Below are 56,290 nucleotides of genomic sequence, written 5' to 3'. Positions count from 1 at the left end.
CGCAGACGCCCTTGAACTGGCCGGCCGGGGAAGCGAAGCTGAGCCGTGGCGCCGTCAGGCACTGCTCGCGGAAAGCGTCCTGGGACTCGGCGAATTCGCGGAGCCGGAAATCATGGACCTGGGCGAGGACGACGAACCCGAGGCCAAGCCGCGTTTCCGCCGTGACGCCGAGAAGGCCGAGCACGCAGCTTCGGCCGAGGACCGTTCCGGAAACTACGCGGAGCGCGCCGAGGCTGCCCCTGACGCTTCAGGTGTCGACTCCGACGGCGATGACGACGACGCGCTGCCCAGCGATGAGCGCGAAGCCCTGCTGGGAGCCGAAGAAGCCGAAGCAGACAGCGAGGACGACGACGCCCGCGAGACCGCGGACAGCAATGACTAAGGCCCTGCTCAGCAGCTTCGACGCGCTGTTCGCAGACCTCGACGGCGTTGTCTACGCCGGTCCGCACGCCATCCCTGGAGCACCCGAGGCGCTTCAGGGACTGGAAGCTGCCGGCGTAAAACTGGCCTACATCACGAATAACGCGTCGCGTTCCTCGGCCACCGTCGCCGAACACCTGCGCGAACTCGGAGCACCGGCAACCCCGGAGAACGTCTTCGGATCCGCGCAGGCAGGGGCAGAACTGCTGGCGGGCCTCGTGCCCGCCGGAAGCACGGTGCTGGTTACCGGCAGCGCAACGCTGACGGAGCAGGTTCGTGCGCAGGGCTTGGTCCCTGTTGCCTCGGCAGAGGATAAGCCGGCTGCCGTGATCCAGGGCTTCGATCCGGGGCTGGGATGGAAAGACCTGGCAGAAGCGGCCTTTGCCATAACAACGGGGGCGGTGTGGGTTGCGACCAACACCGATCTCACCATTCCGCAGGCCCGGGGCATAGCACCGGGCAACGGAACCCTGGTCGCCGCTGTTGCTGCTGCCACCGGAAAGACGCCGGTAGTGGCTGGCAAGCCGGAAGCCCCGCTGTTTACGACGGCGGCACGTCACCTGGGGGTTGAACGCCCGCTTGTCATTGGGGACCGGCTGGACACGGACATCCTGGGCGGCACCAACGCCCGGTATGCCACCGCGCTGGTTCTCACCGGCGTGGATAGCCCTGCCTCCGCAATGGCTGCACCCTCCAGCATGCGACCGGACTTCCTGGTCCCGTCGCTGGCCGCGCTGTACGAACCTTATCCGGAGGTCGAACCCCTGGACGGTGGCTTCCGCTGCGGTGCTGCTTCGGCACAGGTCAGCGGGGGCGAGGTACGCATCGATTCAGCGGAAGGTGACCTGGACGGATGGCGTGCAGCATGCGCTGCCTGGTGGGCTGCACATCCGGATGCCGCCGAGCCGACGGCCCCGACAGTCCGCTGGACTGTCAGCGCCGCAAGTTAGGCTGACTCCGTGGACGAAAGCCTGGAATCCGGTACTCAATCCGGAACTGAACACAGAGCTGAAGCCGGCACCGAAACCGGTGCCGGGGATGCCGCACGGGACAAATTACCCCTCACCGGCGACCCGGCCGTGGATGCGGTGCTGTCCTGCCTGGACGCAGTGGGGGAGACACCTGTGACCGATCATGCCGCGCTCTACGCGGACCTCCACGATGGACTGCTCGCGGCCTTGAATGAGGACCCGGCGGAGGGCACGTCTCCGGACAGACCGGGCAATGCCCTGCCCGGACCGGGGGTGGCGTAGCGTGGCGCGCCTGGACCAGGAACTTGTTTCCCGCGGACTGGCCCGCTCCCGGACCCACGCCGCCAAGCTGATCTCCGCCGGAAGGGTGCTGCGCGGATCGACTGTGCTTACCAAAGCGTCCACGCCCATTCAGGCCCAGGACCAGCTAAGCGTCAGCGAAGACGGAAACCCCGACTACGTCAGCCGCGCCGGGCACAAGCTTGCCGGTGCGCTGGCTGCTTTTCCCGCCGTCGACCCAACAGGCCTCAGGTGCCTGGACGCCGGGGCGTCTACGGGCGGCTTTACCGATGTACTGCTTCGTGCGGGTGCACGTGAAGTCGCCGCCGTTGACGTGGGGCATGGGCAGCTGGTGGATTCCCTCCGCGCCGACCCGCGTGTCCGCGTTTTCGAAGGGATGAACGTCCGGTACTTCACTTCAGAGGACATCGGCGGAACTGTGGACCTCACCGTCGCAGACCTCAGCTTCATATCCCTGACCAAGGTCGTGGAACCCCTGGCGGCAGTAACCAGGCCAGGGGGGAGCCTGCTGCTCATGGCCAAGCCGCAGTTCGAGGTAGGCCGGGAGCTGCTCGACCGCAGCGGCGTCGTTACCGATCCGGCAAGGCACCGGCTGGCCGTTGAACGCGTGGCGGAGGCTGCGGTGGCGGCGGGACTTGAAATAAGCGGAATCGCCCGGAGTCCTCTGCCCGGCCAGAACGGGAATGTGGAATTCTTTATGTGGATGACGGTGCCTGCGGGTCCGGTCCGTGACGCCGCTGAACGCGGGGCCGCGGCTTCCACCGCAGTCAACGGGGTCTTTGAGGGGTAGCCGGCGTTTGCAGACGCCCCGCACACCGTAGAAGACTGGCGGGACGGCAACACACTGGCTCCGTAACGGGGCAGAACAGGACTGGAACAGATGAGCAGACGGATACTGGTGCTCGCGCACACCGGCCGGAAGGCCGCCATGGCTGCGGCCCAGGAAGTCTGCACGCAGCTCAATGCCGCCGGACTGGTACCGGTGATGCGGCGCAAGGACCTCGAAGACGTCCAGGGCGAATACGGCCAGCTCACTGTCCCCACCGAGATCCTGGACGAAGACGTCCAGCTGACCGACGTCGATCTGGGGATGGTCCTGGGCGGCGACGGAACCATCCTCCGCGCGGCTGAACTGGTGCGGGACACGGAGGTTCCCCTTCTGGGCGTGAACCTCGGCCACGTTGGTTTCCTGGCCGAAAGTGAACGCGAAGACCTGGAGAAGACCGTGGGCTGGGTCGTGGACCGGGCTTACACCGTGGAGGAACGCCTCACCATAGACGTCAAGGTGTGGCTGGACAGCACCCTTCTTGCACATACCTGGGCACTGAACGAAGCCGCCGTGGAGAAAGCGGACAGGCAGCGCATGCTCGAGGTTGTCATGGAGGTTGACGGACGGCCCATTTCCTCCTTCGGCTGCGACGGTGTTGTCATGGCAACTCCCACCGGATCCACCGCCTACGCGTTTTCCGCCGGGGGGCCGGTGGTCTGGCCCGAGGTTGAGGCCCTGCTGATCACGCCCATCAGCGCCCATGCCGTGTTCTCCCGCCCGCTGGTGGTGGCGCCGGATTCGATCCTCGCCGTGGAAATCCTTACCCGCAACGCGGCCAACGGACTGCTTTGGTGTGACGGCCGGCGCAGCCTGGACCTGCCGCCCGGAGCCCGTGTGGAAGTTACCCGTTCGGACGTTCCCGTCCGGCTGGCCAGAACCCACCAGACGCCTTTCTCGGAACGGCTGGTCCGCAAGTTCCAGCTGCCGACGCAGGGCTGGCGCGGACCCGTGGCACATCCCGCAGACGCAGCCGACAGCGGAGGAGTAATTCCGTGATCGAAGAAATCCGCATCCGGGACCTCGGCGTCATCACTGACGCAACACTGACCCTGGGGCCCGGCTTTACCGTCGTGACCGGCGAGACCGGTGCCGGCAAGACCATGGTCATCACCGCCCTCGGGCTGCTGCTTGGCGCACGCTCCGACGCCGGGGCAGTTCGAACCGGTGCAAAATCGGCCCTGGCTGAGGCAGTGGTGCGGCTTTCGCCGGACAGCCCGGCAGTCCTGCGTTCGGCGGACGCCGGTGCAGAACTGGAAGAATACGACGGCCAGGTAGAGCTCCTTGTGGCCCGCGCCGTCAATGCGGACGGACGGAGCCGCGCCCACCTGGGTGGCCGTTCCGCACCGGTGGGAGTCCTGGCCGAGGTGGGCGGACACCTGGTGGCAGTCCACGGTCAGACAGACCAGCTGCGGCTCAAGAGCGCGGCCGCGCAGCGTGAAGCTCTGGACAAATATGCCGGAGAATCACTGGCAGGTGCCCTTAGGGCCTACCGCCAGGGGTATGAGCGTTGGCGTGCTGCAGGCGCTGAACTGACGGAGCTGCGCGAAACCGCCCGGGAACGGCTCCGGGAGGCGGAGTACCTGGCAGCCTCGCTCGAAGAGATCGACGCCGTCGCGCCTCTTCCGGCGGAGGACGAGAACCTCAAGGCAGAGGCAATGCGCCTGGGGAACGTCGAGGAACTGCGTACCGCCTCGGTGGGAGCGCACCAGGCCCTCATCGCAGGGGACTTCTCGGACGGCTCAGACGCCACGTCCCTGGTGGACGCCGCCAAACGCCAGCTCGAACTCGCCGGCGAACACGACCCGGTCCTCGCAGCCGCAGCGGGAAGGCTCGCGGAAGTCGGCTACATCCTCGCCGACATCGCAGCCGAGCTCTCCAGCTACAGTGCCTCGCTGGACTCAGAGGGTCCCGGTCGCCTGGCCGAAGTCGAATCCCGGCGGGCGGAACTGGCCACGCTGGTGCGCAAGTACGCTCCCTCGATCGACGAGGTCCTGGAATGGGCCGAAACCAGCCGGGCACGCCTGGCTGATCTGGGCGACGACAGCAACCGGATCGAAGCACTCGAAGCAGAACTGACCGAGCTTCAGGCCCGCCTCCAGGACGAAGCCGCGGGACTGACCAAGCTTCGCTCCGAAGCGGCCGCCGAACTGGCAGAGCGGGTCAGCAGCGAACTGACTGCCCTGGCGATGCCCGACGCCAGGCTCCTCATCAACGTGGAACCCACGGGGGAGCTCGGGCCGCACGGCGCCGATGCGATCGAATTCCTGCTTGCACCGCATCCGGGTGCCCCGCCCCGGCCGTTGGGCAAGGGTGCTTCAGGCGGTGAGCTTTCACGTGTCATGCTGGCCATTGAAGTTGTGCTAGCTGAGGTGGATCCGGTCCCGACGTTCGTCTTTGATGAGGTGGACGCCGGAGTCGGAGGCAAGGCTGCGATCGAAATTGGACGCCGGCTCGCCATGCTGGCACGCCACGTGCAGGTGATTGTGGTCACGCATCTTCCCCAGGTGGCGGCCTTCGCAGGCCACCACATCCGCGTGATTAAAACCTCTTCCTCGACAGGCGACGGAACCGGCGTGACCGCCAGCGACGTCGTTGTGCTGGATCGTGAGGCCCGGATCAGGGAACTGGCCCGGATGCTTGCGGGCCATGAGGACTCGGAGTCGGCCCGTGCCCACGCCGAGGAACTGCTGGCGACGGCCGCCGTCCCCGGTAAGTAAGTACTCCAACCAACAAAAGGTGATAGGCTCGAATTCCGTGGTGCAGCGATCAAATTCCAGGTTTCCCAAGTCGTCTTCTACGACCAAACACATCTTCGTCACCGGCGGTGTGGCCTCTTCCCTCGGTAAGGGACTGACGGCCTCAAGCCTCGGTCACCTGCTTCGGGCACGTGGCCTCTCGGTGACCATGCAGAAGCTCGATCCTTACTTGAATGTGGATCCGGGCACAATGAACCCCTTCCAGCACGGTGAAGTCTTCGTGACCGACGACGGCGCCGAGACTGACCTCGACATCGGACACTACGAGCGTTTCCTTGATGAAAACCTCGACGGGTCCGCGAACGTCACGACCGGCCAGGTGTACTCCACCGTCATCGCCAAGGAACGCCGCGGCGAATACCTCGGTGACACAGTCCAGGTCATCCCGCACATCACCGACGAGATCAAGCGCCGGATGCGCCTGCCCTCCGAGGCGAAGAAGGCTCCGGACGTCATCATCACGGAAATCGGCGGCACGGTGGGCGACATCGAGTCCCAGCCGTTCCTCGAGTCCGCACGGCAGGTGCGCCAGGACATTGGCCGGAACAACGTCTTCTTCCTGCATGTTTCCCTGGTGCCGTACATCGGCCCCTCCCAGGAACTGAAGACCAAGCCGACCCAGCACTCCGTGGCAGCCCTGCGCTCCATCGGTATCCAGCCGGACGCGATCGTCATCCGCTCCGACCGGCCCGTGCCGGACGCGATGCGCGACAAGATCGGACGCATGTGCGACGTCGACGTTGATGCCGTCATCGGCTGCCCCGACGCGCCGAGCATCTACGACATTCCCAAGACCCTGCATTCCCAGAACCTGGACGCGTACATCGTCCAGCACCTGGGACTGAAGTTCAAGGACGTCGACTGGACCAAGTGGGACCGCCTGCTCGAGGCCGTCCACAACCCCAAGCATCACCTCGAAGTGGCATTGGTGGGCAAGTACATCGACCTGCCCGACGCTTACCTCTCCGTCACCGAGGCCCTGCGTGCAGGCGGTTTCGCCAACAACACCAAGGTCAAGATCCGCTGGGTCCCCTCCGATGACTGCGCCACCGAAGAAGGTGCCCGCAAGGCACTCGCCGGCGTGGACGCCATCTGTGTCCCCGGCGGTTTCGGTATCCGCGGCCTCGAAGGCAAGCTCGGCGCGCTGAAGTTCGCACGCGAAAACAAGCTGCCGACCCTGGGCCTGTGCCTGGGCCTGCAGAGCATGGTCATCGAATACGCCCGCAACGTGGTGGGCCTCGAAGGTGCCTCGTCGAGCGAATTCGAACCGGATACCAAGTACCCGGTTATCGCAACCATGGCCGAGCAGAAGGACATCGTGGCAGGCCAGGGCGACATGGGCGGAACCATGCGCCTGGGCCTTTGGGACGCGAAGCTCGATGAAGGCTCCGTTGTGGCCAAGACGTACGGCAAGACCGCCGTCGCCGAACGCCACCGCCACCGCTACGAGGTCAACAACGCCTACCGCGAGCAGATCGCCGAAGCCGGTCTGGTCTTCTCCGGTACCTCCCCGGACGGTTCGCTGGTGGAGTACGTTGAACTGCCTGAAGAAGTCCACCCGTACTACGTCTCCACCCAGGCGCACCCGGAACTGAGCTCGCGGCCCACCCGCCCTCATCCGCTGTTCGCCGGCCTGATCAAGGCCGCGCTGGCCCACCAGGGCGCGGAGGCGTAAGGACATGAGCGAAGACCGGGGGTTCGCCGACGAACAGAGTCCGCGACGGCTGCTGGAATCATCCGTAGCCTACAGCGGTCCCATTTGGGACGTGGTGAGTGAAAAGTTCACCCTGACTGACGACGGCGAGCCCCTGGTCCGCGACTTCATCCGGCACCCCGGTGCCGTGGCTATCCTGGCCATGAATGAACAGGGCCAGATCCTGCTCATCAACCAGTACCGGCACCCGGTGCGCATGACCCTCTGGGAGATCCCCGCCGGCCTGCTGGACGTTGACGGTGAGGACTACCTCGCCGCCGCCGTCCGCGAGCTGGCTGAGGAAGCGGATCTGGTAGCGGAGGACTGGAGCGTACTGACGGACCTGTTCCTTTCCCCGGGATCCTCCCGCGAAGAACTTCGCATCTACCTTGCCCGCGGACTGCATGAAGTCCCCGATGCCGAACGTCATGAACGCTTCGACGAAGAAGCAGAGATCAAAATGCTGTGGGTGGACCTGGACGACGCCGTGAAGGCCGTCCTGGAAGGCCGCGTGCACAGCCCCTCAGCTGCTGCTGCAGTGCTGGCCGCTGCCGCGGCGCGCGGCAACGGCTATGCAGATCTCCGTCCGGGCGATGCGCCGTGGCCGGAGCACCATTCCGAACACCACGCCTGGCCCAACGGTTCCGTCAGCTAGGGGGACGCATGCCGTCCAACGTTCCAGCAGGCAGCGCCGGAGGGTACGGTGCCCCGGGAAGCACCGGGCCCAATGACACAATCGAGCTGGACCTTTCCGCCCAGCTGAACCCCACCCTCATTCTTGACCGCTCTGAGCTTGCAGCGGGTATTGCCTCCGAGCCGGAATCCGGCCCGGTTCGCGATTCAGCCCCGAAGGCGGCGGCCGCAAAGTCAGCGGGCCCAAAGTCAGCAGCTCCGGCGAGGAGCTCGCGTTCAGCGGAGGATGAGCTGCGGGCCACCGCCGTCGGCCGCGCGATTGCCTCCTACCTGCAGCACATGGCCGTGGAGCGGGGGCTTGCCCGCAACACCGTCGATGCCTACCGCCGGGACCTGCTGCGTTACGCCAGATTCCTGAGCGCCCACGGGCGCGATGCAATTAAGGACATCACCCGGCACGACGTCACAGCGTTCGCACGCTCCATCGCCGAGGGATCAGACGGGGCTTCAGCATTGAGTGTCCGCTCCGCTGCACGCACGATCGTGGCAGTGCGGGGGCTGCACAAGTTCTGGGCGCTGGAAGGACTCACTGAATCGGATCCGGCCGCTGACGTCCATCCGCCGCTGCCCGGCAAACGGCTGCCCAAGGCGATCAGCGTGGACGAAGTCACCCGCATCCTTGAAGCTATTCCGCTGGATACCCCCATGGGACTGCGCGACCGGGCCCTGCTGGAATTCCTCTACTCCACCGGAGCCCGCATCAGCGAAGCCGTGGGGCTGGACCTCGATGACCTGTCCCTGGAACGGATCCCCGCCAGCGGACCCGACGTCGTGCGCCTGTTCGGAAAGGGATCCAAGGAACGCCTGGTGCCGCTTGGCTCCTACGCAGCCCGCGCCCTGGACGACTACCTGGTCCGCGGGCGGCCCGGCGCTGCCGCGAAAGGCAAAGGCACTCCGGCCCTGTTCCTGAACGCCCGCGGCGGACGGCTGAGCCGGCAAAGTGCCTGGACCATTCTCAAGAGTGCCGCTGAGCGCGCGAAGATCGACCGTGACGTCTCTCCGCACACCCTGCGGCATTCCTTCGCCACACACCTGCTTGAGGGCGGCGCCGACGTCCGTGTGGTCCAGGAGCTGCTCGGCCACGCTTCAGTGACCACCACCCAGGTGTATACCCTGGTCACCGCCGATACGCTGCGGGAAGTCTACGCAGCCGCCCATCCGCGGGCACTGTGAACCCGGCAGCGCAGACGCCGCGCGCAACACCCGTGGTGCTGTGTTTCCTGATGCGCGAAACCGCGCAGGACGGGCACGAAGTCCTGCTGGGGATGAAGAAGACCGGCTTCGGCGTCGGACGGATCGTTACCCTGGGAGGCCACGTGGAACCGGGGGAGAGCCCCGAAGCTGCCGCTGTCCGGGAAGTGTTCGAAGAATCCGGTGTCACCATTACCGAAGCAGACCTTGAGCCGGCGGGAACCATTGAGTTTATTTTCCCGGCCAGGCCGGAGTGGGACATGTCCACCACTGTGTACCGCAGCTGGAACTGGCTGGGCGAGCCCATGCCGTCGTCGGAAATCGATCCGGCCTGGTATCCGGCGGACGCGGTTCCATACCCGCAGATGTGGGAGGACTCGGCGCACTGGCTGCCGCGGGTGCTGGACGGCGACTACTTCGCCGCTGCAATCACCCTGGCTCCTGACAATGAGTGCGTGGCCAGCGTGGTGTTCTCCTCCACCTAAGCGGCAGGCGCAGCGGGAGCTAGGCGGCCGTGCGTGGCTGGCCCAGACGCTGTGCGGCGCGGCTGCCCGCAGCTGCCTCCCGGCTTCCGGTTGCGGCGGCCAGCCCCGTCACCGGCATGCCCACGTACATCGACTCTGCCCGGTCCACAGCGTACGTCTCGTGCCAGATCCCCACTGCTCCAGGCACTTTGCGGGCCCTGCGGTTGAACTCGGCCCAGGCGGGACGGTGTTCGGCGCTGGTATCGCCGGCATAGGCATACAGCTGCTCCGGGGTCTTCCAGTACTGGATAACCAGCGGGCCGCCTGCCCCCACTGTTATCCGGTATCCCAGCAGCCCTGAGCTGGAGTCGGCTGACAGTTCCGCGAGCATGCGCGGCATTGCCATAAATACCGGCATCCAGAGATCCGGGCGGAAGATACGGTTCACGCGCATCCCAATCAGGAAAACGACCAGGGGCCCCTCATGCTGGTGGGTCATGCGCTGTGGATAGATTCGAGCCATGACGGCCCCTCCTTAAGTAGATAGTTCTGCTATCCAAGCTAGAGAGTTACACTATCCAGCACAAGGGGGAACGGATGCGAATTTCAGAACTTTCCGCCGCCACGGATGTTCCCGTGGCGACCATCAAGTACTACATCAGGGCCGGACTGCTGCCGGAGGGACGCGCCACCGCCCCGCGGCAGGCAGACTATACGGAAGCCCACGCAGCCAGGCTCAAGCTGATCCGGGCGCTGGTTGGCCCGGGCGGCCTGTCTGTCGCCAGCGCCGCAGCCGTACTGGGCCAGCTGGACGATCCGCCGGAATCCGCCCACGACTTCCTGGGCGCGGCCCACCACGCGCTGGGTACCCAGGACCCTGAGCAGGACTCCCACCCCCGCGCCGATGCGCTGCTCGATGAGCTGGGCTGGGAAGTGGACCCTCTGGACCACGAAGCCCGTTTTCGGCTCGAGAAGGCACTGGCCGGGCTGGAGGATGCCGGGTTCCCTGTGACCCGGGAGCTGCTCGAGACATACGCGGCAGCCATGCACAGTGTGGCTGCGCGGGAGGTCCAGGGGGTGCCCCTGGAATCTCCGGCAGAGGCGCTCAGATACGTGGTGCTCGGTACCGTCCTGATCGAACCTGTTCTGCTGGCACTTCGCCGGCTGGCGCAGCAGGATGTCTCCGGCAGGCTTTTTGCCCGCACCGGTCCTCCCGGCCCTGCGGTGGAGGGGCCAGGCCCTCAAGCGTCCTAGCCAGAACGAGAATGCCCGCGGCAGGAAGATCCTGCCGCGGGCATTCTCGTGTGTAAGAGGTCCTAGGCCAGGTGCCTCTCCTCCGGGCCGTTGTACTCACTCAGCGGCCGGATCAGGGAATTGGCTTCCAGCTGCTCCATGATGTGGGCGGTCCAGCCCGTGATGCGCGCCGCGACGAACAGCGGCGTGAACGTGGGAGTGTCAAAGCCCATCAGGTGGTAGGCAGGACCGGCCGGGTAGTCGAGGTTGGGAAGGATGTTCTTCCGCTCGGCCATTGCCGTCTCCAGGGCCGTGTAGAGCTCCCCAAGATCCGCGCGGTCGTAGTGCTTGATCATGGCATCCAGCGACGCTTTCATGGTGGGCACCCGGGAGTCACCGTTCTTGTACACCCGGTGGCCGAAGCCCATGATCTTCTTCTTCTCCGCCAGCGCTTCATCCAGCCAGGCCGCAGCGTAGGCGGCGGCGTCGGCTTCTTCCGCGGTTGCAGCGGTGATCTCCTGGAAGGTGTGCATCACTGCCTCATTGGCCCCGCCGTGCAGCGCGCCCTTCAGTGCGCCGATCGCTCCGGTCACTGCGGAGTGCAGGTCCGCCAGCGTGGAGGTGATCACCCGGGCAGTGAACGTGGAGGCGTTGAAGGAGTGCTCGGCGTAGAGAATCATCGACACGTTGAAGGCGTCCACGACTTCCGGCGCCGCTTCCTCACCGAACGTCATCCAAAGGAAGTTTGCAGAGTAACCAAGATCCTCACGTGGTTCCACGAGTTCCTCGCCGCGCCGCCGCCGCTGGTCGTAGGCCACTACAGCGGGCATCCCGGCAAAGAGGGAAACGGACTTCGCCAGGTTCGCTTCTGCCGTGGAATCATCTGCCTGCTGGTGCTGGGCGCCCAGTACCGAGGCAGCCGTCCGGCATACATCCATCGGATGGCAGGTTGCCGGCAGGGCATCGATCACGGCCTTCAGCTCCGGCGTGAGCGCCCGCTGGGAGCGCTCGGCCTCGGAGAAAGCGGCCAGTTCCTGCGGATCCGGCAGTTCGCCGTGCCAGAGCAGGTAGGCAACTTCCTCGAACGAACACTTCGCGGCCAGTTCCTGTACCGGGTAGCCCCGGTAGAGCAGGGAGTTGGTCTCGGGGTTCACCTTGGAAATGCGGGTAGTGTCTACCAGCACCCCGGCCAGCCCCTTGTGGATCTGTGTCTCGGTCATAGCTGTGACTCCTTCGTCATGGTGCTCAGGTCAGTCGTAACGCTCAGTTCAGTGGTGGTGCAGTGCCTTCTTCTAGCTCGGAGGGAAACTTACGGCCAGGTCAGGCCGTGGCCGGGGTGCCGGACGTACCGGGGACCTGGAAGTTGAAAACGGACGTGTCGAAGCGGTTGTACGCCTCATAATCCACCAGATCGTACAGGCGCGCACGTGTGAGCATGCTGGGAACCGCGGCGGCCTGCGTGCCGTCTGCCTTGATGGCTTCCAGCGTGCGCTCCGCAGCGCCCATGGCACTGCGCAGCAGCGTCACCGGGTAGATGACCATGTTGACGCCGGCTCCGGCCAGCTGGTCATAGGTGAACAGCTCCGATTTTCCGAATTCGGTCATGTTCGCCAGGATGGGGACGTCGACGGCGGCGCGGATCGCGGCGAATTCCTCCACCGTCTTCATGGCTTCCGGGAAGATGGCGTCCGCACCGGCGTCAACCAGGGCACGTGCGCGGTCCTGGGCGGCTTCCAGTCCGTCGACGGCGCGGATGTCGGTGCGCGCCATGATCAGGAAGTTGGGGTCCCGGCGTGAGTCAGCCGCTGCCCGGATGCGCTTGGTGGCGGTTTCGAGGTCGACGACGTTTTTTCCGTCCAGGTGCCCGCAGCGCTTGGGGTTGAACTGGTCCTCAATGTGGCAGCCGGCCAGGCCGGCGTTCTCCAGTTCCTGGATGGTGCGGGCCACGTTCATCGGCTCACCGAAGCCGGTGTCGGCGTCGACAATCGCGGGAAGGTCGGTCATCCGGGCGATCTGCCCGGCGCGCGCGGCGACCTCGGTGAGGGTGGTCAGGCCGATGTCCGGCAGGCCAAGGTCATTGGCCAGCACGGCGCCGGAGATGTAGACACCGTTGAACCCCTTCTCCTGGATCAGCCGCGCCGAGAGCGGGTTGAACGCGCCCGGATACTGCTGCAGGGTGCCGGAGGCAAGGCCTTCGCGCATGGCAATGCGCTTCTGCTCGGGTGTTGTGGAGGAGTAGAGCATTTAGAAGAGTCCCTTCGGTGCGGCAGCCGGGTCAATGACCCCGGATGCGGCGGTGATGTTGAGCTGGCCGAGTTCTCCGGCCGCCAGTTCAGGAAGCCGCTCGGCAGCGGCAATAAAGCGGTCCATTTCCTCGTCCGGGACCAGGCCTGCAGCCAGCGTCCGGAACTTGTTGATGTAGTCGGCGCGGACGAAGGGCCGGGCACCGAGCGGGTGGGCATCGGCGACGGCGATCTCGTCCGTGATGACTGTCCCGTCGGTAAGGGTGATGTCAACGCGTCCGCCGAAGGCCTTTTCGGCAATATCTGTGGAGTGGTAGCGGCGGGTCCACTCCGGGTCCTCGACCGTGGTGACCTTGTGCCAGAGCGCCACGGTGTCCGGCCGGCCTGCGCGTTCAGGGGCATAGGAGTCCACATGATGCCAGGCGCCGTCCTGCAGGGCGACGGTGAAGATGTACGGGATCGAGTGGTCCAGGGTCTCCCGGGAAGCCGTGGGATCGTACTTCTGCGGATCGTTGGCACCGGAGCCGATGACGTAGTGCGTGTGGTGCGAGGTGGAGATGAGCACCGAGGCAACGTTGGCGGGATCGGCTGCAGCCGGATACTGGCGGTGGATCTTCCGGGCCAGGTCAATCCAGGCCTGGGCCTGGTACTCCGCGGAGTGCTCCTTGGTGTAGGTGTCCAGAATGGCCCGCTTCGCCTCTCCGGGAGCCGGCAGCGGTACGGAATAGGCGGCGTCGGGCCCGTCCAGCAGCCAGGAAATCACGCCGTCTTCGCCTTCGTAGATTGGGGTGGGGGAGGTCTGTCCCCGCATGGCGCGGTCCACGGCTTCGACGGCCATCTTTCCGGCAAACGCCGGTGCATGGGCCTTCCAGGTGGAGATTTCGCCCTTGCGCGACTGGCGGGTGGCCGTGGTGGTGTGAAGCGCCTGTCCGACCGCCTGGAAGATGGTTTCTGTGTCCAGGCCCAGCAGGGTTCCGATGCCGGCTGCCGCTGAGGGGCCCAGATGCGCTACATGGTCGATCTTGTGCTTGTGCAGGCAGATGGCCTTGGCCAGGTCCACCTGGATCTCGTAGCCGGTGGCGATGCCGCGAAGCAGGTCCGCGCCGGTGGCACCCGTGTGCTGCGCTGCGGCGAGGATCGGCGGGATGTTGTCGCCGGGATGCGAGTACTCAGCGGCCAGGAACGTGTCGTGGTAGTCCAGTTCACGGACGGCGACGCCGTTGGCCCACGCGGCCCATTCCGGTGACGTCTTGTCCTGCACACCGAAGACGGATGCTCCGGCGCCGCCGGAGGAAGGAGCGAAGGAAAGCGCCTGGGCACGGGCAGCAACGATCGGCCCGCGGTTGAGTGAGGCTACGGCCACTGAAGCGTTGTCGATGATGCGGTTGATCACCATGTCCGCGACGTCATCGGTGACGGCAACGGGATCGGCGGCGACTTCGGCGATCTTCCAGGCCAGCTGGTCTTCGCGGGGAAGGTTCTCTTCGCTGCGATAGACGCGCACGTTGTGGGATTTCACGGGGATGGTCCTCTCGGATTACGGATGGTGGACGGTGTTGAAGTGTTCAAGGCTCTTGTGGAGGTGGACTGAGGTTGCTGCTGCGGCCAGGGCGGGATCGCCGGCCGCAATCGCCGCGGCGATGGTCGCGTGTTCGGCAGCCGTGTCGCGCAGCCGCGCAGGATTGTCCTTGGCAAGACGGCGAACCCGGGCAAGGTGGAGCCGGACGTTGCCCAGGGCCTGCGTGAGGTACGGGTTGGCAGCCGCGCCGTCGATCGCGGCATCCAGCCGCGCGACCAGCGCGTAGTACCCCCGGCGCGCCGGGTCTTCATCCGGGTCTGCGCCAAGCCGGGCGGCAGCTGCTTCGAAGTCGGCGCGGAGTCCGCGGAAGACGGCAGGGTCTCCCCGCCGCGCTGCAAGGGATGCAGCCTGGCACTCCAGTGCCTGGCGCAGCTCGAACAGGGAACCCACGGTCTCGGGGGAGATGGGGGTGACGACGACGCCGCGTCCGTTGTGCGGCGCAGTGAGGCCGTCAGCAGTAAGGCGCCCGAGTGCTTCCCGCAGCGGAGTGCGGGAGATCCCCAGTCGCTGGGACTGCTCCACTTCGCCCAGCACGGTTCCGGGTGGAAGCCGCCATTCGACGATGTCCTCCCGCAGCATGGCGTAGGCCCGGTCGCTGGCCCGCATAGGTGCCCTTCCTGCAGAGTGCTAACTGGCGTTCAGTGTATACAGAGTTCGATGTTTAGTGAAGTACGTCTCGTGATTGACCCAATAGTGCTGTTCGTCTGTATACAGCAGGGGGTTCTCACATCCCGTTCCTTCCCCTACGATTGCCGGTACGGGAGCGCGGGCTGCAGGTCCGCGCCTTCCCGCAACCAGCCGGAATCAAGGAGGATTCATGGGAACGCTCGGGTACGCAGAAACCTACGCCGCCAGCATCAAGGACCCGGAAGCGTTCTGGCTGAAAGCGGCTGAGCTGGTGGACTGGGACGTCCGTCCGCGCAGGGCCCTGGATGATTCGGGTGCTCCGCTCTACCGCTGGTTTCCCGACGGAGCGCTGAACACCAGCTACAACGCACTGGACCGCCATGTCCTGGCCGGCCGCGGGGCCGACACCGCACTGATCTACGATTCCGCGATGCTTGGGCTCAAGCGCACGTACAGCTTCTCTGAGCTGCTGGCCGAAGTGGAGAGTTTTGCCGGGGTCCTGCACGCACAGGGCATCGGAGCCGGTGACCGGGTGGTCATCTACCTGCCGATGATCCCGGAAGCCGTGATTGCGATGCTCGCCTGCGCACGTCTGGGAGCGGTCCATTCGGTGGTGTTCGGCGGGTTCGCAGCGGCAGAGCTGGCGGCACGCATCGACGATGCGCGCCCCGACGTCGTGGTCACCGCCAGCGGCGGGCTGGAACCCAAGCGGCGGGTCGAGTATCTCCCCAACGTTGCCCAGGCACTTGAGGCCGCCACGCACCCGGTCCGGGCCGTCATCGTGGCATCCCGGGAGGGCTTTGAACACGGCGCAGCGGAGTTCGACGGCGCCGGCGGGACCGCCTGGCTCGACTGGGCCAAGCTCGCAGCTTCCGCCCAGCCGCAGGGACCGGTCAGTGTTGAAGCGACCGACCCGCTGTACATCCTTTACACCTCCGGTACCACCGGTGCACCGAAGGGTGTTGTGCGGGACAACGGGTCACACGCCGTCGCCCTGGCCTGGTCGATGGCGAACATCTACGACGTCGCTCCCGGCCAGGTGATGTGGACGGCCTCGGACGTCGGCTGGGTAGTGGGGCACTCGTACATCGTGTACGGCCCGCTGATCGCCGGGGCCGCCACTGTCCTGTATGAGGGGAAACCCGTAGGCACGCCCGACGCCGGCGCATTCTGGCGGGTGGCTGCGGAACACGGCGTGGATGTGCTCTTCACCGCTCCCACTGCACTGCGGGCTATCCGGCGGGCCGATCCTGACGCTGCGCTCGCGGGGGAACATGACCTCTCCGGTCTGCGGACCCTCTTCGCGGCCGGCGAGCGCCTGGACCCCGAAACCTACCGGTGGGCCTCCGACGCGCTGAACATACCGGTGGTGGACCACTGGTGGCAGACCGAAACCGGGTGGGCGATCTGCGCCAACCCGATGGGCCTGGACCCCCAGCCGGCCAAGGCAGGATCTCCCACCTTTCCGGTGCCCGGTTTCCGGGTGCGGATCGTGGACGGAACAGGTGCCGAGGTGCCATCGGGATCCGAAGGCAACATTGTGCTGGACCTGCCTCTTCCGCCTGGAACCCTGGCAACGCTGTGGGGGAGCGATGAGCGCTACCGCGCCTCCTACCTTGAAGCGTTCGAAGGCAGCTACGCCACGGGGGATTCGGGTTATGTGGATGAGGACGGCTACGTATTCGTGATGGGGAGGACAGACGACGTCATCAACGTCTCCGGCCACCGGCTCTCCACCGGCGCGATCGAACAGGTGGTAGCCGCCCACCCCGCCGTGGCCGAATGTGCTGTCATTGGGGTCCGTGACACCCTGAAGGGCCAGCGACCCTGCGGGTACGTGGTCCTCAAGGCGGGATCGGAAGCCACCGAGACAGACATCCAGGCCGCGCTCGCCGACCTGGTCCGTACACGGATCGGCCCGGTGGCGGACTTCCGCGAAGTCCGCGTAGTCGAGGCACTGCCCAAGACCCGCTCGGGGAAGATCCTGCGCAAGACCATGCGGCAGATTGCCGACGGTGACGACTACACGGTTCCATCCACCATTGAGGACAGGTCGGTACTCGATGACCTGATCCCGCTGCTTCGGCCCGGGCAGTAGCCTCCGGCCCGCTTCACCGGCGCCAGGCGTACTCAAGCTCCGGCCGGCCCGGGGCCCCATAGCGCGGGGAACGGATGACGACACGCTGTGCGGTCAGGTGTTCGAGATACCGCCGGACGGTGATTCGGGACATCGCCAGCTGCGCTGCGGCCTCGGACGCCGAAAGGGCTGTCCCCGCCTTCCTCAGTGTCTCCGACACTGCCTCCAGGGTTTCAGGTGAGAGACCCTTTGGCAGCGGTGCCGGTACCGAAGGGCGCAGGGCGGCAAGGGCACGGTCAACGCCGGACTGCGTGGCTGAGGCGCCCTGCCCGGAGAGATTGGTGTGGAACTGGCGGTACGCGTCGAGCTTGGCGCTGAACGCCGCATAGGTGAACGGCTTGATCAGGTACTGTGCGATCCCGGCAGACATCGCCTGCCGCACCACAGGCAGCTCCCGGACAGCAGTGATGGCCATGACGTCTGCCGGGATGCCGGATCCGCGGATCCGCCGGAGCAGGTCCAGTCCGTGCAGGTCCGGCAGGTTCATGTCCAGCAGCACCAGGTCCGCCGCCTGCGGGGATTCCTGCAGGAAGCGCAGCGCATCCGCAGCTGTGTGGGCCACCCCGACGAGGGCGAAGCCCTCTGCGCGGCGGACATATTCGGCATGCGCCTCGGCGACCACCGTTTCATCCTCAACGACCAAAACGCCGATGCTGCCGTCCCTGTTCACCGGCGTGCACCTTCCGGCAGCGGCAGCAGCACGGTAAAACGGGCGCCGCCGTACGCCGTTCCCTGATCCAGCCGGAGGGTTCCGCCAAGCCGCAGCACTGCCTGCCGCACCAGTGCCAGCCCGATGCCCCGTCCGGCTCCCGGGAACGAACTGTCCTTCGTGCTGAATCCCTGCTCGAAGATCCGCTCCCGCGAGTCTGCCGGAACTCCCGGCCCGCAGTCCTGGACGGTGAGCTCGAAATGCCGCTGTGCGCCGTCGTCCGCCACAGCCAGCCGCACGGAGACTACCGGGTCCGGCAGCCCCTGGACGGCGTCGAGTGCGTTGTCCACCAGGTTGCCCAGAATCGTCACCAGTTCGCCGGAGTCCAGGACCGCCGGCCCGGCGCCGTCGGCGGCAGCCGGGTCAAGTGAGAGTTCCAGCGAAATTCCCCGTTCGCGGGCCTGCGCCTTCTTGCCGGCCAGCAGGGCAGCCAGCGCCGGTTCGCCAACAGCTCCGACGACGTCGTCCGCCAGCTGCTGGGACTGCACCAGGTCCCGGGTGGCGAACTCCAGCGCCTCCGCCGGACGGTCGAGCTCAATGAGGGAGACAACGGTGTGCAGCCGGTTGGCGTGCTCATGCGCCTGTGCCTGCAGTGCATCCGTGAGCGTTCGCATTGACTGCAGCTCCCCGGTCAGCGCTTCCACCTCGGTGTGGTCCCGGAGCGTGGTAACTGTTCCCAGCCGCTTGGGCTCGAAAGTACGCTTGCCGCGGTGCCCCGCTCCCGGCGGGCAGCCAATGCAGGGGACTGGTTGACCACCAGGATGCGGTTCCGGGTGAAGTGGAATTCGTCGTCGGCCCTGTTTCCGCTGCGAAGGAGATCGGCCAGGGTTCCAGGCAGCCCCAGCTCGCGGACATCCACGGGGCTGCAGCGCTCCGGCGGGAGGTCCAGCAGCTCAGCCGCCTGGTCGTTGTAGAGGACCAGCCTGCCGTCGTTGTTGATCAGCAGGAGACCTTCCCTGAGCGAGTGCAGGGCTGCGTCGTGGAAGGCGAAGACTTCAACGAGCTCATCCGGGCGGCGGTCCTGTGTGGTGCGCTTGAGGTACCGGCTCAGCAGGAAGGAGGCCAGGGTTCCCCAGGCCAGCGCGGCGATCGAAATGATGAACAGTCCCGGCAGCTCGGCGTCGCGGGCTATGGCCACCCGGTCCACGGTGAGGCCCGCCGCCACCAGTGCCTGGACCGTGCCTTCGCCGTCTGTCACGGGAACGATTGCCCGGACCGACGGGCCAAGGGTGCCCGTATAGACCTCAGTGAAGGACTGGCCGCCAAGGGCTTGTTCGACTGAGCCTATGTACGGCCGGCCGATCTGCGAATCGGTCCGGTGCGTGTAGCGGGTACGGTCCGGAGCCATGATGGTCAGGAAGTCCACGTGCGCGGACTGCATTACCTCCTCCGCGTACGGCTGGAGGGCGGCGCTGGGGTTCGGACCCGCCACGGCCTCCAGGACAAACGGATCGGCGGCAATCGTCTCCGCGACGGAGAGCATCCGTTCAGCCGTTTCGTCGTAGCTGTGCTGCTCCGCCTGGGCATACAGGGCCCAGGACAGGCCTGCGGACAGGCAGAGGATAAACGCCAGCTGACCGGTGAGCAGGCGGGTGGCCAGGCTCCACTTACGCAAGGAACTCCTTCGGTGCGGGCAGCACAGGTTTGTCCGGCTGCTGTGCGGGCGGACGATGCTGAGCCGAAGCTGCGAACAGTATGAACACAACAGTGACCACCGTCACACCACGGGGTGAGTATATGTGCGGATTACTTCCGGTTCCGCCAGCGTCTTTGCCGCCGGGGCCCAGCTATCAACGAAGCTAGGAGCATGCGATGGCCTCTGCCACGATACCCGGCGGCGAACAGCCCCCGGTCAAAGCCAAAAAGAAGGACCGGACCCACCTCCTCTACATTGCCGTGATTGCTGCAGTGGTGCTCGGTGCTGTCATCGGGCTCGTTGCACCCGAGGTGGGCAAATCAATGAAGCCCCTCGGCACGGCATTCATCGGACTGATCAAGATGATGATCGCGCCGGTGATCTTCTGCACCATCGTCCTGGGCATCGGCTCGATCGCCAAGGCGGCCACCGTGGGCAAGGTGGGCGGCCTGGCACTGGGCTACTTCATCATCATGTCCACCTTCGCGCTGGTTATCGGACTGGTAGTTGGCAACTTCATCCACCCGGGCGAGGGCCTGGGCCTGGAAGCTGCCGGCGGCCCTGCACCGGCGGCAGCGGAAGATGACGGCGGCACGGTCGGTTTCCTCCTCAGCATCATTCCCACCACGCTGCTGGCCTCACTGACCGGTGAATCGATCCTCCAGACTCTCTTCGTTGCACTGCTTGTTGGCTTCGCACTGCAGAAGATGGGCAAGGCCGGGGCCCCCGTCCTCAAGGGCATCGGCTACATCCAGGTGCTGGTCTTCCGCATCCTGATGATGATCATGTGGCTGGCCCCCATCGGCGCGTTTGGCGCCATCGCGGCTGTCGTTGGCGAAACCGGTGTCCAGGCGATCGTGAGCATGGCAACCCTGATGATTGCCTTCTACCTCACCTGCATCCTCTTCATTGCCGTCATCCTGGGCGGCCTGATGAAGATTGTGACCGGCTTCAACATCTTCAAGCTGATGCGCTACCTCGGCCGGGAATACCTGCTGATCTTCTCCACGTCCTCCTCCGAGGTGGCACTCCCGCGGCTGATTGCCAAGATGGAGCACCTGGGCGTCTCAAAGCCCGTGGTGGGCGTAACCGTCCCCACCGGGTACTCCTTCAACCTGGACGGAACGGCCATCTACCTGACCATGGCGGCACTGTTCGTTGCCTCCGCCATGGGCAAGCCGCTGGAGCTGGGCGAGCAGATCTCCCTGCTGGTCTTTATGATCATTGCTTCCAAGGGCGCTGCCGGGGTGACCGGCGCCGGCCTGGCAACCCTGGCCGGCGGCCTGCAGTCCCACCGCCCCGACCTGATCGAGGGTGTTGGGCTGATCGTGGGCATTGACCGCTTCATGTCCGAAGCCCGCGCGCTGACGAACTTCACCGGCAACGCCGTCGCCACGGTGCTGATCGGCACCTGGACCAGGGAAATCGACAAGGAGCAGGTCCGCCGGGTCCTGGATAAGGAACTGCCGTTCGATGAGGAGAGCATGAACGTGGATGCCGGATCCGGGGAGCCGGAACCGACGGAGGAATCCCGCGAAGTGGAGAGTGCCGTTCCCGCTACCGGCGTGCGCGGCTAGCTAACAGCAACAGAGAAGGGCGCCTCCGCTGATTGCGGGGCGCCCTTTGTTGTTTCTGGTGGAGCCCGGACGCATGTGTCCTTCCTGGCCGCAGCCCTGCACCGGAGGAAAACCGGAAGCTTCGAGTTAAGGTTGAGCGTCAAGGCTCGCAGGCGCTACGCCGCCCGGATTCACGGTATCCGTGTTGCACGGTTGTAACCTTGGAATGGACAGCCAGCAGGACAGCTAGAGACGGAAGCGTGGATTTATACGTGAGCAGCGAACAGAGTTCCACAACTCTGCAGGACGCAACGCAGGGCGCCGCCGATGAAGCCATGGGTCCCACGGGCCGGCCGCTGACCGAATTCCCCGAGCCTCCGGTGCTGACTTCCCACGGGCCGGCCCGCATCATCGCCATGGTGAACCAGAAGGGCGGGGTCGGAAAAACGACGTCGACCATCAACCTCGGTGCCGCGCTGGCCGAAGCCGGCCGCAAGGTCCTGCTCGTGGACTTCGACCCGCAGGGCGCACTGTCCGCAGGGCTGGGCACCAACCCGCATGAACTGGACGTCACCGTCTACAACGTGCTGATGGACCGCAAGGTGGACATCCGCGATGCGATCCAGGAAACACACGTCGAGAACATCGACCTTCTTCCGGCGAACATCGACCTCTCGGCTGCCGAAGTGCAGCTGGTCAACGAAGTGGCCCGCGAGCAGGTACTCGAACGTGCCCTGCGGCGCGTTTCGGATGACTACGACGTCATTCTGATCGACTGCCAGCCTTCGCTTGGCCTGTTGACTGTCAACGCCCTCACCGCGGCGCACGGCGTCATTATTCCGCTGATCTGCGAGTTCTTTGCCCTGCGCGCCGTGGCTCTGCTGGTGGAGACGATCGAAAAGGTCCAGGACCGCCTGAACCCGGGGCTCCAGGTCGACGGCGTGCTGGCCACGATGTATGACGCCCGGACCCTGCACAGCCGTGAAGTCATCGGCCGGCTGGTTGAGGCGTTCGGTGACAAGGTCTTCGAGACCGTCATCAAGCGCACCATCAAGTTTGCCGATGCCACCGTTGCTGCCGAGCCGATCACCTCCTACGCCGGAAACCACGCCGGAGCGGAGTCCTACCGCCGCCTCGCCAAGGAACTGATTGCCCGCGGCGGCGCACCCTAGTCCCGCGCCGGAGGCAGGCTCCGGGGACACGGCGGCGGGAGCCGGGGGTTTCCAGGTTCAGCTGGAGAATTTCCGCGGCCCGTTCGACGTGCTGCTGGGGCTGATCACCAAACACGAGCTGGACATCACCGAAATTGCCCTGGCCACGGTCACTGATGAGTTCATTGCGTATATCCGTGCCCTCACCGACTCGGGACAGGGCTGGGCACTGGACGAAGCCAGTGAATTCCTGGTCATCGCCGCCACGCTGCTGGACCTGAAGGCAGCCCGCCTGCTTCCCGCAGGCGACGTGGAGGACGACGACGACATTGCGCTGCTGGAGGCCCGGGACCTGCTCTTCGCCCGGCTCCTGCAGTACCGTGCGTTCAAAGAGGTTGCGTCGCTGATGGGCAGCAGGCTCGAAGAGGAAGGGCTGCGTTTCCCGCGGGACACCGCCTTGGAGCCGCATCTGGCAGCCATGCTCCCGGAACTCATCTGGCGCACCAGTGCGGAGGAGTTCGGCCGGCTGGCCCGGAAGGCACTGGAGCCCAAACCCGGGCCGCCCACTGAAGTGGGACTGGGACACCTGCACGCGCCGCGGGTCAGCGTGCGCGAACAGGCACAGATCATCGGGGACAGGCTTCGGCTGGCCAGTCCGCTCACATTTACCGAGCTTGCCCAGGGCGCCACGCCGCTGGAAATCGTGGGACGGTTCCTCGCTCTGCTGGAAATGTTCCGTGACGGTGTACTGGCCTTTGAACAGCCCGTGCCGCTGGGGGAGCTGCGGGTCACCTGGACCGGAAAGCCGGGAGGGTCCGCGGACTGGTCTGCCGGGACGCTCACCGAAGAATACGACGACGCTGACGAGGAGTTGCATGCAGCCGCAGAAGCCTGACCATGGCCCTGCATCCGTGGACGTCCGCCCGGGCGGAATCCGTGCCGCGGCCGAGGCCGTGCTTATGGTCGCCAATGAACCGGTCACTGCCGCAAGCCTTGCCGAAGCACTAGGCGTAGGGCCGGCAGCTGCAGTGCAGGTCCTGCACGACCTGCGCCGGGAGTATGACGGTTATACTGGGGGTGGACCTGACGGGCTGCATGCCGTTGAACCGCGTGGCTTCGAGCTCCGGGAAGTTGCCGGCGGCTGGCGGATCTACTCCCGGCCCGCCTTCGCAGACATTGTGGGGCAGTTCGTACTTGAAGGGCAAAGCGCACGGCTGTCCCAGGCCGCGCTGGAAACCCTGGCGGTGATTGCCTACCGCCAGCCGGTGTCCCGCGGACGCATTTCGGCCATCCGGGGAGTCAACGTGGACTCCGTGGTCCGCACGCTGGTCCAGAGAGGACTGGTGACCGAGGCCGGCACGGAACCTGAAACGGGTTCGCTGCTGTACGTCACCACCCCGCTCTTCCTGGAAAAGCTGGGACTTGGCAGTGTGGAGGAACTGCCCCAGATCGCGCCTCACCTGCCCGGGCTGGAAAACCTCCCAGAATTTGAAGAAACTACTTACTAACCGCTACACCCGAAGGACTTCTCAATGACACAGGCACCCCGTTCCGGCTCAGGCCGCAGTAATCCGCGCAGCGGCGGGGGAGCAGGCGGCAACCGCGGCTTCGGAAAGGGCTCCAAGCCCGCCTCCGGGCGCACCGGCGGCCCGAAGTCTTCCGGCGGCCCCTCAGGTGCTCCGAAGTCCGGCGGCTTTAAGTCCGGCGCTCCCAAATCGGGCGGCTTTAAGTCCGGCGCCCCCAAGGAAGGCGGCTTCAGGGAAGGCGGCTTCAAGCCCGGCGGTCCCCGCACCGGCGCACCGAAGGGCAAGGGCGGTTCAGAGCGTGCCTTCCGCAACGAACGCTTCGGCAAGAACCTGGGCCCGGTAACCAAGCGGACGCACACCCGCCGCCCGGGCAAGCCGGTTATTTCCGAGCACCACGACCCCGAAGGCATCCGCCTGCAGAAGGTCATGGCCAGTGCCGGCGTCGCAAGCCGCCGCGTCTGCGAGGAAATGATCACCGAAGGCCGTGTTGAGGTGGACGGCGAGGTCGTCACCGAGCTTGGCGTCCGTGTTGACCCCAAGACCGTGGCCATTCACGTAGACGGCATGCGCCTGCAGCTGGATGAAACCCAGAAGTACTACGTGTTCAACAAGCCCCGCGGTGTGGTCTCCACCATGGAAGATCCCGAGGGCCGTCCCTGCATCAGCGACTACCTGAAGAGCACCAACAAGCACGAGCGCCTTTTCCATGTGGGCCGCCTGGACACGAATACCGAAGGCCTGCTGCTGCTGACCAACGACGGCGAGCTGGCCAACCGGCTCACCCACCCCTCCTACGAGGTTCCCAAGACCTACCTGGTCCAGGTGCGCGGTCCCATGGCCCACGGTGTTGGTGCGCAGATGCGTGAAGGCCTGGAGCTGGAAGACGGCTTCGCCAAGGTTGACTCGTTCCGCCTCGTTGATTCCACCCCCGGCCACATCCTGGTTGAGGTTGTCCTGCACTCTGGCCGGAACCGTATTGTGCGCCGCTTGTTCGACGCCGTTGGCCACCCCGTCGAGCGCCTGGTCCGGACCCAGATGGGCCCGATCCGCCTGGGCGACCAGCGCCAGGGCAGCATCCGCGTCCTTGGACGCCACGAAGTCGGCCACCTGATGGCCACCGTCGGACTGTAACGCCGTGACCGCACTGGCCAACGGGGGTACACATCTGTCCGGACCGGTCCTTGTGATCGGCACCGGCCTGCTCGGTGCGAGCATTGGCCTGGGCCTGCGGGCCCGCGGAATCGACGTCGTACTCTCGGACATTTCACCCTCCACTGCCGCGGTTGCCAAAGATATTGGCGCCGGACGCCTGCTCGACGACGCCGAGGAAGGCTTCGCGCCGCAGCTGGTCGTTATTGCCGCACCACCGGATGTCACTGCTTCGCTGGCGGCCCGGGCCCTGAAGGACTGGCAGGGTGCCGTCGTCGTCGACATTGCCAGCGTCAAGGCCGCCGTCCTGGCGGACCTGCGCGCCACCGGAGTGGATCTGGCCCGGTACGTGGGGACGCACCCGATGGCCGGGCGGGAGAAATCCGGTCCGGTGGCTGCCCTGGGTGACCTCTTTATGTCCATGCCGTGGGTAATCTGCGCCGGTGAGGAGAGCTCCCCTGAAGCAGTCAAGACGGCCGAAGCACTGGCCATCGACCTCGGTGCCGTGGTTTCGCGCATGAGTGCGGACGACCACGATGCGTCAGTGGCCCTGATCAGCCACCTCCCGCAGGTCATGTCCTCACTGGTGGCCAGCCGGCTGCAGGAAACGCCTCCCTCGGCGCTGGCACTGGCCGGCAACGGCCTGCGCGACGTCACCCGGATTGCGGCCAGCGACCCCAAGCTGTGGGTGCAGATCCTCAGCGGCAACGCCCCGAAGCTGGTAAACATCCTGCACGGGGTGCGCGAGGATCTGAACCGGCTGATCAATACGCTTGAACACCCCACCGCCGACGGCGCGCGGCTGGACATGGCGCAGCTGATCTCCGAGGGCAACACCGGCCAGGCCCGCATCCCGGGCAAGCACGGCACGCCTCCGCAGTCCTTCGTCAGCTTCACCGTGCTCGTGGACGACACCCCCGGACAGATCGCGCAGCTGCTTACGGAAATCGGTGAAATCGGTGTCAACCTCGAAGACCTGCGCCTGGAGCACGCCTCCGGCCGCGAGGTTGGACGGGTGGAAATCTCGGTCCTGCCGAGCAAAGTGCACGGCCTGGTCAGTGAGCTGACCTCGCGCGGCTGGAAGGTAGTGGAGTGAACACAGAGCAGAATCCGGCACAGTTCAGGCTGGGCAAACCCCTGGTGGTGGCAATTGACGGTCCCTCCGGCTCCGGCAAGTCCAGCATCAGCCGCGAGGTCGCCCGCCGGCTGCGCGCCAACTATCTCGATACCGGTGCCATGTACCGGGCCGTGACCATTGCGTGCATGCGGGCCGGCATTGACCTCGGCGACGCCGTCGCCGTCGAAGCCGCCACCCGGAACGCTGACATTGAGCTGAGCACGTCCCCGGACGCGGAATGGGTGCTCGTTGGGGGAGAGGATGTCACCCAGGCGATCCGCGAACCGGAGGTTTCCTCCAACGTCTCTGCCGTGGCCACCACCCTTGGTGCACGGGCGGAGCTGGTACGCCGCCAGCAGCAGCTGATCAAGGACTCCGGACTGCGGATCGTGGCCGAAGGACGGGACATCACCACCGTGGTGGCTCCCACCGCGGAAGTCCGAATCCTGCTGACGGCTTCCGAGGAGGCGCGCCTGCGCCGCCGCGGCGTGCAGCTGGGCGGCTCGCAGAGCGCCGCTGCCCTGCGTGAACAGGTCCTCACACGGGACGTCAAGGATTCAACGGTGGTCAACTTCCAGCAGGCGGCCGACGGTGTGATTACGGTCGATTCCTCCGATCTGGATTTCGAAGAAACGGTTCAGGCCGTGCTGGACGTGGTTTTTTCGAGCACGCACTAAGCACCAGCGGCAGGCGGACAGCCGGGGCTCCAATGGGGTCCCGGCGCCTTGCCGTGTTTCAATGGACTGGTGGCTGCATGGGGTTTTCCCTTTACAGACCCCCCAACACTTACCCGGGCTGAACGTCCGGAGACGGCCTGGCGCACCTGCGCTGACGGCCTCAACGGAAAGAAAGCAATAGTTTATGAACGCCAACGCGACCTTTGACGGCGACTCTGAAGAGTACGTCCCGGCAGGCGAGGACCAGATCGACGAGCGCCTCGCCGCCCTCGATGACGACGAAGCCAACCTGCGCGCGGAAACCCTGCGTGCCGGGCTCTCCGACTACGAGCTCGACGAGGAAGACGCTGCCCTGCTGGCCGGCGGCTATGACGAGTATGACGCAGACGCACCACTGCGCCTTGACCCGGTGGTTGCCATCGTCGGCCGTCCCAACGTCGGCAAGTCAACGCTGGTGAACCGTATCCTCGGCCGCCGCGAAGCCGTCGTGGAAGACACCCCGGGCGTTACCCGCGACCGCGTGTCATACCCGGCCACCTGGAACGGTGTGAACTTCACCCTCGTAGACACCGGCGGCTGGGAGCACGATGCCCGCGGCATCCATGCCCGCGTTGCCGACCAGGCCGAAATCGCCGTCGACGTCGCTGACGCCGTCATGCTGGTGGTCGACGCGACCGTCGGCATCACCGCCACCGACGAAGCCGTGGTGCGCATGCTGCGCAGCAAGGGCAAGCCGGTCATCGTCGTCGCCAACAAGGTTGACGACATCCAGAACGAAGCCGACGCCTCGGTGCTCTGGGGTCTGGGCTTCGGCGAACCGTACCCGGTTTCGGCGCTGCACGGACGCGGCACCGCTGACATGCTGGACGCCGTCCTGGACGTCCTGCCCGAGTACTCGGCCTACGGTGGACTCGAGTCCAGCGGCGGTCCGCGCCGCATCGCACTGATCGGCCGTCCGAACGTTGGTAAGTCTTCGCTGCTGAACAAGCTGGCCGGCACCGACCGCGTGGTTGTCGATGACCTCGCCGGCACCACCCGCGACCCGGTTGACGAACTGATCGAATTGGGCGGGCGCACCTGGCGCTTCGTGGACACCGCAGGTATCCGCCGCCGCCAGCACATGGCACAGGGCGCCGATTTCTACGCCTCGCTGCGCACGCAGGCCGCGCTGGAAAAGGCGGAGGTCGCCGTCGTGCTCCTCGCCGTGGACGAAGTCCTCTCCGAACAGGATGTGCGCATCCTGCAGCTCGCCATCGATTCGGGCCGCGCGCTGGTGCTGGCGTTCAACAAGTGGGACCTGCTCGACGACGAACGCCGCCGCTACCTGCAGACCGAGATCGAGCGCGACCTGGCACACGTTGAGTGGGCGCCGAGCGTGAACATCTCCGCCAAGACCGGCTGGCACAAGGACAAGCTCGTCCCCGCACTGGACCTTGCCCTGGAGAACTGGGACAAGCGCATCCCGACCGGAAAGCTGAATGCCTTCCTGGGTGAACTCGTGGCAGCGCACCCGCACCCGGTGCGCGGCGGCAAGCAGCCCCGCATCCTGTTCGGCACGCAGGCGTCCTCACGGCCGCCGAAGTTCGTGCTGTTCACCACCGGGTTTCTGGATCCGGGCTACCGCCGCTTCATTACCCGCCGCCTCCGGGAGACCTTCGGCTTCGAAGGAACCCCGATCGAGGTCTCAATGCGCGTGCGTGAAAAGCGCGGCAAGACCAGCAGGCGCTAGCACGGCCGCCGGCCCCGGAGCCAATATGACTCCGGGGCCGGCGCCGATGCGGGGAAAATGCCAACCATGATGTACAGTATTTGAGTTGGTTCGGCCGGAAACAAACCGGCACTAACGGATCAGCGGAACGGGTTGTGGCGCAGCTTGGTAGCGCACTTGACTGGGGGTCAAGGGGTCGCAGGTTCAAATCCTGTCAACCCGACAAATACAAGTCCTGGTGAGATGAAAATCTTGCCGGGACTTTGTCGTTTCCGGGGCTTTTAGGGGCGGCCGTCACTTCAACCGGAATGCCCCGACAATGTTCGGTGTATCGATCAGCGTGTGCGGGGCGAAGGCATGGTATGCCCAGACATGGACCCAGGCGTTGCCCGTACGCAGCGTCAGGAAGCTCTTGAACATCCCGGGACCCAGGTACGTGAAGATCACGAAAATGACCGACAGTACGGTGGTCTCCGCTGATGAGAACAGCGTCCATGCATCCCAGAAATGCAGCCCCGCGTACGTTAGCCCACCCAAAAGAACTGTGGCTATGGCGGATCCAGTGAGTCGCAGATACCGGGGAATGAGGATCATGTACACAAAGACCATGGCGGGCAGTACGGCACCGGCAAGGTAGAGGGCGAAGGTCAATGCGGCGCCTGGAAGCAGCTGATGAAGCGGCAGCCCTAGGCTCCCAGGCTTCAGTGCATAGATTTGGAAGGCCAGCTCCAGTGCGAGCACCACAACAATCACGAGCAGGTCATTCCTGGGGGCCGTGGATTTGAGGCCCAGGGCCAGCGGCGAATAGCGGCGCCGGAAGTAGATCAACGGAATCACCGCGTAGACCACGAGGTTGTAGCCCGCCCAGGCCAGCACTTCAGCGGGTGCCGGCGCGTCATTGGTTCCGAAGATGGTCCCGGCCAGATGCAGTCCGAAGGGGTGCCACCCGGCGGCCTTCGCCAGGAAGAATCCGCCGGTCATGCCAAGTGCGCCGTACCCGAGCAGGCCAAAGGTCTCCCACAGTGCCCGCCGGCGGCCCGGGGACCGTGCTGCCAGGCGGGGATCCGGACGGCGGCGGGTTAGCAGGGTTACCACGCCCATCAGAAGCAGGATCTGCAGCAGGGCGAGGTTGACGTCGATGAGTACGTCTACGGTGGACCTGCCCGCCCGCGCAGGCCAGTCGAACGGGAGCTGCGCCGGGGCTGCCAGCACGGTCCAGATGTTCGCTGCCAGCCAGCCGGCGATCGCGGCCCAGAGCCATCGGGATCGCATGACGCGCCATCTTCCGGGGCGGGGCCCGCCTTCGCTGGCCGCCATGAGCCGGGTGTTGTGTGTTTGCTCTTCGCTGCCGTCTTTCATCGCTCCTCCTCTGGATAGCGAAGTTCTGCGGAGCTGATCTACAACGCATAGTAGTACGACTGTGCTATAAAAGATCCGTGCCGAAACTAGTGAATTACGAAGAGCGGCGCCGGGAGCTGGCACTGGCGGCGTGGCGGGTCATCCGCCGGGACGGGGTGGAGGGAGCCTCAGTCCGTGAAGTGGCACGCGAAGCCGGGCTGTCCACCGGTTCCCTTCGGCATTACTTCCGCAGCCAGCCGGAATTGCTGACCTTCGCCATGCGCCACGTCATGGAACGGGTTGAGCGCCGTGCCGCCGGTGTTCCGCGGCCGGCGGAACCGCTGGAAGCAGCGAAGGTGGTGCTCGCCGAACTCCTGCCGCTGGATGAAGAGCGGCGCGCTGAGAACGAGGTCTGGGTTGCTTTCGTGGCCCGCGCGATGGTGGATGCTCCGTTGGCAGCACTGCGCGACGAAGCATATGACCGGCTTCGCGGGGCCTGTGCCCGCTGGATTACCGAGCTGCGTCCCGCAGGCGCAGACGAGGAGCGGGTGCTGGAAACAGAAAGGCTGTTTGGCCTGATCGACGGGCTGGCTGTGCACGCCGCTATGCGGCCCGGGCTGGCTACCCCGGATCTTCTCTCAGCCGTGCTGGAGAATCATCTGGAACAACTGGTCCAGGCAAAACCGACGGGGACGGCCGGAGAGCCGTAGCCCCGAAGCCGCCACAACCGCCGGGCTTTGTCTGGGCCATCCGGGCCATGAGTTGACGGGAATCGTGGGACAGAGCGTCCGATTCGTGCCTCAATGTTCTTATCGGTTCTTTTTCGATGGGAGCACAGCATGTCGGAGAGCACTGCCGCGGCACCTCGGGTTGCCGTCGTCACCGGCGGATCAGGCGGAATGGGCCGGGCGATCGCCAAGCGTCTTTCAAACGACGGCTTCGCCCTGGCAGTGCACTACGCCGGGAACATGAACAAGGCCACGGAGGTCGTCAAGGAACTGACTGCTGCAGGCGGCCGGGCCATGGCGGTCGGCGGGGATGTGGCCGACGAAGTTGCCATGACCCGGCTCTTTGATGAGGTTGAGGCCGCTTTCGGCGGAATCGACGTCGTTATCAACACCGCCGGAGTGATGGTCCTTTCCACAGTGGTAGACCTGGACCTCGATGAACTGGACCGGATGCACCGCACAAACATCCGAGGCAGCTTTGTGGTCTCCCAGCTCGCTGCGCAGCGGCTTCGGAGAGGCGGGGCACTGGTGAACGTCTCGTCCAGCCAGACCCGCCTGCAGGATCCCACCTACGCGCCGTATGCTGCCAGCAAGGCTGCCGTGGAGGCTCTGACTCCGGTCCTGGCACGGGAACTGAGGGGAAGGGACATCACCGTCAACGCGATTGCGCCCGGACCCACGGCCACCCCGCTGTTCCTGGACGGGAAGGATCAGGAAGCCATCAACCGTATGGCACAGCTCGCCCCGATGGAGCGCCTGGGCACCCCCGAAGACATTGCCGAGGTGGCTGCCTTCCTGGCCGGACCCTCGCGCTGGATCAACGGACAGGTCATTTATCCCAACGGCGGACTCGCCTGAGGCTTCCTCAGCCCCGCACGGGCGCCACATCGAAATGCTCGGCCAGTGCCCGGACAGCCTCCCGCCCGGCACGGTTTGCGCCAACGGTCGACTGTGAGGGTCCGAATCCGATCAGGTGTAAGCGCGGATCGGCGGCGGCAACAGTACCGTGAACCTCGATCCCGCCGCGTTCATTGCGCAGCTGGAACGGGTCCAGGTGGCTCAGCGACGGCTTGAACCCGGTGGCCCACAGAATCGCATCGACGCGGGTCAGCGAGCCGTCCGCTTCCCGTACCCCGTCCCGCACGATGCCAGTGAACATCGGCCGCCGCTGCAGGGCTCCGCGCTCCTTCGCAGCCAGGGCATAGGGCGTCCACAGCAGGTCCGTGTAGGAGACCACGCTGCCGGTGGGGTTTCCGGCTTCCACGTCCGCAGCCACCCGGGACACTACGTCCTTCCCTGCCTCTGCATCGAAAGGTCCGTCCCGGAAAACGGGTTCGCGCCGGGTGTACCAAAAGACATCTGCCACCCGGGAAATCTCTTCAAGCTGCTGGATGGCGGAGATTCCGCCTCCCACTACAGCGACCCGCTGGCCGGCGAACTCGTCCAGCGAGGAGTAGTCCCGGGTATGAAGCTGGCGCCCGGCGAAGCTCGCCCGCCCCGGGTGGGCAGGCAGCGTCGGGTTGTCCCAGGTTCCGGTGGCGTTGATGACAGCACGCGTGGCCCAGGTTCCGGCGTCGGATTGGATGAGGAGATCGCCTTCGGGATCATCGTCTGCGGGATACACCGAATGCACCTTGACGGGACGGAGGATCGGAAGCTGCATACGGTCCTCGAACGCTGCGAAGTACTCGGGCACTGCTATCCGGGCCGGTGTCCCGGGTTCGGGTGGAGTCTGCCGGAATCCGGGAAGGTCGAAGATGCCGTTGACTGTCGCCATGGTCAGCGACTCCCAGCGGTGCTGCCAGGCGCCGCCGGGCGCCGCCCCGGCGTCGAGCATCACGAAGCTTCGCTCGGCATCGCCGCCGGTCAAGGCGCTGGCGAAGCCGCGCCGGTTCAGGTGGTAGCCGGCGGAAAGTCCTGCCTGGCCTGCACCGATGACGACGACGCCGGCTCGGCGGACCGGGTGGTCCCGCGCATCGGTGCCGTGCTGCGGCGAAGCGGTAAGCATCCTGGGGCCTCCTGGGCTATGAGTATCACTGCGTAAATGCCTGGATGCATGGGTTCATTCCCTTCGTGGGGCTGCCGGCTTCGGCAGCTGTCAGCGTGCCGGCATTCCTAAATGGGTGCGCAGTGCCGCAGCAGCGTCCTCCAGATTGGCGAGCTGCTCAGGTGTAAATGCATCGATGAAGATTTCTTTGATTGCAGCAAGTAACGAGATCTCGCTGGAAGACGAAACCGGGCGGCCTCGGAATCCGATGATCAACGCCGGAGCGATCACCACTCACTCGCTCCTGGGCGCAGAGCACCAGGTGTGCGCGTTGTACATGCCCCGGTGGTGCGGCAGGTGCTGAGCGTCATGGCCACCTGCGGAATGTACGACGCCGCAGGGGACTGGGCAACCCAGGTCGGCATTCCTGCCAAGAGCGGTGTGGCCGGAGGGATGATCGGTGCCCTGCCAGGCCAGGTTGGCATCGCTACGTTTTCGCCGCGCCTGGATGCGCACGGGAACAGCGTGCGGGGAGTGTCGCTTTTTGAACGGTTCTCCTCGGACATGGGCCTGCACGTGATGGAGGTCCCGCCCGCCGCACGGGCAGTGGTGCGGTCAAGCCACGTTCTCGGGGAGGGAACCTCCGCTGTCCGTGTTCTCCAGGCGCAGGGCGGGATCCGCTTCGCCGGTGCTGAGCGAATTGTCCGCGGGTTTGTGGGTGGTGATATTGCCGAGAGCAGGGTGGTACTGGATTTCGCGCTGGTCTATTCGATCGATGACGTGGCACGTCGTATGCTGCTGGAACTCGCGCGCCGGCTCATGCTGGAAGGCCGCGGGGTCTATTTTGTGGACCCGGAATTGATCGTGCCGGATCCCGACCGCGGCGACGGAAGCCTGGTTCCCGTCATTGCGGATGCCGGGCAGCTCCTCAAGGGGCTGGTGCGTAACCAGGAGAACGACCGGAACGGGATGTTCGCCGTGGACCCGTAGACTCTGCCGGGACGTGGAAAGGAGCACTGGATGCCGTGGAGCACACGTGAACTTGCTGACCTGGCCGGGACAACCGTGAACACCGTCCGTCACTATCACCGTTTGGGCCTGCTGGAGGAACCTGTCCGCCGCTACAACGGTTACAAGCAGTACGAGGTGCGGCACCTGGTGAGCCTGCTGCGCATCCGGCGGCTCGCGGTTCTGGGCATCCCGCTGTCACAGATGCACAGCGTCACGGCCGGAGCCCCGGGAACGCCGGAGGTTCTGCGCGACGTGGATGCCGAACTCCAGCTGCGCATCCAGTCCCTGCAGGAGGCTCGGGCACACATAGCAGAGATCATCCGGCATCAGGCTCCGGCAGACGTGCCTGCGGGCTTCGAATCCGTCGCCTCAAGGCTCTCGGAGAATGACCGGTCGATCGTCCACCTCATGACCCGGTTCTACGACGATGACGCGCTGGCAGATATCCGTGAAATGACCGCGGATGAGACGGACGATACCGGTCCGGACATTGACAACCTGCCCGCCGATGCCGATGAGCAGACCCGGCAGGAACTGGCCGAGAGGGTCGCAGCAACCATCGTGAAACACCTCATCAAGTATCCCTGGCTGAGCAATCCTGCGGCCCATATGCCCAAGGGGAGCGAGGTTAGCACCCAGACTTTCGGAGATGCACTGGTCCACCTGTACAACGACGCTCAGCTGGACGTGTTGTTCCGCGCGAACACGATCGCGGAGGAGCAGCTGAGTGCTATGGGGGTGCAAAGCCAGGAGGAAATCAGCAGGAAGCCTGGCTGAACTCCGGGTACGCCCTGCGGGTTGGGCAGCATTAGTCGCCCCCGCTGAACAGGCCACCGTCAAGCAGCCAGTTATAGCGCAGCCGCAGAGCCCGCTCTGTGCTGGCTGCCAGGCCGGCCAGCAGAAGCGACGTGTTCGCCCATGCCGGGAGCAGAATCGGACTGGCGAACGTGCCGATGTTCTCCGCCAGCGGCGGAAATTCGGTGACCGACTGCAGAAGCTGCGGCACGCCGAGCGCAAGGCTCACGAGGAGCACCAGTGCGGATGCCGCCCCTATAAGCCGGCTCAGCCCCGGCCGGGTCCGGTCGAGGTGTGCGCGCAGTCCTTCAGCGGAGGAAGCATCGGGCACCAGCGGCTGCACGGCGCCGTCGTGGGTTACGTAGTCAGCCTGCCTGAGCCCGTAGGTGCTTACCGCAATACGGATGGTCCCTACCGGAAGAGGGAACAGGACGGGAGGCTTCAAGCGTGCCATGTGCAGGCCGTCCCGGTAGAAATGCGCGTACACCTCGCCGTCGGTGTCGCCGCCGTGCCGGACGTCTACAGACCACGTCTGGCGCGCGCCGTCCGGGCCGCGGAGGTACAGATGCAGCAGTGAGCGGGAAAACGCCTCCCACCATCGGAACGGCTGCAGTGCGGGGGTGCTGGCTGGTTTGAGTTCCATGTCCGGCCCTTTCAAACCGTGTCCGCCCCGGATGGGCGGTACGTCGTTCGAACCATCGGACACTATGTTCCCGGAACAGGGTCAAGGGGCCCTCTGGTGGGTGAAGGCACGGTTCCTGAGGGGGTTGACCGCGTGCCGGGAACATAGTTTCTACTGGCGTCTACCCGAGGGACACGCCCTCTCTAAGGAGACTAGGAACCAGTTCGATGAACCCCACCCAGGAACTCGTCTACAACTTTCAGGAGCTTCTAGGCCAGGTGCCTGAGCTCCTTCAGCCCTTCATCCTGATGCTCGCTGCCGCTGTTCCGTTCCTGGAGAGCGAGGCGGGTGCAGTGATCGGCGTCGTCGGCGGGCTGAACCCCGTCCTCGCGGCCGTCGCGGCCGCCATCGGCAACTTTGCCAGCGTGGCGCTGGTGGTGTTTGTTACCTCCCGGGCACGGACCGCTGTCACCACCCGGGTGGACGCCCGGGCGGAGGCAGCAGCGGCCGCGGCAGGCGGCACGTCGACGCTGGTTGCGGCCCCTACCGCTAAGCCGGAGTCGAAGGGGCGCATCCGCTTCAAGCGCTGGCTTGTCCGCTTCGGTGTCCCTGGAGCAAGCATCCTGGGCCCGCTGGCCATCCCGACCCAGTTCACCGCGTCGATCCTCGTGGCAGGAGGCACCTCCCGCCGCTGGGTCCTGCTTTGGCAGGGCGTGGCAATCATTATCTGGACCACCATCTCGACGGTTCTCATCTGGAGTGCGCTCACGTTCGTCGTCGGGGTCTAGGAGCCCAGGGCAGCCACGTCGCCCGCCACTGCGTTCATCCGCTCCTGGAACTGGTGCCCGCCGGTCTCATGCCGGCGGATCACCGCGCCGGGAAGCAGCGCTTGGAACCGGGCGAGGTGGTCGAAGGGCACTGTGTCGTCATCGAGGCAGTGATGCAGGAACACCGGCAGGCCCGGCGGCAGCGTGAAGCCCGCTGGCAGGGCATACTCTCCCTGCCAGCCTTCCGACCCCCAGAACGGGGTTGCGAGCAGAACCATCCCCCGGGGCAGCGGCTCCGGGGGCGCGGCCGCCAGGCGGAGCAGTGCCATGGAAGAGCCGAAGGAGTGGCCCACGATTACCGTCTCCGTCCCCAGCGGTTCCATGGCCTCGTCAATCCCGGCCAGCCAGGCCCCGGCAGTCATTTCATCCTCAGAAAAGCGGGGCATCACCACCGGGACCCGGAGCCGGGAGCGCAGTTCCCCGGCAATCGGTTGGTCGTCCGCCCACCCGCCTGCTCCGTGCAGAAAGAGAACCTCCACGGCACACCACCTGCTTCCTGTTGATCTCCTTCCACTGTCCCGCAGCTGCGGGGCCGCCAACAGGGGCACGCCAAAGTGCCGCCCGTTCGGCTGCGCGCAGCGGAACGGGCGGGGCGCGTGCTGACGGCGGGAGCCGGCGCTGCTAGCGTTCAGTAACCGGCCGGAGAACTCCGGCCGGTTCGCCCTGCACGGACAGGAGCCCGGAATGCCGGCAGACCAGCTGAACGTCATCATCCACGGCGCCGGGGGAGCGATTGGAGGGGCCGTGGCAGCGGAGTTCGCACGTCACGGTGCGAGCCTCTTCCTTGCCGGCCACAATGAAGGCCCGGTAAACGCCACCGCGGACAAGGTCCGTGCCCTGGGAGGGGAAGCACACACCAGCCGGGTGGACGCGTACAACCGGGTGGAGGTAGACGCGTATACCAACGCGGTGGCAGATACTGCGGGACGGATCGACGTCATGTTCAACGCCGTGGAGATCCCGAGGGTCCAGGGTGTCCCGCTGCTGGAAATGGACGCGGACGACGTCGTCGCTCCCGCCGCCGCCTGGCTGCGCACCCAGTTCCTCACCGCACGGTCGGCGGCCGGATACATGGTGCCGCAGGGCGGTGGAACTATCCTGATGCTCTCTGCGTCGCCGGCCAGGCTGGCCCTCGCCGGCGTCGGCGGGTTTTCTGCCGCCTGTGCCGCCGTCGAGGCGCTCACCCGCACCTTCGCCGCCGAGACCGGGGCGGCAGGCGTGCGGACTGTATGCCTGCGTCCGCACCGGATCCGCGAGACGATCGGCAACACTGCGGACCTTCCCATGGAGCTGGAGGAGTTCACCCGGTTTCTTGAATCGCTCACTACCAGCGGCACGCTCCCGACGCTCGGTGACGTCGCGCGTTCCGCGGTCTTCCTGGCCAGCGGCGGGGCTGCCAGCATGAACGGCACGGTGCTGAACCTCACCGGCGGCATGAGCCCTGACTAAGGTCGCCCGCTCTGCCCGCTGCCATGGTGGGACAGCTGTTCCTGTGATGTCCGCGTCACCACTCCTTCAGAGTGTTCATAACTTCTCGGGGACCGGGGGTTCCCATGGAGGACATAGCCCGCGCCGCCGGAGTAGCCGTGGGTACGCTGTATCGGCATTTCCCCACGAAGGCGGATCTCGTTGCCGCCACGCTCGAGCAGCACATCGCTTCAATTGCGGAACAGTAAATCCTGAAAGAAGCGGCGAGATCCCTGGGCGCCTACAGTACGGAAAGCGACGCGATGGTGCGGATGGATGGGGCTTTGCGCCGGCTTCTGCAGCAAGGGGCGGGTTCCGGCGATCTTCGGCCGGACGTGGAGCCGGCGGATATCTATCTGTTGATGTCAACAATGCCCGCGGATGAGCCGGATGAATCCCGTCGCCGGTGGGCCGAGATTATCAGCCGGGGACTTCTCAGAACGGCCTAGGGCGCCAGCTCCGGGTCAACGCGGTCCCCGTCACAATTCAATACTTTGGACGGTGTCCACCATTATGGGCAAGTGATGAATACAGACCTGATCCCTGCGGCCGGCACAGGCGCCGTCGAACCTGCTCCCCGGCGCCGCGCGCGCATTCGAACCTACGTGGCGCTTTTCGCCGGCGTGCTCATCGCCAATGCGGCACTCTTCGGCTGGGGCCTGGCCGCCGGCTGGTGGCACCCGCACGCCTCCAGCCTGCAGGTGATCGCCGCGATTTCCCAGGTCAACATCCTCTTCTCAATCCTGCCGAGGCAGCACTGGATGGTGAACCTGCTGTCCTTCCTGGCCACCAGGGCGCCTACGTCCTGGCCGCTCCGGCTGCGCTGGCGGCTGGCCCAGTACTACCACGTGGGCGGCCTGCACGTGGGCGGTGCCATCGCGGGAACCCTCTGGTACGTGGTTTACGTGTCCGAGCTGGCGCCGGCCTGGGCCGACGGGGAGGCAGGGTACGACGACGCATCCCTGGCTATCGCGGTGACGGTCTGTCTGGTGCTGCTCACCATTTGTGCCCTCGCCGCACCCGGTTTCCGCACCCGCCATCATGACGTCTTTGAGGCCTCGCACCGGTTCGGCACCTGGACCGTCCTGATCCTGAGCTGGGCGAACACACTGATCCTCGCCCATCTGCAGACCCCGGAACGCACTTTTGGCGAGGCACTGCTGGCTTCCCCGATTTTTTGGATGCTGGTGGTCTCCACCGGGCTTGCGCTCTGGCCCTGGCTGCTCCTGCGGAAGGTGCCCATCACCACCGAGCGCCCCTCGAACCACACCATCATTGTCCGGCTGGACCACGGGTTTGTACCGCCGGTCGGCACCACCCGGGCAATCAGCCGCCACCCGCTGCTGGGCTGGCACCCCTTCGCCTGCATTCCGGCGGCCGCGGGGGACAGCGGCTACCGGATGGTCATTTCCCGCGCGGGCGGCTGGACCAGCGAGTTCATCGAAAACCCGCCGCCGCACGTCTGGGTCCGCGGCATTCCGACCGTCGGCGTCGCCAACGCCAAGCGCCTCTTCAACCGCGTGCTCTACATCGCCACCGGCAGCGGGATCGGCCCGGCACTGGGCCATCTGCTCACGGATACCCAGGGAGCCCGGCTGGTCTGGGTCACCAAGACCCCGCGTGCCACCTACGGCGACGGCCTGGTCAGCGAGGTGGAGAAGGCCCAGCCGGAGGCCGTCATCTGGAACACCAGCGAGCAGGGCAAACCGGACGTTTTCGAGCTCTCCTACGAGGCGTTCAAGGCATCCGGAGCCGACGCCGTCATCATCGTCTCCAACAAGGCCGTTACCGGGCGTGTGGTCAGCGAATTCGAACGCCGGGGCATCCCCGCCTTCGGACCCATCTGGGATTCGTGACGCCTGCAGGCATGGAGGAGCCGGGCATGAACTGGTAATTTCGGCTCACACGACCCGAGGAGTGCACCGCCATGCCCAACGCCAGGTGCCCAGGAACAAAGCGGCGGCTGTCGGCGATTGCCGCCGCGGCCGTGCTGGCCCTCGCCGCCTGCAGTGCAGGGAACAGCCGGGCACCGGGGCCGGAGGTGTCCACGGCGGCGCTCTCCGAGCCCGAGACTATAAGCACCGGGCTCCAGTCGCCGTGGTCCATCGCGTTCCTGGACAGCACCGCGCTGGTTAGCGAACGGGACTCGGGCCGGATCCTGGAGCTCGACGGCGCGGGGAACCAGCGCGAAGCAGGCCTGATCAACGCGCAGGGACGCGGAGAGGGCGGCCTGCTGGGGATCGCCGTTCAGGACGGTTACCTCTACAGCTTCCTCACCGCCGGAGACGAAAACCGGATCGAACGCCGTGAACTGCGCGGAGCGCCGGGATCCCTCAGCCTCGGAGAACCGCAGCCGGTGCTCTCCGGCATCCCGGCCGGCCCGGTCCACAACGGCGGGCGCATCGCCTTTGGCCCGGACGGGATGCTGTACGCCACTGCAGGCGACGCCGGGGACCGGGACAGTGCGCAGGATACGCAGTCGCTCTCCGGAAAGATCCTGCGGCTAATGCCCGACGGCGGTGTCCCCGGGGACAATCCTTTTCCCGGTTCCCCGGTGTTCAGCTACGGACACCGCAACCCCCAGGGCCTGGCCTGGGACGGTGAGGGCAGGTTATACGCCAGTGAGTTCGGCCAGAACACGTGGGATGAACTGAACATCATTGAAGCGGGAGGCAACTACGGGTGGCCCGAGGCCGAGGGCATGGCCGACGGGGACGGCTTCATCGATCCCGTGCAGCAGTGGGACCCGGCCCATGCCAGCCCCAGCGGCATCGCGGTCCTGGGAGACTCGGTCTTCGCAGCGAATCTCCGTGGCGAACGGCTGAGGGAGATTCCGCTGGCTGACACGGCCTCCGCCGTCGAGCACCTGCCCGGCTACGGACGGCTCCGCGACGCCGTGGCAGCTCCGGACGGAAGCCTGTGGGTCCTGACGAACAACACCGACGGACGCGGGAGCCCCGGACCGGACGACGACCGGATCCTGCGGATCGTTCTGGACCGCTGACCGCCAGACGGCCCGGTTCCCCTCAACATCCGCCGTCCCGGGGCGTACGCTTTTTGGCGCAGCCAATCGCCGCACGGATAAAGGGGGGGACTTCAGTGCCCGAAGTAATCGTTGCCGGTGCCGGGCCAACGGGCATCTTCCTGGCCGCTGAACTTCGCCTGCACGGCGTGGATGTGGAGGTGCTGGACAGGGAGCGCGAGCCCAATCCCGTTGTGCGCTCCCTTGGGCTGCACGCCCGCAGCATCGAGATTATGGACCAGCGCGGACTGGCCGGCCAATTCACCGCCGCAGGAATCCGGCACCCGCTCGACGGGTTCTTCGCGGGCATCATCCGCCCGGCTCCGGACCTGGATTCGACCCATCCCTACGTGCTGGGCATCCCGCAGACCGAGACCGAGCGCCTGCTCACCGCCCGCGCCGTCGAACTCGGTGTTGCCATCCGCCGAGGCTGCGAAGTCACCACCATCAGCCAGGACGCCTCCGGCGTTACGGTCACCCTCGCGGACGGCTCCGCCTTGCGCTGCCGCTACCTGGTGGGGTGCGACGGCGGGCACAGTACCGTCCGGCGCCTCATCGGCGTTGGTTTCCCCGGCGAGCCGAGCAGGCGGGAGTTCCTGCTGGGCGAGGTGGAGCTGAGTGCGCCGCTGGAGGAAGTGGCCGGTGTCGTTGCCAGGGTACGGGAAACCCATCGGGACTTTGGGGCCGGCCCGGTCAGCGGGGGCGGGTACCGCGTGGTGGTTCCGGCGGCGGGCGTGGCGGAGGACCGGGCAGTGCCGCCAAGCCTCGATGAACTCAAAGAGCAGCTGCGGCAGTACTCCGGAACTGACTTCGGAGCGCACAGTCCGCGGTGGATCTCCCGGTTCGGGGACGCAACGCGCCTGGCAGAGAGCTACCGGGCGGGCAGGGTGTTCCTCGCAGGGGATGCCGCCCACGTTCACCCTCCCTTTGCCGGACAGGGACTGAATCTCGGGCTGCAGGATGCACTGAACCTGGGCTGGAAACTCGCCGCCGCCGTGAACGGATGGGCACCGGAAGAGCTGCTGGACACCTACTTCACCGAACGGCATCCGGTGGCAGCAGATGTCCTCAACACCACCAGGGTGCAGTCCGAGCTGGTATCCACGGACCCGGGTCCGCAGGCGCTGCGCAGACTGCTGACGGAACTGATGGAGTACGACGTCGTGAACCGGCACCTGATCGGCAAGATCACCGGCCTGGACATCCGCTACGACCTCGGACCGGGTCCGGCCCAGCTGGGCAGGCGGCAGCGCGACGTGCAGGTGGGGACGAAGCGGCTTTACGACTACATGCACACCGGGCGGGGAATCCTGCTGGACCGAACCGGGAGGCTGCTGCCGGAGGGCTGGCAAGACAGAGTGGACCACATCGTTGATTCCCGCGCCGGCCCAGCAGCCCCTTCTCTGCTGCTGCGCCCAGACGGGCACATCGTCTGGGTGGGAGAAGATCAGGAGGAGGACGGCAGCCTTTCCGCAGGCAGCGAGGCGGACCTGGTAGAAGCACTGACGACCTGGTTTGGGCCGCCCAGCCTGCCCAGCATCGCCCAGCTGGCCCAGCTGGACTGAGATGCAAAGTCCCGGGAAGGCGCGGGTCCTCCCACGTCAGCACGTCATTTGGCGTCTTGCGGACACCTGGGAAGCGGGAAGCGCAGGGGTGTGCGAATCTGCTGTGCCGCAGACGCCCCATAACAGGTAGGCTAAGACAGCCGGTAAGGCACGAACGGTAAGCGAGTGGAAACAGGCCAGCCGCCGCAACGGCGGGATGGCCGGTTCTTTTTGGGGAGGAAACACATGGCGGGCGAGGACTTCAACGCCGCACGAGCGGATGATCAGCGTGGCTTCAGTGCGGAGGACACGACGTCGATCAGCCTTCCGCCTATCACCGATGCCACATCGATTGAGCCCAAGCTCAGCACCGACGAGCGGGCCGCCGTCGCCGCACTGCCGTCCGGCTCGGCCCTGCTCATCGCACATACCGGACCAAACGCCGGAGCCCGGTTCCTGCTGGACCAGGATGTGACTACTGCCGGACGCCATCCCAATGCCGACGTTTTCCTGGACGACGTCACGGTCTCGCGCAAGCACGTGGAGTTCCGCCGTACGCCCGAAGGATTCCGGGTGGTGGATGCCATGAGCCTGAACGGGACCTACGTCAACAATGACCGCGTGGACAACCTGCTGCTGCGCACCGGCAACGAAGTTCAGATTGGCAAGTTCCGGCTCACCTTCTACGCTGCACGCCCGGCCGCCGGCACGGCCTAAAGGCGGACGCGGATGCCAGGACCAGAGGCTGCGCGGCGCGCCCTCGGCTCAGCGGCCGAGCGCGCGCGCCCGCGCGTACTCAACATCGGGCAGGTCCTTGCCGACCTGAGCGCTGAATTTCCCGGAATCAGCGCGTCGAAAATCCGGTTCCTGGAGGAAAAAGGGCTTGTTTCGCCGCAGCGCACGCCGGCCGGCTACCGGAAATACACGTCCCAGGATGTAGAGCGTCTCCGTTTTGTCCTGGCATTGCAGCGGGACCAGTACCTGCCGCTCAAAGTCATCAAGGACTACCTCGACGCCGTTGACAGGGGAGAGCGGCCCGAATCCCTTCCCGGCGGCATCACCCTGGCTCCGCGCGCTGTGTCCGAACAGCTGGCGGAGGAACTCGCGGCGCGTACCCGGGCACGGCTGCTTTCTTTCAGTGAGCTGGTCGCGGAGTCCGGTGCGTCCGTGGAGCTGGTCCGCAGCCTGATCAGCTTCGGCCTTATCACCGCCCCCGACCAGCAGTATGATGAACACGCCCTGAAGGTCGCCAAAGCCTGCCGACAGCTGGAAGCCCACGGCATAGAACCACGGCACCTGCGGCCGTTCCGGGCCGCGGCGGACCGTGAAATCGGACTGGTGGAACGCGTGGTTGCCCCCGTTGCCTCCAGACGGGACGTCGCGTCGCAGGCACGGGCCGCAGAGACGGCGCGGGAGATCAGCGATCTCTGCCTCAGCCTGCACAGTGCCCTGGTCCACGGACAAATAGCCCGGATGGAGAGCTGAAGCGAATGCAGGAAGTCGAAGTTGTAGGCGTCCGGATCGAACTGCCTTCCAATCAGCCCCTTGTCCTCCTCAAGGAGGTTGAGGGGGAGCGGCACCTGCCCATCTGGATCGGAGCCCCCGAGGCCAGCGCCATCGCCTTTGTGCAGCAGGGAATCGTTCCCCCGCGCCCGATGACCCATGACCTCATGGTCAGCGTGATCAAGGCCCTGGGCCGCCGCGTTACAGAAGTCCGGCTGGTGTCCGTGGAGGACACGGTCTTCCACGCCGAACTGGTGTTCGACGACGGCGCACGGGTTGGTTCGCGGGCATCGGACGCGATCGCAGTGGCACTGCGTGCCGGCTGCCCGATTATGTGCGCAGATGCTGTCCTCGAAGATGCCGGAGTCCGGATCACCGAATCCGATGACGAGGAAGACGAAGACGAAACCGAGAACGCGGAGCAGGAACTGAGGCAGTTCCGGGAGTTCCTGGCGGACGTTGAACCCGAGGACTTTGAGCGCTGACGGTTTTCGACACGCTTCAAAAAAACCGGCGGCATCTTTGACCTTGCCTGCGCGCGGATCTAACGTCGAAGCATAGAGTTCCCATTGCGCCAATGGGCTACCGGAGACACACTAGTGAGAACGCTGGCATCCCTGCCGGCAGGAACAGGTCCAGCCAAAGGCTGACAGTCCCACTCCACTTCGGTAGCCGTGCGGCTACAGACTTCGCGGGGACCGTTACTAGGAGGAACAGTGAGTCCGAAAGGCGATGCCGGCGAACACCGCGCCGTAGCCCCCGGCAAGGTACTGCCGGCAAGTGCCCAGGGACTGCTGTTCACCGAAGACCTGCCGGTCCTGGATGAAGACGCAGGATACCGGGGCCCCACCGCCTGCAAGGCTGCAGGCATCACCTACCGCCAGCTGGACTACTGGGCCCGTACCGGCCTGGTTGAGCCCGCCGTCCGCGGTGCCTCCGGCTCAGGCACACAGCGCCTCTACAGCTTCCGGGACATCCTGGTCCTGAAGGTCGTCAAGCGCCTGCTGGACACTGGGGTTTCGCTCCAGCAGATCCGCACAGCAGTGGAGCACCTGCGGGAACGCGGTGTGGAGGACCTCGCCCAGATCACCCTGATGAGCGACGGCGCCAGCGTGTACGAGTGCACTTCCGCAGACGAAGTGATTGACCTTGTCCAGGGCGGACAGGGAGTCTTCGGCATCGCCGTCGGCCGTGTCTGGCGCGAAGTGGAAGGCAGCCTGGCCCAGCTTCCCAGTGAGCACGCTGACGATCACTCCTACCCGGAAGACGAGCTGAGCCGCCGCCGCGCAGCACGCAAGATCAGCTAGGTCCTGCCGGAACTTAGCCCCAAACCAAAAACAAAAGGCCGCTTCCCTCAGGGGAGCGGCCTTTTGCTGTGCGGCTTCTTAGCCTGCAGGGCGGCGCATCACGCGGTTGCGGACGCTTCCGGTCTGTACAAGGTTCTTCAGCAGGGCATCGAAGGTTGCTGCGGCCTGCTTCGCGGAATCACCGGGCCAGTGGTGCACGGAATGGGCAGCGCCCTGGATTTGCTGCCAGTTGGCGTGCTCGGCGATGTTGGGCTCCATCAGCAGCTCACCGAACATCTGTTTCATTTCGGCCAGGCGGAACGTGTGTTCGTTCGATGTGGGACGCACACGGTTGGCAACGATGCCGGCGGGGGCCAGGTTCGGTGCGAACTCCTGCCGGAAGAGGTCCAGTGCACGCATGGTGCGCTCGGTGCCGGCTACCGAGAAAAGCCCGGGTTCCGCGACGAGCACCACCCGGTTACTGGCGGTCCAGGCCATGCGGGTCAGTCCGTTCAGCGAAGGCGGGCAGTCAATCAGGACCAGTCCGTAGCCTTCTACCCGGCCCAGGAGGGTGGACAGACGCTTCAGGTCCCGTTTGCCGAGATCGGGCCGGTCATAGATCCCCGAATAGGCAGATCCCATGGCGACGTCGAGCACAGGCTGGCGCTTGGGGTCACTCCCGGGCTGCTTAAGGGCGGTTTCCACCCAGCCGCTGGGCATGACGTTGGCCTTCAAATCGGCCCTGCGGGCATTGCGCAGCATTTCGCCGATGCCCAGGTTGTTCCCGGGGGAGACCGCCAGGCCGGTGGTCGCATCGGCATGAGGATCGAGGTCCACGACCAGGGTAGGGATGCCGGCAGCCAGAGCGGCTGATGCCAGGCCCAGCGTCACGGAGGTCTTGCCGACGCCGCCCTTCAGGCTGCTGATGCTCACTACTTGCACTTGTTGAACCAAAACCTAACGTGTCGAGGGATCACGGGCGCCGGGTCCGTGCCAGGGAACCGTAATCATTCTATGTGACGCTACCCGACAGGCCCGTTAGGCGCGGGTTTGCACATCCTGGCCCTGCATTGAACTATGTTCGTGTGTGATGTGTCATACCCGGTTACCGTAGGCCGGACCCGTGCAGAGACTGAACGGTGATGCCCGACGGCCCGACTCCAACCAACGCAATGATGCAGGAGTGCAATGTTCTCGAAGATCCTGGTAGCCAACCGCGGCGAAATTGCCATCCGAGCCTTCCGTGCGGCCTATGAACTTGGCGCCAAGACAGTCGCCGTCTTCCCGCATGAGGACCGCAACTCCATCCACCGGCAGAAGGCCGACGAGGCTTACCTGATCGGCAGCGAAGGCCACCCCGTGAGGGCTTATCTGGATGTGGAGGAAATTATCCGCGTGGCCAGGGAAGCCGGCTGCGACGCGATCTACCCGGGCTACGGATTCCTCTCCGAGAACCCACAGCTGGCCAGGGCAGCGAAGGCCGCCGGGATCACCTTCATCGGACCGGACGCTGACATCCTGGAGCTGGCCGGGCACAAGGTCCACGCACTGAACGCGGCCAGGGAAGCCGGAATCCCCGTGCTGCGCTCGACCGCTCCCAGCGCCGACCCCGAAACCCTCCTGGCAGAAGCGGAGGAGATCGGGTTCCCCATCTTCGTCAAGGCCGTCGCCGGCGGCGGCGGCCGCGGCATGCGCCGGGTAGATACAGCCCACGACCTGCCCGAAGCGCTGAAGGCCGCCATGCGCGAAGCTGACTCCGCTTTCGGCGACCCCACGGTGTTCCTGGAGCAGGCCGTGCTCCGGCCGCGGCACATTGAGGTGCAGATCCTGGCCGACAACGAGGGCAATGTTATCCACCTGTTCGAGCGCGACTGCTCCCTGCAGCGCAGGCACCAGAAGGTCATCGAAATAGCCCCGGCACCGAACCTGGATGAGAACATCCGCCAGGCCCTCTACCGGGATGCCGTCACCTTCGCCAAGTCACTGAAGTACGTCAATGCCGGAACCGTTGAGTTCCTGGTGGACACCGTGGGTGAACGGGCCGGACAGCACGTGTTCATCGAAATGAACCCGCGCATCCAGGTTGAGCACACCGTCACCGAAGAAATCACGGACGTGGATCTGGTCCAGTCCCAGATGCGCATTGCTGCGGGGGAGAACCTCGCGGACCTGGGCCTGGTGCAGGAAGACCTGCAGATCCGCGGCGCGGCCCTGCAGTGCCGCATCACCACCGAAGACCCGGCCAACGGCTTCCGGCCCGATGTCGGCAAGATCAGCGCCTACCGGTCTGCCGGCGGAGCCGGGGTCCGGCTGGACGGCGGGACCGTGTACGCCGGTGCGGACATCAGTCCGCACTTTGACTCCATGCTGGTCAAGCTCACGTGCCGCGGCCGCAACTACCCGGCAGCCGTTGCCCGCGCCCGCCGGGCACTGGCCGAGTTCCGCATCCGCGGAGTCTCCAGCAACATCTCCTTCCTGCAGGCCGTCCTGGAGGACCCGGATTTCGTTGCCGGCGACGTCGCCACCTCCTTTATCGAAGAGCGGCCGGAGCTGCTCAATGCCCGCGGGCCCGCTGACCGGGGAACCAAGCTGCTGAACTGGCTCGCCGACGTCACCGTCCACAAGCCGAACGGTGAGCTGCCCGCCCAGATCGATCCCCGCGAGAAGCTGCCAACTGAGCTTCCCGACCCCAAGCCCGGATCCCGCCAGCGCCTCCTGGAACTCGGTCCGGAGAAGTTTGCCGCAGAACTGCGCGCCCAGCAGGCACTGGCCGTCACGGACACCACGTTCCGCGACGCTCACCAGTCCCTGCTGGCCACCCGTGTCCGCACCCGCGACCTCGTGGGAGCTGCCCCCGCCGTCGCGGCCCTCACCCCGGAGCTGCTGTCCGTTGAAGCCTGGGGCGGCGCCACCTACGACGTCGCACTCCGCTTCCTCGGGGAGGATCCATGGGAGCGGCTGGACGCCCTGCGCCAGGCACTGCCGAATATCTGCATCCAGATGCTGCTCCGCGGCCGCAACACGGTGGGCTACACGCCGTACCCGACCGAGGTCACGGACGCCTTCGTCGAGGAAGCAGCGGCGTCGGGCGTTGACATCTTCCGGATCTTCGACGCGCTGAACGACGTCAGCCAGATGGCTCCTGCTATCGAAGCGGTCCGGCGGACCGGTACGGCCGTCGCCGAAGTCGCGCTGTGCTACACGGCAGACATGCTCGATCCGCAGGAGAAGCTGTACACGCTGGACTACTACCTGGACCTGGCACAGAAAATTGTCGATGCCGGGGCGCACATCCTGGCTATCAAGGACATGGCCGGACTGCTCCGCCCGGCCGCTGCTGCCAAGCTGGTTGCCGCACTGAGGGAACGTTTCGACCTGCCCGTCCACCTGCACACCCATGACACAGCCGGCGGCCAGCTTGCCACGCTGCTCGCCGCCGCGGAAGCAGGGGTCGACGCCGTGGACGTGGCCAGCGCGACGCTGGCCGGCACCACCAGCCAGCCCTCGGCGTCGTCCCTCGTAGCGGCACTGGCACACACCGAACGTGACACGGGCCTGGATCTGGCCGCCGTCAGCTCGCTGGAACCGTACTGGGAAGCCGTCCGCCGTGTCTATGCCCCCTTCGAGTCGGGGCTGGCCGGGCCCACCGGACGCGTGTACCGGCATGAGATCCCCGGAGGCCAGCTCTCGAACCTCCGCCAGCAGGCAATTGCCCTGGGTCTTGGCGAACGCTTCGAAGCCATTGAAGACATGTACACGGCCGCGGACAGGATCCTGGGACGCCTGGTCAAGGTCACACCGTCCTCCAAAGTGGTCGGGGACCTGGCGCTGCAGCTGGTCGGCAGCAACGTGGCGCCGTCGGACTTTGAAGAGAACCCGCAGAACTACGACATCCCGGATTCAGTGATCGGGTTCCTCAGCGGCGAGCTTGGCGACCCGCCCGGAGGCTGGCCGGAACCGTTCCGCACCAAGGCGCTGCAGGGCCGCAAGCCCAAGGCACGCCACGTGGAGCTGACCGACATCGACGAGCAGGGACTGGCCGGAGACTCCACCACGCGGCGCGAGACCCTGAACCGGCTGCTCTTCGCCGGGCCGGCCCGTGAATTCGCGACCACCCGGGAGGCTTACGGCGACCTCTCCGTCCTGGACACCCGGGACTACCTCTTTGGCCTGCGTCCCGGCGTGGAACACGTTGTAGAACTTGAAAAGGGCGTCCGGCTCATCGCAACGCTCGAGGCGGTCTCCGAGCCCGACGAAAAGGGCATGCGGACGGTGATGACCACCCTCAACGGACAGATGCGTCCCGTAATGGTCCGGGACCGCAGTGTCACTACGGACGCGAAGGTTGCCGAACGTGCAGATCCGGCCCAGCCGGGCCATGTGGCCGCGCCGTTCGCGGGAGCTGTCACCCTTACGGTCGAGGAAGGCGCCCAGGTAGCAGCCGGTGAAACGGTCGCCACCATTGAGGCGATGAAGATGGAGGCCTCGATCACCGCACCCGTTGCAGGCAAGGTCAAGCGGCTCGCAGTCAGCGGGGTGCAGCAGGTGGACGGCGGTGACCTGCTGGTGGTCATAGAGCCCAGCGCATAATTCAGCCGGGTGCCGGAGCCTGCGCCGATAGACTGGAAGCGTGACTCATTACGATCTCGCCATCATCGGCTCGGGCTCCGGCAATTCCCTCATCACCCCGGATTGGGACAACCGGAAGGTCGCCGTCATCGACGGCGGAACCTTCGGGGGCACCTGCCTGAACGTCGGGTGTATTCCCACCAAGATGTTCGTTTACCCGGCCCAGCTTGCCGCCTCCGCACAGGAGGCCGGGCGGCTGGGAGTGGACCAGCACGTGGAGAAGGTCCGCTGGCGTGAAATCCGCGACCGGATCTTTGGCCGCATCGACGCCATCTCAGAAGGTGGGCGGCGCTACCGTGCAGAGGAACTCGAAAACGTCACGCTCTACAGCGAATACGTCCGTTTCACTTCGCCCCACCGCCTGGAGACAGCCTCCGGCCAGGAAATCACCGCTGACCAGATAGTGGTTGCGGCAGGTTCCCGCCCGGTGCTGCCGGATATCCCGGGCATGGACCTGCCGCAGGTCCACACCTCGGATACCGTCATGCGCGTGGATGACCTGCCGGACCGTGTGCTGATCCTGGGCGGCGGCTACATTGCAGCCGAATTCGGGTTTGTTTTCTCCGCTTTTGGGTCCCGGGTCACCATGGCCGTCCGCTCCGGCGCCCTGCTCCGCGCCCAGGACGAAACCGTGTCCGAACGCTTCACGGCAGCAGCTGCCGCTCAGTGGGACGTCCGCCTGCACACGCAGGCCGAGTCCCTGCAGGAAAACCCCGACGGTTCCGTCCGCGCCGTCCTGAACGGTCCGGACGGCCGGACGGACCTCGACGTCGACCTTGTCCTGGTGGCCACCGGCAGGGTTCCGAACACGGACCGGCTGGACCCTGCAGCGGCAGGCCTGGACGTTGAACCGGACGGCAGGCTCGCCGTGGACGAGTACCAGCGGGTCCTTAGCGGCGGAAAACCCGTACCCGGGCTCTGGGCACTGGGAGACGTGAGCGGCGCCGACCAGCTCAAGCACGTGGCAAACCTTGAGGCCCGGACCGTGGCCCACAACCTCGTCCACCCCGAGGACCTGCAGGCGTCCTCCCACCGCTTTGTTCCCGCCGCCGTATTCAGCCACCCCCAGATTGCCTCCGTTGGCCTCACCGAAGCCCAGGCACGCGACTACGCCCTGGCCAACGGGCTGGACCTGGTCATGGCGGTGCAGGAATACGGCTCGACGGCGTATGGCTGGGCCATGGAGGACAGCACCGGATTCGTGAAGCTGCTCGCTGACCGCACCACCGGCAAGCTGCTGGGCGCCCACATCATGGGCCACGAGGCGTCCATGCTGATCCAGCCGCTCATCCAGGCCATGGCTTTCGGGCTGGACGCCGCCACGATGGCGCGGGGCCAGTACTGGATCCACCCGGCCCTGACAGAAGTAGTGGAGAACGCGCTGCTCTCGCTGGGCACCGATCCCCAGGACACGGAGCTCCGTCCCTGACGCTGTAAGCCAAAAAGAGGCGGGAGCCCCGGAACGAATCCGGGGCTCCCGCCTCTTTTGTGTGCCCGTTGCCGGCCGCGCAGGCTAGACGCGCTGGCCGGAATAGATCTCCTCGACCACGTCGGAGAAGTCCTTGAGCACCTGGGCCCGCTTGATCTTCAGCGACGGCGTGAGGTGGCCGCTGGACTCGGTGAAGTCAGTGGTGACTACGCGGAACACCTTGATCTGCTCGGCCTGGGACACTGCCTTGTTGGCCCGGTCAACGAGGGCCTGGAGCTCGTCCTGCAGCTGCTGGGACTGCGCCGCTTCAGCAACCGTGGTGGTTGCCGGCATGCCGTGCCGCTCCAGCCAGCCGGGCAGTGCTTCCTCGTCAACGGTGATCAGTGCCGCGATGAACGGGCGCTGGTCGCCGACCACCACGCACTGGGACACAATCGCATCGGCCCGGATCGAATCTTCCAGCATGGCGGGGATGACGTTCTTGCCGCTGGCTGTGACGATGATTTCCTTCTTGCGGCCGGTGATCTTCAGGAAGCCGTCGGAATCAAGCTGGCCAATATCTCCGGTGCGGAACCAGCCGTCGGCGAAATTGTCCTCCGTGAGGTCGGGGCGCTTGAAGTAGCCCTTCATGACGCTGATGCCCTTGGTGAGGATTTCTCCGTCGTCGGCGATCTTGACGGCGTTTCCCGGCAGCGGTGCACCGACTGTGCCGATCTTGATCAGCTGGGGAGTGTTCACGCTGATGGGGGCCGTGGTTTCGGTCAGGCCGTAGCCTTCCAGAACCATAACGCCGATGCCATGGAAGAAGTGTCCCAGGCGGTCCCCGAGCGGGGCTCCGCCGGAGATGGCGTACTGTACCCGGCCGCCCATGGCGGTGCGGATCTTGGAGTAGAGCAGCTTGTCGAACAGCGCATGGCGCAGCTTCAGGCCCAGCGGCACCTTGCCCGCTTCATTGGCCTTGGACCATTCGATGGCCGTCTTGGCGCCGGCATGGAAGATCTTGCCCTTGCCGCCGTCCTCGGCCTTCAGCATGGAGGAGTTGTAGACCTTCTCGAAGACTCGGGGGACCACCAGCAGGAAGGTGGGCTTATAGCTCTGCAGGTCAGGGAGCAGGTTCTTGACGTCCGGGGTGTGTGCCACGGTGGAACCCGCCGCAACAGCCAGCACCGAGATGAACCGCGCGAAGACGTGTGCCAGGGGCAGGAACATGATGGTCTGGGCACCCTCCTTGGCAACTTCAGGCAGCGCAGCGGTCGAGTTGCGGGAAAGGTTCACGAAGTTGCCGTGGGTGAGCTCGCAGCCCTTGGGCTTCCCCGTTGTGCCGGAGGTGTAGATGATGGTGGCGGTGTCTGCCAGGGTCGCAGCTGACCGGCGTGACTCCAGCTCCTCGTCCGTGACGGATGCACCGGCTTCGCGCAGCTGGTCCAGCCCGCCGCCGTCCATCTGCCAGACGTTCTTCACTGAGGAGAGATCTGCGTCGGCTCCTGCCTGGCGGACCACGTTCTCATGCCGGGCTGCCTCGACGATTATGCCGGCTGCCTCGGAATCGCCAAGGATCCAGGCAACCTGTGCGGGGGAGGAGGTTTCGTAGACGGGAACGGAGACTGCACCTGCGAACCAGATCGCAAAGTCCACCAGCGTCCACTCGTAGCGTGTGCGTGCCATGATTCCCACGCGGTCGCCCTGCCCGATTCCGCTGGCGATCAGGCCCTTGGCAATGCGGGAAACATCGGCGAGGAACTCCGTGGCACTGATGTTGGTCCAGTTCTCACCCGTCGAACGCACGGCGAAAAGCGCCGGATTGGACGGCTTGGCTGCCTGTTCCAGAAGCAGGTCCGTAGTGTTCGTCTCCGGTGAGGATTCCACTAGGACTGGAACGCTGTATTCGCGCACGATAGCTCCTTTGATATCTGTTTGGACGGCGGGTTGCCCCTTAGCCTATAACCTAGATCACATTTTATACTGGCCGGTAACTTTCGAATCCATAACGCTTGCGTGTGCGGGGGTTGCCCTTTGCCTAGAATGGGTCTTTGATGCCTCCCCTGAACCCAGCTCCTGTTCCCCCCGCTCCTGCTGCCCGCTGGCCGCGCCGTCCGGCCGACCCGCTTCGGCCGCGGCGAAGCGCACGGCTGGCTTCTCCCATGCGGCGCCGGGGGCTGGCCATCGGGATTGACATTGGCGGAACCAAGGTGGCGGCCGGGCTGGTGGATGCCAGCGGCCGGGTGCTGGAAGTCCTCCGGCGGTCTACCCCCGGGCAGGACCCCCGCGAGGTTGAAAAGGTCATCGTGGAACTGGTCCGCGAGCTCTCCGCGCATAAACACGTGTGGTCCGTAGGGATCGGCGCAGCGGGATGGATGGACCTCACCGGCAGCACTGTTCTCTTCAGCCCGCATCTCGCCTGGCGGAATGAACCCCTCCAGGAGAACCTTGAGCGGCTGCTGCGGCGCCGGGTGTACCTGGCCAACGACGCCGACGGCGCAGCCTGGGCGGAATGGCGCTTCGGCGCCGGCAGGGGAGAGAGCCGGCTCGTCTGCATCACCCTGGGAACGGGAATAGGCGGCGCCATGATCATGGACGGCCGGCTGGAGCGCGGCCGCTTCGGCGTGGCCGGGGAGTTTGGGCACCAGATCATCATGCCGCAGGGACAGCGCTGCGAATGCGGCAACCGCGGCTGCTGGGAGCAATACGCTTCGGGTAACGCGCTGGGACGTGAAGCACGTGAACTCGCAGCCGCCAATTCTCCCGTGGCACAGGAACTTCTGCGCAGCGTGGACGGCAGGATCCCGGACATTACCGGTGCAGTGGTCACCCGCCTCGCCCTCGAAGGGGACCGCACCGCCGTCGAACTGGTAGGCGAAGTAGGGGAATGGCTGGGGCTGGGCCTGGCGAACCTTGCTGCGGCGCTCGACCCGGGCATGTTCGTGGTGGGCGGCGGCCTCAGCGACGCCGGGGAGCTGCTGCTTGAACCCGCAAGGCGTGCGTACGCCCGAAACCTCACCGGACGGGGTTTCCGTCCCGAGGCGCGGATTGAGAAAGCTGCGCTTGGACCGGAAGCCGGGCTGATCGGCGCCGCGGATCTTTCCCGGGTCGCTGCCCGGCGCTAGGGTCCCGCTGCGGCTAGACCGCAGCTCCGTCGTCGTCCGCATCCCTGGACTGAGGAAGCCGGAATAAAAGGTAGCCGGCGCACGTCACGAACACGGCGACGATGCCAAGGACCACCGGCATGGGCGCACCGCGCCAGAACATGGCGAAGAGCAGCAGCAGCAGCGGCCCGCCTGCGGCACCCAGCCAGGCGAGGATCACCAGCGGCTCACCGCTGCCCAGCGGCGGCGGTTCCTCCGGGATAAACGTTCCGTCGGTCTCGTCTTCCTCGGGTATGTAGTCCCGTGGGCCGGATGCCGGCTGCTGGCGGCCGCGGTGCAGGGGCTGGTTCTCGAAGATGGCACGGGTGCGTTCGGCGGGAGTGCGCGGCTCGGCGGCAGGAGGCGTGCCCGTGTCCGGCGCCGTCCGTGGAGCCTCTGCCTGTTTCCCCGGCTGGTCCGGGGCCGGCGGATGCTGCCGGGGATCAGTGTCCGGGGTCTCCTGCAGCCGCGCCACCAGGTCCAGCCAGGTGGCTTCATCGGTGGATTCGTTGCGCTCCGGTTCGCGGTCACTCATGCTGGGGCACCTGCACTCACCCTCTGGATGAATTCGTGGGAACGGTCAAAAATCAGCTGTGCGTCGTGGTCCATTGTTGCCACATGGTAGCTGTTGGCCAAGGGGATGACTTCCAGTTCGGAGGTTCCGATCCGCTCCCGGAGCACGTCCATGCTGGATTCGGGCACCACCGGGTCAACGGCGGAACGGAAAGCGATAACCGGGGCGTTCACCCGGGGCAGGAGCTCGGCCGTGTTCCTGAACAGCTTCAGCAGCTCCGCCACTGCACCCACCGGTGTCCGTGAATACGCGCCTTCGTCCTGGCCCGGCATCCGGATGCTGTTGCCGATTGCGGGAACAGAGGGCATCACGTACTTGAGCAGGTGGGCGTAGCGTGCCCTCGGGTCAGCCACAGTCAGGCCGGGGTTTACAACGGCTACCCCGGCAACCGGCTGCAGGGCAGCGAGGCGCAGGGCCAGGGCCCCGCCCATCGAAAGACCGGCGGCCACAACTCGTTCAGTGCGCCCCGAAAGCTCCCTGTAAGCGTCTTCATAACCCTCGTACCAGCGCTGCCACGGGGTGCGTGCAAGTTCCTTCCACGTGGTTCCGTGGCCCGGGAGCAGGGGCAGGCTCACCGCATATCCGGCGTCCGCCAGGTAGCGGGCCCAGCCCAGCATGCTCACGGTGGATCCGGTGAACCCATGGCTGAGCAGGACGCCGGTCGATGCGTTTGGGCCTTCGCCGGCGCTTGAAAACGGCGCAGGGCCCCCGGGGGAAGTCATGTCTCTATGGTTGCATTAGGCGAGTGATTTTCCACCCCGCCGGAAACAAAGTTGCCCGTGTCAGCCGCGGCTGAAATTCTACGGTGCCGCTGCGGCCCTTACAGTAGTACTAAGAGGAGCCAAACGGGTTCGTCATATTGTTTTGTCCGGACGGGAGAGCTGGCCGCGTGTTCTATTGGGTGATGAAGACGATTTTCATCGGACCGGTGGTGAACCTCCTGTTCAGGCCATGGGTCAAGGGCATGGACAACGTTCCTGCCACAGGGCCGGCGATCCTCGTCAGCAACCATCTCTCCTTCTCAGACTCCATCTTCCTGCCGCTGGCCGTTCCGCGCCCGGTGAGCTTCCTGGCGAAGTCCGAGTACTTCACCGGACGGGGCATCAAAGGCAAACTGACTGCGGCCTTCTTCCGGCTCACGAACCAGCTGCCCATCGACCGTTCCGGCGGTGCGGCCTCCGAGGCAGCGCTGCGTGCAGGGGTAAAGGTCCTTGAGGGCGGCAACCTCCTGGGGATTTATCCCGAAGGCACGCGCAGCCCGGACGGACGCCTGTACCGGGGCAAAACGGGCGTGGCAAAGATGGCACTGCAGACCGGGGTCCCGGTGATTCCCGTGGCCATGATCGGCACCGACAAGGTCCAGCCGATTGGACGCAGGATCCCGAATATCCGCAGGATCGGGATCATCGTCGGAGAACCCCTCGATTTCTCCCGCTACGCAGGCCTCGAAAACGACCGCTTCGTCCAGCGCTCCGTGACGGACGAAATCATGTACGAGCTCATGCGCCTCTCCGGGCAGGAGTACGTCGACGTGTATGCCAGCACGGTCAAGGACAAGATGGCAGCTGCCCGAAAGGCTTCCAAATCGGCCGAATCCCGCAGCGCCGCCGTTCGCCTGCCGCACGCCGAAACCCCCGAACCGGGAGTTGGCCCCGGGGTTGTCCGCCGGCCTTCCGCCAAGGAACCCGGGGAAGTCACCCTGATCGGCGGCCCGGTTCCCGCCGAGCCGGCCAGCCCCGCAGCTGAAGAGGACCCGCGCCAGCCAGGGGAGAACTCTTCGGACGGATCAGCCCAGAGCCCCCACAGCGCCTAGCCCGGCATACTGCGTAACAGGACACATCGGATCGCAGCCTTGCTCCGCCGCGAAGTAGGGTTAAGGAGTGAGCCAAAAACCTGCTGATCTCGATCCCAGTTTCCCGCCGTCCTCCGGAGCCGCCGTCTATCCCGGACTGGATAACTGGCGGTCGCTGCCGATTTCCCAGCAGCCCACCTGGCACGAGGATCCCGGGTATGCCGCGGCAGTCGCCGAACTCTCCATGGT

General features: G+C 65.8%; 58 protein-coding genes and 1 tRNA gene (2 of these 59 cut by a window edge). 42 read left to right on the top strand and 17 right to left on the bottom strand.

Features of this window, described 5'->3' with window-relative positions; all coding sequences use genetic code 11:
• From AO716_RS14520 to AO716_RS14475, 10 genes are all read left to right on the top strand, one after another.
• A protein-coding gene (locus AO716_RS14520) for a hypothetical protein (RefSeq protein ID WP_055241906.1) crosses the window boundary here: on the top strand, positions 1-382 show its final stretch. 425 nt of this gene lie to the left of the window's left edge; 382 of the gene's 807 nt are visible here — the last part of the coding sequence; the start codon falls outside the window, past its left edge; its stop codon occupies positions 380-382.
• Entirely contained in the window at positions 375-1,370 is a 996-nt protein-coding gene (locus tag AO716_RS14515; RefSeq protein WP_055241904.1) for an HAD-IIA family hydrolase, read from the top strand. Before AO716_RS14520 ends, AO716_RS14515 begins: the two co-directional genes overlap by 8 nt.
• Before the next feature lie 9 nt (positions 1,371-1,379).
• Positions 1,380-1,673, top strand: a complete 294-nt coding sequence (locus tag AO716_RS14510) for a hypothetical protein (protein ID WP_055241903.1) — start codon at positions 1,380-1,382, stop codon at positions 1,671-1,673.
• 1 nt (position 1,674) lies between these two features.
• The gene (locus AO716_RS14505) at positions 1,675-2,481 is read left to right on the top strand and encodes a TlyA family RNA methyltransferase (protein WP_200907632.1); all 807 of its coding nucleotides are present in this window, start codon (positions 1,675-1,677) and stop codon (positions 2,479-2,481) included.
• 90 nt (positions 2,482-2,571) lie between these two features.
• Positions 2,572-3,516: an NAD kinase gene (locus AO716_RS14500; RefSeq protein WP_055241899.1), complete on the top strand. Its 945-nt coding sequence runs from the start codon at positions 2,572-2,574 to the stop codon at positions 3,514-3,516.
• Positions 3,513-5,237, top strand: a complete 1,725-nt coding sequence (recN, locus tag AO716_RS14495) for a DNA repair protein RecN (RefSeq protein ID WP_055241897.1) — start codon at positions 3,513-3,515, stop codon at positions 5,235-5,237. The genes AO716_RS14500 and recN overlap by 4 nt, the downstream gene beginning before the upstream one ends.
• Positions 5,238-5,256: 19 nt before the next feature.
• Positions 5,257-6,951, top strand: coding sequence for a CTP synthase (locus AO716_RS14490; protein WP_055241895.1), 1,695 nt, complete (start codon positions 5,257-5,259; stop codon positions 6,949-6,951).
• Between the two features lie 4 nt (positions 6,952-6,955).
• Complete coding sequence (locus AO716_RS14485) at positions 6,956-7,624, top strand: NUDIX domain-containing protein (protein WP_055241893.1); 669 nt, start codon at positions 6,956-6,958, stop codon at positions 7,622-7,624.
• 8 nt (positions 7,625-7,632) lie between these two features.
• Positions 7,633-8,835: a site-specific tyrosine recombinase XerD gene (gene xerD, locus AO716_RS14480; protein ID WP_268753586.1), complete on the top strand. Its 1,203-nt coding sequence runs from the start codon at positions 7,633-7,635 to the stop codon at positions 8,833-8,835.
• Positions 8,832-9,338, top strand: a complete 507-nt coding sequence (locus AO716_RS14475; protein WP_321164371.1) for an 8-oxo-dGTP diphosphatase — start codon at positions 8,832-8,834, stop codon at positions 9,336-9,338. Before xerD ends, AO716_RS14475 begins: the two co-directional genes overlap by 4 nt.
• Before the next feature lie 19 nt (positions 9,339-9,357).
• Here AO716_RS14475 and AO716_RS14470 read toward each other — a convergent pair whose 3' ends face one another.
• A complete protein-coding gene (locus tag AO716_RS14470) occupies positions 9,358-9,816 on the bottom strand; it encodes a DUF4188 domain-containing protein (RefSeq protein ID WP_235472090.1) in 459 nt (152 codons plus the stop codon).
• Between the two features lie 98 nt (positions 9,817-9,914).
• Here AO716_RS14470 and AO716_RS14465 point away from each other — a divergent pair, with 98 nt between their 5' ends.
• Positions 9,915-10,571, top strand: coding sequence for a MerR family transcriptional regulator (locus AO716_RS14465; RefSeq protein WP_055241891.1), 657 nt, complete (start codon positions 9,915-9,917; stop codon positions 10,569-10,571).
• 62 nt (positions 10,572-10,633) lie between these two features.
• On the opposite strand, the gene AO716_RS14460 is transcribed toward AO716_RS14465, so the two are convergent.
• From AO716_RS14460 to AO716_RS14445, 4 genes are all read right to left on the bottom strand, one after another.
• Entirely contained in the window at positions 10,634-11,770 is a 1,137-nt protein-coding gene (locus AO716_RS14460) for a bifunctional 2-methylcitrate synthase/citrate synthase (protein ID WP_055241889.1), read from the bottom strand.
• 100 nt (positions 11,771-11,870) lie between these two features.
• Positions 11,871-12,794: a methylisocitrate lyase gene (gene prpB / locus AO716_RS14455; RefSeq protein ID WP_055241887.1), complete on the bottom strand. Its 924-nt coding sequence runs from the start codon at positions 12,792-12,794 to the stop codon at positions 11,871-11,873.
• A complete protein-coding gene (locus tag AO716_RS14450; RefSeq protein WP_055241885.1) occupies positions 12,795-14,312 on the bottom strand; it encodes an MmgE/PrpD family protein in 1,518 nt (505 codons plus the stop codon). It lies immediately after the preceding gene.
• 18 nt (positions 14,313-14,330) lie between these two features.
• Complete coding sequence (locus AO716_RS14445; RefSeq protein WP_055241883.1) at positions 14,331-14,978, bottom strand: GntR family transcriptional regulator; 648 nt, start codon at positions 14,976-14,978, stop codon at positions 14,331-14,333.
• Positions 14,979-15,189: 211 nt separating this feature from the next.
• On the opposite strand from AO716_RS14445, the gene AO716_RS14440 reads away from it, so the two are divergent.
• The gene (locus AO716_RS14440; RefSeq protein ID WP_055241881.1) at positions 15,190-17,097 is read left to right on the top strand and encodes an AMP-binding protein; all 1,908 of its coding nucleotides are present in this window, start codon (positions 15,190-15,192) and stop codon (positions 17,095-17,097) included.
• A 13-nt stretch (positions 17,098-17,110) separates the two neighbouring features.
• On the opposite strand, the gene AO716_RS14435 is transcribed toward AO716_RS14440, so the two are convergent.
• The 3 genes from AO716_RS14435 to AO716_RS17765 are packed head-to-tail and all read right to left on the bottom strand — an operon-like array spanning position 17,111 to position 19,460.
• Complete coding sequence (locus AO716_RS14435) at positions 17,111-17,806, bottom strand: response regulator (RefSeq protein WP_055241879.1); 696 nt, start codon at positions 17,804-17,806, stop codon at positions 17,111-17,113.
• Positions 17,803-18,459 (bottom strand): sensor histidine kinase, encoded by a 657-nt coding sequence (locus AO716_RS17770; protein WP_152969976.1) that lies wholly within the window; start codon positions 18,457-18,459, stop codon positions 17,803-17,805. Before AO716_RS17770 ends, AO716_RS14435 begins: the two co-directional genes overlap by 4 nt.
• Positions 18,460-18,476: 17 nt before the next feature.
• Entirely contained in the window at positions 18,477-19,460 is a 984-nt protein-coding gene (locus AO716_RS17765) for a PAS domain-containing protein (protein WP_152969975.1), read from the bottom strand.
• A 197-nt stretch (positions 19,461-19,657) separates the two neighbouring features.
• Between AO716_RS17765 and AO716_RS14425 the strand changes: the two genes are divergently transcribed.
• The 9 genes from AO716_RS14425 to AO716_RS14385 all read left to right on the top strand — a co-directional run bounded on the left by AO716_RS14425 (position 19,658) and on the right by AO716_RS14385 (position 28,588).
• The gene (locus tag AO716_RS14425) at positions 19,658-21,058 is read left to right on the top strand and encodes a cation:dicarboxylate symporter family transporter (RefSeq protein ID WP_055241877.1); all 1,401 of its coding nucleotides are present in this window, start codon (positions 19,658-19,660) and stop codon (positions 21,056-21,058) included.
• A gap of 251 nt (positions 21,059-21,309) precedes the next feature.
• Positions 21,310-22,209 (top strand): ParA family protein, encoded by a 900-nt coding sequence (locus AO716_RS14420; RefSeq protein ID WP_055241876.1) that lies wholly within the window; start codon positions 21,310-21,312, stop codon positions 22,207-22,209.
• On the top strand, positions 22,187-23,083 hold the full coding sequence (locus AO716_RS14415; protein WP_055241874.1) for a segregation and condensation protein A: 897 nt from the start codon (positions 22,187-22,189) through the stop codon (positions 23,081-23,083). Before AO716_RS14420 ends, AO716_RS14415 begins: the two co-directional genes overlap by 23 nt.
• On the top strand, positions 23,064-23,696 hold the full coding sequence (scpB, locus tag AO716_RS14410; protein ID WP_055241872.1) for an SMC-Scp complex subunit ScpB: 633 nt from the start codon (positions 23,064-23,066) through the stop codon (positions 23,694-23,696). Before AO716_RS14415 ends, scpB begins: the two co-directional genes overlap by 20 nt.
• A 24-nt stretch (positions 23,697-23,720) precedes the next feature.
• A complete protein-coding gene (locus AO716_RS14405; protein ID WP_055241871.1) occupies positions 23,721-24,845 on the top strand; it encodes a pseudouridine synthase in 1,125 nt (374 codons plus the stop codon).
• A gap of 4 nt (positions 24,846-24,849) precedes the next feature.
• Positions 24,850-25,959, top strand: a complete 1,110-nt coding sequence (locus AO716_RS14400) for a prephenate dehydrogenase (RefSeq protein WP_055241869.1) — start codon at positions 24,850-24,852, stop codon at positions 25,957-25,959.
• On the top strand, positions 25,956-26,657 hold the full coding sequence (cmk, locus tag AO716_RS14395; RefSeq protein ID WP_055241867.1) for a (d)CMP kinase: 702 nt from the start codon (positions 25,956-25,958) through the stop codon (positions 26,655-26,657). The genes AO716_RS14400 and cmk overlap by 4 nt, the downstream gene beginning before the upstream one ends.
• Positions 26,658-26,841: 184 nt before the next feature.
• A complete protein-coding gene (der, locus tag AO716_RS14390; protein ID WP_055241865.1) occupies positions 26,842-28,386 on the top strand; it encodes a ribosome biogenesis GTPase Der in 1,545 nt (514 codons plus the stop codon).
• A gap of 128 nt (positions 28,387-28,514) precedes the next feature.
• Positions 28,515-28,588: transfer RNA gene (locus AO716_RS14385), tRNA-Pro, on the top strand.
• Between the two features lie 71 nt (positions 28,589-28,659).
• Here the strand turns inward: AO716_RS14385 and AO716_RS14380 are convergent.
• A complete protein-coding gene (locus AO716_RS14380; RefSeq protein WP_152969974.1) occupies positions 28,660-29,637 on the bottom strand; it encodes a hypothetical protein in 978 nt (325 codons plus the stop codon).
• A 164-nt stretch (positions 29,638-29,801) separates the two neighbouring features.
• Here AO716_RS14380 and AO716_RS14375 point away from each other — a divergent pair, with 164 nt between their 5' ends.
• Positions 29,802-30,413, top strand: a complete 612-nt coding sequence (locus AO716_RS14375; protein WP_055241863.1) for a TetR/AcrR family transcriptional regulator — start codon at positions 29,802-29,804, stop codon at positions 30,411-30,413.
• A 129-nt stretch (positions 30,414-30,542) separates the two neighbouring features.
• Positions 30,543-31,289: an SDR family oxidoreductase gene (locus tag AO716_RS14370; protein WP_055241861.1), complete on the top strand. Its 747-nt coding sequence runs from the start codon at positions 30,543-30,545 to the stop codon at positions 31,287-31,289.
• Positions 31,290-31,296: 7 nt separating this feature from the next.
• On the opposite strand, the gene AO716_RS14365 is transcribed toward AO716_RS14370, so the two are convergent.
• Together AO716_RS14365 and AO716_RS17760 are read right to left on the bottom strand one after the other, a co-directional pair.
• The gene (locus tag AO716_RS14365; protein ID WP_055241860.1) at positions 31,297-32,439 is read right to left on the bottom strand and encodes an NAD(P)-binding domain-containing protein; all 1,143 of its coding nucleotides are present in this window, start codon (positions 32,437-32,439) and stop codon (positions 31,297-31,299) included.
• A gap of 90 nt (positions 32,440-32,529) precedes the next feature.
• Complete coding sequence (locus AO716_RS17760) at positions 32,530-32,712, bottom strand: hypothetical protein (RefSeq protein WP_055241858.1); 183 nt, start codon at positions 32,710-32,712, stop codon at positions 32,530-32,532.
• Here AO716_RS17760 and AO716_RS17755 point away from each other — a divergent pair.
• The 3 genes from AO716_RS17755 to AO716_RS14350 are packed head-to-tail and all read left to right on the top strand — an operon-like array spanning position 32,648 to position 34,206.
• Positions 32,648-32,782, top strand: coding sequence for a glutaminase (locus AO716_RS17755; RefSeq protein WP_235472115.1), 135 nt, complete (start codon positions 32,648-32,650; stop codon positions 32,780-32,782). The two genes, AO716_RS17760 and AO716_RS17755, sit on opposite strands and share 65 nt — an antisense overlap.
• Positions 32,743-33,408 carry a glutaminase gene (locus tag AO716_RS14355; protein ID WP_055241857.1) on the top strand — a complete coding sequence of 222 codons (666 nt, stop codon included), beginning with the start codon at positions 32,743-32,745 and terminating at the stop codon, positions 33,406-33,408. Before AO716_RS17755 ends, AO716_RS14355 begins: the two co-directional genes overlap by 40 nt.
• 30 nt (positions 33,409-33,438) lie before the next feature.
• Entirely contained in the window at positions 33,439-34,206 is a 768-nt protein-coding gene (locus tag AO716_RS14350; protein ID WP_055241855.1) for a MerR family DNA-binding transcriptional regulator, read from the top strand.
• A gap of 31 nt (positions 34,207-34,237) precedes the next feature.
• On the opposite strand, the gene AO716_RS14345 is transcribed toward AO716_RS14350, so the two are convergent.
• Positions 34,238-34,867 carry a hypothetical protein gene (locus AO716_RS14345; RefSeq protein WP_055241853.1) on the bottom strand — a complete coding sequence of 210 codons (630 nt, stop codon included), beginning with the start codon at positions 34,865-34,867 and terminating at the stop codon, positions 34,238-34,240.
• Positions 34,868-35,073: 206 nt separating this feature from the next.
• On the opposite strand from AO716_RS14345, the gene AO716_RS14340 reads away from it, so the two are divergent.
• On the top strand, positions 35,074-35,634 hold the full coding sequence (locus AO716_RS14340) for a hypothetical protein (RefSeq protein ID WP_055241851.1): 561 nt from the start codon (positions 35,074-35,076) through the stop codon (positions 35,632-35,634).
• Here AO716_RS14340 and AO716_RS14335 read toward each other — a convergent pair.
• The gene (locus AO716_RS14335) at positions 35,631-36,152 is read right to left on the bottom strand and encodes an alpha/beta fold hydrolase (RefSeq protein ID WP_055241849.1); all 522 of its coding nucleotides are present in this window, start codon (positions 36,150-36,152) and stop codon (positions 35,631-35,633) included. The two genes, AO716_RS14340 and AO716_RS14335, sit on opposite strands and share 4 nt — an antisense overlap.
• A gap of 205 nt (positions 36,153-36,357) precedes the next feature.
• On the opposite strand from AO716_RS14335, the gene AO716_RS14330 reads away from it, so the two are divergent.
• The 10 genes from AO716_RS14330 to AO716_RS14290 all read left to right on the top strand — a co-directional run bounded on the left by AO716_RS14330 (position 36,358) and on the right by AO716_RS14290 (position 44,516).
• Positions 36,358-37,122 carry an SDR family NAD(P)-dependent oxidoreductase gene (locus tag AO716_RS14330; RefSeq protein WP_055241848.1) on the top strand — a complete coding sequence of 255 codons (765 nt, stop codon included), beginning with the start codon at positions 36,358-36,360 and terminating at the stop codon, positions 37,120-37,122.
• Positions 37,123-37,193: 71 nt separating this feature from the next.
• Positions 37,194-37,349, top strand: a complete 156-nt coding sequence (locus AO716_RS17105; RefSeq protein ID WP_200907630.1) for a TetR/AcrR family transcriptional regulator — start codon at positions 37,194-37,196, stop codon at positions 37,347-37,349.
• Complete coding sequence (locus tag AO716_RS17910) at positions 37,350-37,589, top strand: hypothetical protein (protein WP_414826587.1); 240 nt, start codon at positions 37,350-37,352, stop codon at positions 37,587-37,589.
• Between the two features lie 72 nt (positions 37,590-37,661).
• Positions 37,662-38,996 carry a hypothetical protein gene (locus AO716_RS14320; protein ID WP_152969972.1) on the top strand — a complete coding sequence of 445 codons (1,335 nt, stop codon included), beginning with the start codon at positions 37,662-37,664 and terminating at the stop codon, positions 38,994-38,996.
• 71 nt (positions 38,997-39,067) lie between these two features.
• On the top strand, positions 39,068-40,144 hold the full coding sequence (locus tag AO716_RS14315) for a PQQ-dependent sugar dehydrogenase (RefSeq protein ID WP_055241842.1): 1,077 nt from the start codon (positions 39,068-39,070) through the stop codon (positions 40,142-40,144).
• Positions 40,145-40,239: 95 nt separating this feature from the next.
• On the top strand, positions 40,240-41,727 hold the full coding sequence (locus AO716_RS14310) for an FAD-dependent monooxygenase (protein WP_055241840.1): 1,488 nt from the start codon (positions 40,240-40,242) through the stop codon (positions 41,725-41,727).
• A 225-nt stretch (positions 41,728-41,952) separates the two neighbouring features.
• On the top strand, positions 41,953-42,423 hold the full coding sequence (locus AO716_RS14305) for an FHA domain-containing protein (RefSeq protein WP_055241838.1): 471 nt from the start codon (positions 41,953-41,955) through the stop codon (positions 42,421-42,423).
• Positions 42,424-42,435: 12 nt separating this feature from the next.
• Entirely contained in the window at positions 42,436-43,191 is a 756-nt protein-coding gene (locus AO716_RS14300) for a MerR family transcriptional regulator (RefSeq protein WP_055241836.1), read from the top strand.
• Positions 43,192-43,196: 5 nt separating this feature from the next.
• The gene (locus tag AO716_RS14295; RefSeq protein WP_055241835.1) at positions 43,197-43,694 is read left to right on the top strand and encodes a bifunctional nuclease family protein; all 498 of its coding nucleotides are present in this window, start codon (positions 43,197-43,199) and stop codon (positions 43,692-43,694) included.
• 231 nt (positions 43,695-43,925) lie between these two features.
• Positions 43,926-44,516 carry a MerR family transcriptional regulator gene (locus tag AO716_RS14290; RefSeq protein WP_055241833.1) on the top strand — a complete coding sequence of 197 codons (591 nt, stop codon included), beginning with the start codon at positions 43,926-43,928 and terminating at the stop codon, positions 44,514-44,516.
• A 78-nt stretch (positions 44,517-44,594) separates the two neighbouring features.
• Here the strand turns inward: AO716_RS14290 and AO716_RS14285 are convergent, their stop codons facing one another.
• Positions 44,595-45,437: a ParA family protein gene (locus tag AO716_RS14285; RefSeq protein ID WP_055241832.1), complete on the bottom strand. Its 843-nt coding sequence runs from the start codon at positions 45,435-45,437 to the stop codon at positions 44,595-44,597.
• Between the two features lie 246 nt (positions 45,438-45,683).
• On the opposite strand from AO716_RS14285, the gene AO716_RS14280 reads away from it, so the two are divergent.
• Positions 45,684-49,085, top strand: a complete 3,402-nt coding sequence (locus tag AO716_RS14280; RefSeq protein WP_055241830.1) for a pyruvate carboxylase — start codon at positions 45,684-45,686, stop codon at positions 49,083-49,085.
• A gap of 40 nt (positions 49,086-49,125) precedes the next feature.
• Positions 49,126-50,553, top strand: coding sequence for a mycothione reductase (locus AO716_RS14275; RefSeq protein WP_055241828.1), 1,428 nt, complete (start codon positions 49,126-49,128; stop codon positions 50,551-50,553).
• A gap of 84 nt (positions 50,554-50,637) precedes the next feature.
• Here the strand turns inward: AO716_RS14275 and AO716_RS14270 are convergent, their stop codons facing one another.
• A complete protein-coding gene (locus tag AO716_RS14270; RefSeq protein ID WP_055241826.1) occupies positions 50,638-52,446 on the bottom strand; it encodes an AMP-dependent synthetase/ligase in 1,809 nt (602 codons plus the stop codon).
• Positions 52,447-52,586: 140 nt separating this feature from the next.
• Here AO716_RS14270 and AO716_RS14265 point away from each other — a divergent pair, with 140 nt between their 5' ends.
• The gene (locus AO716_RS14265) at positions 52,587-53,657 is read left to right on the top strand and encodes an ROK family glucokinase (protein WP_082413573.1); all 1,071 of its coding nucleotides are present in this window, start codon (positions 52,587-52,589) and stop codon (positions 53,655-53,657) included.
• 13 nt (positions 53,658-53,670) lie between these two features.
• On the opposite strand, the gene AO716_RS14260 is transcribed toward AO716_RS14265, so the two are convergent.
• Positions 53,671-54,210, bottom strand: a complete 540-nt coding sequence (locus tag AO716_RS14260) for a hypothetical protein (RefSeq protein ID WP_055241822.1) — start codon at positions 54,208-54,210, stop codon at positions 53,671-53,673.
• A complete protein-coding gene (locus AO716_RS14255) occupies positions 54,207-54,971 on the bottom strand; it encodes an alpha/beta hydrolase (protein WP_055241820.1) in 765 nt (254 codons plus the stop codon). Before AO716_RS14255 ends, AO716_RS14260 begins: the two co-directional genes overlap by 4 nt.
• Before the next feature lie 167 nt (positions 54,972-55,138).
• On the opposite strand from AO716_RS14255, the gene AO716_RS14250 reads away from it, so the two are divergent.
• Positions 55,139-56,062: a lysophospholipid acyltransferase family protein gene (locus AO716_RS14250; RefSeq protein ID WP_055241818.1), complete on the top strand. Its 924-nt coding sequence runs from the start codon at positions 55,139-55,141 to the stop codon at positions 56,060-56,062.
• A 67-nt stretch (positions 56,063-56,129) separates the two neighbouring features.
• Positions 56,130-56,290, top strand: partial view of a class II 3-deoxy-7-phosphoheptulonate synthase gene (locus AO716_RS14245; protein ID WP_055241816.1) — the beginning only. It continues 1,228 nt past the right edge of the window; 161 of the gene's 1,389 nt are visible here — the first part of the coding sequence; the start codon lies at positions 56,130-56,132; its stop codon lies beyond the right edge, outside the window.

This window comes from Arthrobacter sp. Edens01, assembly GCF_001307035.1.
In the GTDB taxonomy this organism is placed as follows: Bacteria; Actinomycetota; Actinomycetes; order Actinomycetales; family Micrococcaceae; genus Arthrobacter_B.
Note: the sequence above shows the minus strand (reverse complement) of the source record. Positions and strands in the feature narration are given on the sequence as shown.

What these genes read in the sequence shown, in the direction of transcription:
- AO716_RS17770 (WP_152969976.1), bottom strand. Translation starts at nt 18,459, where the DNA reads ATGCGAACGCTCACGGATGCACTGCAGGCACAGGCGCATGAGCACGCC.
- prpB (WP_055241887.1), bottom strand. Translation starts at nt 12,794, where the DNA reads ATGCTCTACTCCTCCACAACACCCGAGCAGAAGCGCATTGCCATGCGC.
- AO716_RS14460 (WP_055241889.1), bottom strand. Translation starts at nt 11,770, where the DNA reads ATGACCGAGACACAGATCCACAAGGGGCTGGCCGGGGTGCTGGTAGAC.
- AO716_RS14345 (WP_055241853.1), bottom strand. Translation starts at nt 34,867, where the DNA reads ATGGAACTCAAACCAGCCAGCACCCCCGCACTGCAGCCGTTCCGATGG.
- AO716_RS14370 (WP_055241861.1), top strand. Translation starts at nt 30,543, where the DNA reads ATGTCGGAGAGCACTGCCGCGGCACCTCGGGTTGCCGTCGTCACCGGC.
- scpB (WP_055241872.1), top strand. Translation starts at nt 23,064, where the DNA reads ATGCAGCCGCAGAAGCCTGACCATGGCCCTGCATCCGTGGACGTCCGC.
- AO716_RS14425 (WP_055241877.1), top strand. Translation starts at nt 19,658, where the DNA reads ATGGCCTCTGCCACGATACCCGGCGGCGAACAGCCCCCGGTCAAAGCC.
- AO716_RS14485 (WP_055241893.1), top strand. Translation starts at nt 6,956, where the DNA reads ATGAGCGAAGACCGGGGGTTCGCCGACGAACAGAGTCCGCGACGGCTG.
- AO716_RS14255 (WP_055241820.1), bottom strand. Translation starts at nt 54,971, where the DNA reads ATGACTTCCCCCGGGGGCCCTGCGCCGTTTTCAAGCGCCGGCGAAGGC.
- der (WP_055241865.1), top strand. Translation starts at nt 26,842, where the DNA reads ATGAACGCCAACGCGACCTTTGACGGCGACTCTGAAGAGTACGTCCCG.
- xerD (WP_268753586.1), top strand. Translation starts at nt 7,633, where the DNA reads ATGCCGTCCAACGTTCCAGCAGGCAGCGCCGGAGGGTACGGTGCCCCG.
- AO716_RS14365 (WP_055241860.1), bottom strand. Translation starts at nt 32,439, where the DNA reads ATGCTTACCGCTTCGCCGCAGCACGGCACCGATGCGCGGGACCACCCG.
- AO716_RS14315 (WP_055241842.1), top strand. Translation starts at nt 39,068, where the DNA reads ATGCCCAACGCCAGGTGCCCAGGAACAAAGCGGCGGCTGTCGGCGATT.
- AO716_RS14305 (WP_055241838.1), top strand. Translation starts at nt 41,953, where the DNA reads ATGGCGGGCGAGGACTTCAACGCCGCACGAGCGGATGATCAGCGTGGC.
- AO716_RS14405 (WP_055241871.1), top strand. Translation starts at nt 23,721, where the DNA reads ATGACACAGGCACCCCGTTCCGGCTCAGGCCGCAGTAATCCGCGCAGC.
- AO716_RS14500 (WP_055241899.1), top strand. Translation starts at nt 2,572, where the DNA reads ATGAGCAGACGGATACTGGTGCTCGCGCACACCGGCCGGAAGGCCGCC.
- AO716_RS14350 (WP_055241855.1), top strand. Translation starts at nt 33,439, where the DNA reads ATGCCGTGGAGCACACGTGAACTTGCTGACCTGGCCGGGACAACCGTG.
- AO716_RS14440 (WP_055241881.1), top strand. Translation starts at nt 15,190, where the DNA reads ATGGGAACGCTCGGGTACGCAGAAACCTACGCCGCCAGCATCAAGGAC.
- AO716_RS14300 (WP_055241836.1), top strand. Translation starts at nt 42,436, where the DNA reads ATGCCAGGACCAGAGGCTGCGCGGCGCGCCCTCGGCTCAGCGGCCGAG.
- AO716_RS14280 (WP_055241830.1), top strand. Translation starts at nt 45,684, where the DNA reads ATGTTCTCGAAGATCCTGGTAGCCAACCGCGGCGAAATTGCCATCCGA.
- AO716_RS14470 (WP_235472090.1), bottom strand. Translation starts at nt 9,816, where the DNA reads ATGACCCACCAGCATGAGGGGCCCCTGGTCGTTTTCCTGATTGGGATG.
- AO716_RS14515 (WP_055241904.1), top strand. Translation starts at nt 375, where the DNA reads ATGACTAAGGCCCTGCTCAGCAGCTTCGACGCGCTGTTCGCAGACCTC.
- AO716_RS14340 (WP_055241851.1), top strand. Translation starts at nt 35,074, where the DNA reads ATGAACCCCACCCAGGAACTCGTCTACAACTTTCAGGAGCTTCTAGGC.
- AO716_RS14465 (WP_055241891.1), top strand. Translation starts at nt 9,915, where the DNA reads ATGCGAATTTCAGAACTTTCCGCCGCCACGGATGTTCCCGTGGCGACC.
- AO716_RS14265 (WP_082413573.1), top strand. Translation starts at nt 52,587, where the DNA reads ATGCCTCCCCTGAACCCAGCTCCTGTTCCCCCCGCTCCTGCTGCCCGC.
- AO716_RS14295 (WP_055241835.1), top strand. Translation starts at nt 43,197, where the DNA reads ATGCAGGAAGTCGAAGTTGTAGGCGTCCGGATCGAACTGCCTTCCAAT.
- AO716_RS14380 (WP_152969974.1), bottom strand. Translation starts at nt 29,637, where the DNA reads ATGCGATCCCGATGGCTCTGGGCCGCGATCGCCGGCTGGCTGGCAGCG.
- AO716_RS14445 (WP_055241883.1), bottom strand. Translation starts at nt 14,978, where the DNA reads ATGCGGGCCAGCGACCGGGCCTACGCCATGCTGCGGGAGGACATCGTC.
- AO716_RS14260 (WP_055241822.1), bottom strand. Translation starts at nt 54,210, where the DNA reads ATGAGTGACCGCGAACCGGAGCGCAACGAATCCACCGATGAAGCCACC.
- AO716_RS14330 (WP_055241848.1), top strand. Translation starts at nt 36,358, where the DNA reads ATGCCGGCAGACCAGCTGAACGTCATCATCCACGGCGCCGGGGGAGCG.